The organism is Bacillus sp. FSL R9-9530, assembly GCF_038008145.1.
Taxonomy (GTDB): domain Bacteria; phylum Bacillota; class Bacilli; order Bacillales; family Bacillaceae_G; genus Bacillus_A; species Bacillus_A mycoides.
The window spans coordinates 2,364,530-2,422,200 of sequence record NZ_JBBOYO010000001.1 but is presented as its reverse complement, the minus strand read 5'-3'; the positions used below and the strand labels follow the sequence as shown (position 1 = coordinate 2,422,200).

Annotated in this window: 62 protein-coding genes, 3 other RNA genes and 2 riboswitches (1 of these 67 cut by a window edge); of the genes, 56 read left to right on the top strand and 9 right to left on the bottom strand. The window is 36.1% G+C overall.

The genetic code is table 11. The features are described from left to right. From aroA to MKX66_RS11970, 12 genes are all read left to right on the top strand, one after another. On the top strand, positions 1–1,204 hold the 3' portion of the coding sequence (gene aroA / locus MKX66_RS12025) for a 3-phosphoshikimate 1-carboxyvinyltransferase (protein WP_215591005.1). 71 nt of this gene lie to the left of the window's left edge; only the last 1,204 of its 1,275 coding nucleotides appear in the window; the start codon falls outside the window, past its left edge; the stop codon is at positions 1,202–1,204. Between the two features lie 107 nt (positions 1,205–1,311). After that, the gene (locus tag MKX66_RS12020) at positions 1,312–2,574 is read left to right on the top strand and encodes a tetratricopeptide repeat protein (protein ID WP_002086616.1); all 1,263 of its coding nucleotides are present in this window, start codon (positions 1,312–1,314) and stop codon (positions 2,572–2,574) included. Positions 2,575–2,647: 73 nt separating this feature from the next. Continuing rightward, positions 2,648–3,184, top strand: coding sequence for a ReoY family proteolytic degradation factor (locus MKX66_RS12015; protein ID WP_002086615.1), 537 nt, complete (start codon positions 2,648–2,650; stop codon positions 3,182–3,184). Between the two features lie 153 nt (positions 3,185–3,337). Further along, entirely contained in the window at positions 3,338–3,793 is a 456-nt protein-coding gene (locus tag MKX66_RS12010) for a YpiF family protein (RefSeq protein ID WP_002030770.1), read from the top strand. A gap of 144 nt (positions 3,794–3,937) precedes the next feature. Continuing rightward, entirely contained in the window at positions 3,938–4,450 is a 513-nt protein-coding gene (gene qcrA, locus MKX66_RS12005; RefSeq protein WP_002030772.1) for a menaquinol-cytochrome c reductase iron-sulfur subunit, read from the top strand. After that, a complete protein-coding gene (gene qcrB / locus MKX66_RS12000) occupies positions 4,451–5,125 on the top strand; it encodes a menaquinol-cytochrome c reductase cytochrome b subunit (RefSeq protein ID WP_000932700.1) in 675 nt (224 codons plus the stop codon). A 43-nt stretch (positions 5,126–5,168) separates the two neighbouring features. Further along, complete coding sequence (gene qcrC, locus MKX66_RS11995) at positions 5,169–5,936, top strand: menaquinol-cytochrome c reductase cytochrome b/c subunit (protein WP_002011836.1); 768 nt, start codon at positions 5,169–5,171, stop codon at positions 5,934–5,936. Between the two features lie 513 nt (positions 5,937–6,449). Further along, positions 6,450–7,040: a DUF1405 domain-containing protein gene (locus tag MKX66_RS11990; RefSeq protein ID WP_002086612.1), complete on the top strand. Its 591-nt coding sequence runs from the start codon at positions 6,450–6,452 to the stop codon at positions 7,038–7,040. Positions 7,041–7,065: 25 nt separating this feature from the next. Beyond that, the gene (gene lit / locus MKX66_RS11985) at positions 7,066–7,752 is read left to right on the top strand and encodes a lipoprotein intramolecular transacylase Lit (RefSeq protein ID WP_002064533.1); all 687 of its coding nucleotides are present in this window, start codon (positions 7,066–7,068) and stop codon (positions 7,750–7,752) included. A gap of 107 nt (positions 7,753–7,859) precedes the next feature. Then, the gene (gene ypjB, locus MKX66_RS11980) at positions 7,860–8,645 is read left to right on the top strand and encodes a sporulation protein YpjB (RefSeq protein ID WP_002141040.1); all 786 of its coding nucleotides are present in this window, start codon (positions 7,860–7,862) and stop codon (positions 8,643–8,645) included. Between the two features lie 105 nt (positions 8,646–8,750). Then, entirely contained in the window at positions 8,751–9,431 is a 681-nt protein-coding gene (locus tag MKX66_RS11975) for a zinc metallopeptidase (protein ID WP_002086606.1), read from the top strand. Between the two features lie 134 nt (positions 9,432–9,565). After that, positions 9,566–10,216 carry a uracil-DNA glycosylase gene (locus tag MKX66_RS11970; protein WP_002188995.1) on the top strand — a complete coding sequence of 217 codons (651 nt, stop codon included), beginning with the start codon at positions 9,566–9,568 and terminating at the stop codon, positions 10,214–10,216. Between the two features lie 28 nt (positions 10,217–10,244). On the opposite strand, the gene MKX66_RS11965 is transcribed toward MKX66_RS11970, so the two are convergent. Next, positions 10,245–11,126: a YitT family protein gene (locus tag MKX66_RS11965; protein WP_002011845.1), complete on the bottom strand. Its 882-nt coding sequence runs from the start codon at positions 11,124–11,126 to the stop codon at positions 10,245–10,247. 508 nt (positions 11,127–11,634) lie between these two features. Here MKX66_RS11965 and MKX66_RS11960 point away from each other — a divergent pair. From MKX66_RS11960 to MKX66_RS11880, 17 genes are all read left to right on the top strand, one after another. Next, a complete protein-coding gene (locus MKX66_RS11960; RefSeq protein WP_002011846.1) occupies positions 11,635–11,979 on the top strand; it encodes a nucleotide pyrophosphohydrolase in 345 nt (114 codons plus the stop codon). Further along, on the top strand, positions 11,976–12,776 hold the full coding sequence (gene dapB / locus MKX66_RS11955; protein WP_002188996.1) for a dihydrodipicolinate reductase: 801 nt from the start codon (positions 11,976–11,978) through the stop codon (positions 12,774–12,776). The genes MKX66_RS11960 and dapB overlap by 4 nt, the downstream gene beginning before the upstream one ends. 14 nt (positions 12,777–12,790) lie before the next feature. After that, entirely contained in the window at positions 12,791–13,186 is a 396-nt protein-coding gene (gene mgsA / locus MKX66_RS11950) for a methylglyoxal synthase (RefSeq protein WP_000684753.1), read from the top strand. An 11-nt stretch (positions 13,187–13,197) separates the two neighbouring features. Continuing rightward, a complete protein-coding gene (gene bshB1 / locus MKX66_RS11945) occupies positions 13,198–13,902 on the top strand; it encodes a bacillithiol biosynthesis deacetylase BshB1 (protein ID WP_002011848.1) in 705 nt (234 codons plus the stop codon). Beyond that, complete coding sequence (gene bshA / locus MKX66_RS11940; RefSeq protein ID WP_215552660.1) at positions 13,899–15,044, top strand: N-acetyl-alpha-D-glucosaminyl L-malate synthase BshA; 1,146 nt, start codon at positions 13,899–13,901, stop codon at positions 15,042–15,044. Before bshB1 ends, bshA begins: the two co-directional genes overlap by 4 nt. Continuing rightward, entirely contained in the window at positions 15,031–16,224 is a 1,194-nt protein-coding gene (locus tag MKX66_RS11935; protein WP_341086247.1) for a CCA tRNA nucleotidyltransferase, read from the top strand. The genes bshA and MKX66_RS11935 overlap by 14 nt, the downstream gene beginning before the upstream one ends. Beyond that, positions 16,209–17,189, top strand: coding sequence for a biotin--[acetyl-CoA-carboxylase] ligase (locus tag MKX66_RS11930; RefSeq protein ID WP_002086594.1), 981 nt, complete (start codon positions 16,209–16,211; stop codon positions 17,187–17,189). The genes MKX66_RS11935 and MKX66_RS11930 overlap by 16 nt, the downstream gene beginning before the upstream one ends. A 342-nt stretch (positions 17,190–17,531) precedes the next feature. Further along, entirely contained in the window at positions 17,532–18,368 is an 837-nt protein-coding gene (gene panB / locus MKX66_RS11925) for a 3-methyl-2-oxobutanoate hydroxymethyltransferase (RefSeq protein WP_002011854.1), read from the top strand. Then, positions 18,368–19,216 (top strand): pantoate--beta-alanine ligase, encoded by an 849-nt coding sequence (gene panC, locus MKX66_RS11920; protein WP_016101475.1) that lies wholly within the window; start codon positions 18,368–18,370, stop codon positions 19,214–19,216. The genes panB and panC overlap by 1 nt, the downstream gene beginning before the upstream one ends. A gap of 12 nt (positions 19,217–19,228) precedes the next feature. Further along, positions 19,229–19,612 (top strand): aspartate 1-decarboxylase, encoded by a 384-nt coding sequence (gene panD / locus MKX66_RS11915; RefSeq protein ID WP_000490176.1) that lies wholly within the window; start codon positions 19,229–19,231, stop codon positions 19,610–19,612. A 130-nt stretch (positions 19,613–19,742) separates the two neighbouring features. Next, positions 19,743–22,547, top strand: a complete 2,805-nt coding sequence (gene dinG / locus MKX66_RS11910) for an ATP-dependent DNA helicase DinG (protein ID WP_002166066.1) — start codon at positions 19,743–19,745, stop codon at positions 22,545–22,547. Between the two features lie 250 nt (positions 22,548–22,797). Beyond that, complete coding sequence (locus MKX66_RS11905; RefSeq protein WP_002086589.1) at positions 22,798–22,968, top strand: YpmA family protein; 171 nt, start codon at positions 22,798–22,800, stop codon at positions 22,966–22,968. Positions 22,969–22,975: 7 nt separating this feature from the next. Continuing rightward, positions 22,976–23,479 carry a cell wall elongation regulator TseB-like domain-containing protein gene (locus MKX66_RS11900; protein ID WP_002030789.1) on the top strand — a complete coding sequence of 168 codons (504 nt, stop codon included), beginning with the start codon at positions 22,976–22,978 and terminating at the stop codon, positions 23,477–23,479. 18 nt (positions 23,480–23,497) lie between these two features. Further along, entirely contained in the window at positions 23,498–24,685 is a 1,188-nt protein-coding gene (aspB, locus tag MKX66_RS11895) for an aspartate transaminase AspB (protein ID WP_002011860.1), read from the top strand. Positions 24,686–24,806: 121 nt separating this feature from the next. Then, complete coding sequence (dnaD, locus tag MKX66_RS11890; RefSeq protein ID WP_000728546.1) at positions 24,807–25,514, top strand: DNA replication protein DnaD; 708 nt, start codon at positions 24,807–24,809, stop codon at positions 25,512–25,514. 15 nt (positions 25,515–25,529) lie between these two features. Beyond that, positions 25,530–26,177 carry an endonuclease III gene (gene nth, locus MKX66_RS11885; RefSeq protein ID WP_002030794.1) on the top strand — a complete coding sequence of 216 codons (648 nt, stop codon included), beginning with the start codon at positions 25,530–25,532 and terminating at the stop codon, positions 26,175–26,177. A 3-nt stretch (positions 26,178–26,180) separates the two neighbouring features. Then, positions 26,181–26,699 (top strand): YpoC family protein, encoded by a 519-nt coding sequence (locus MKX66_RS11880; RefSeq protein WP_002030796.1) that lies wholly within the window; start codon positions 26,181–26,183, stop codon positions 26,697–26,699. Between the two features lie 26 nt (positions 26,700–26,725). Here the strand turns inward: MKX66_RS11880 and MKX66_RS11875 are convergent, their stop codons facing one another. Next, complete coding sequence (locus MKX66_RS11875; protein ID WP_002141048.1) at positions 26,726–29,452, bottom strand: penicillin-binding protein 1A; 2,727 nt, start codon at positions 29,450–29,452, stop codon at positions 26,726–26,728. A 66-nt stretch (positions 29,453–29,518) separates the two neighbouring features. After that, positions 29,519–30,121 (bottom strand): Holliday junction resolvase RecU, encoded by a 603-nt coding sequence (gene recU, locus MKX66_RS11870; protein ID WP_002030800.1) that lies wholly within the window; start codon positions 30,119–30,121, stop codon positions 29,519–29,521. A 103-nt stretch (positions 30,122–30,224) separates the two neighbouring features. Here recU and MKX66_RS11865 point away from each other — a divergent pair, with 103 nt between their 5' ends. Then, positions 30,225–31,250: a DUF2515 domain-containing protein gene (locus MKX66_RS11865; protein WP_215591010.1), complete on the top strand. Its 1,026-nt coding sequence runs from the start codon at positions 30,225–30,227 to the stop codon at positions 31,248–31,250. Between the two features lie 343 nt (positions 31,251–31,593). Here the strand turns inward: MKX66_RS11865 and MKX66_RS11860 are convergent, their stop codons facing one another. Beyond that, positions 31,594–31,740 carry a phage portal protein gene (locus tag MKX66_RS11860; RefSeq protein WP_306302660.1) on the bottom strand — a complete coding sequence of 49 codons (147 nt, stop codon included), beginning with the start codon at positions 31,738–31,740 and terminating at the stop codon, positions 31,594–31,596. Positions 31,741–31,858: 118 nt separating this feature from the next. On the opposite strand from MKX66_RS11860, the gene MKX66_RS11855 reads away from it, so the two are divergent. After that, positions 31,859–32,101: a hypothetical protein gene (locus MKX66_RS11855; protein ID WP_002030820.1), complete on the top strand. Its 243-nt coding sequence runs from the start codon at positions 31,859–31,861 to the stop codon at positions 32,099–32,101. 15 nt (positions 32,102–32,116) lie between these two features. Beyond that, entirely contained in the window at positions 32,117–32,461 is a 345-nt protein-coding gene (locus MKX66_RS11850) for a YppE family protein (RefSeq protein WP_002011864.1), read from the top strand. A 25-nt stretch (positions 32,462–32,486) separates the two neighbouring features. Here MKX66_RS11850 and MKX66_RS11845 read toward each other — a convergent pair whose 3' ends face one another. Then, positions 32,487–32,678 (bottom strand): YppF family protein, encoded by a 192-nt coding sequence (locus MKX66_RS11845; protein WP_002030817.1) that lies wholly within the window; start codon positions 32,676–32,678, stop codon positions 32,487–32,489. A 177-nt stretch (positions 32,679–32,855) separates the two neighbouring features. Here MKX66_RS11845 and MKX66_RS11840 point away from each other — a divergent pair, with 177 nt between their 5' ends. From MKX66_RS11840 to pbuX, 13 genes are all read left to right on the top strand, one after another. After that, a complete protein-coding gene (locus MKX66_RS11840; protein WP_256484643.1) occupies positions 32,856–33,542 on the top strand; it encodes a YppG family protein in 687 nt (228 codons plus the stop codon). A gap of 156 nt (positions 33,543–33,698) precedes the next feature. Continuing rightward, on the top strand, positions 33,699–34,151 hold the full coding sequence (locus MKX66_RS11835; RefSeq protein WP_341086240.1) for a spore coat protein: 453 nt from the start codon (positions 33,699–33,701) through the stop codon (positions 34,149–34,151). A 56-nt stretch (positions 34,152–34,207) separates the two neighbouring features. Beyond that, complete coding sequence (locus MKX66_RS11830; protein ID WP_002030808.1) at positions 34,208–34,762, top strand: DUF1273 domain-containing protein; 555 nt, start codon at positions 34,208–34,210, stop codon at positions 34,760–34,762. Between the two features lie 97 nt (positions 34,763–34,859). After that, positions 34,860–35,195 carry a cell division regulator GpsB gene (gene gpsB / locus MKX66_RS11825; protein ID WP_000622426.1) on the top strand — a complete coding sequence of 112 codons (336 nt, stop codon included), beginning with the start codon at positions 34,860–34,862 and terminating at the stop codon, positions 35,193–35,195. Positions 35,196–35,282: 87 nt separating this feature from the next. Further along, positions 35,283–35,674, top strand: an RNA gene (gene rnpB / locus MKX66_RS11820) — RNase P RNA component class B. Between the two features lie 180 nt (positions 35,675–35,854). Further along, on the top strand, positions 35,855–36,994 hold the full coding sequence (locus tag MKX66_RS11815) for a THUMP domain-containing class I SAM-dependent RNA methyltransferase (RefSeq protein ID WP_002011868.1): 1,140 nt from the start codon (positions 35,855–35,857) through the stop codon (positions 36,992–36,994). Between the two features lie 61 nt (positions 36,995–37,055). Beyond that, positions 37,056–37,238: a DUF3921 domain-containing protein gene (locus tag MKX66_RS11810; protein ID WP_002126488.1), complete on the top strand. Its 183-nt coding sequence runs from the start codon at positions 37,056–37,058 to the stop codon at positions 37,236–37,238. Between the two features lie 138 nt (positions 37,239–37,376). Continuing rightward, on the top strand, positions 37,377–39,314 hold the full coding sequence (locus MKX66_RS11805) for an ATP-dependent DNA helicase (RefSeq protein WP_002011942.1): 1,938 nt from the start codon (positions 37,377–37,379) through the stop codon (positions 39,312–39,314). Between the two features lie 118 nt (positions 39,315–39,432). Next, complete coding sequence (gene ypwA / locus MKX66_RS11800) at positions 39,433–40,950, top strand: carboxypeptidase (protein ID WP_002030824.1); 1,518 nt, start codon at positions 39,433–39,435, stop codon at positions 40,948–40,950. A gap of 48 nt (positions 40,951–40,998) precedes the next feature. Continuing rightward, positions 40,999–41,472 carry a GNAT family N-acetyltransferase gene (locus MKX66_RS11795; protein ID WP_063217945.1) on the top strand — a complete coding sequence of 158 codons (474 nt, stop codon included), beginning with the start codon at positions 40,999–41,001 and terminating at the stop codon, positions 41,470–41,472. A gap of 154 nt (positions 41,473–41,626) precedes the next feature. Continuing rightward, complete coding sequence (locus MKX66_RS11790; protein ID WP_326996387.1) at positions 41,627–42,385, top strand: type I methionyl aminopeptidase; 759 nt, start codon at positions 41,627–41,629, stop codon at positions 42,383–42,385. A gap of 104 nt (positions 42,386–42,489) precedes the next feature. Then, a riboswitch (purine riboswitch) is annotated at positions 42,490–42,591 on the top strand. 107 nt (positions 42,592–42,698) lie between these two features. Further along, entirely contained in the window at positions 42,699–43,292 is a 594-nt protein-coding gene (locus MKX66_RS11785; RefSeq protein ID WP_002030831.1) for a xanthine phosphoribosyltransferase, read from the top strand. 3 nt (positions 43,293–43,295) lie between these two features. After that, positions 43,296–44,612 carry a xanthine permease PbuX gene (gene pbuX, locus MKX66_RS11780; protein ID WP_326996388.1) on the top strand — a complete coding sequence of 439 codons (1,317 nt, stop codon included), beginning with the start codon at positions 43,296–43,298 and terminating at the stop codon, positions 44,610–44,612. A 15-nt stretch (positions 44,613–44,627) separates the two neighbouring features. Here pbuX and MKX66_RS11775 read toward each other — a convergent pair whose 3' ends face one another. Both MKX66_RS11775 and MKX66_RS11770 read right to left on the bottom strand, forming a co-directional pair. After that, on the bottom strand, positions 44,628–45,791 hold the full coding sequence (locus MKX66_RS11775; protein ID WP_326996389.1) for a DUF418 domain-containing protein: 1,164 nt from the start codon (positions 45,789–45,791) through the stop codon (positions 44,628–44,630). A gap of 381 nt (positions 45,792–46,172) precedes the next feature. Further along, the gene (locus MKX66_RS11770; RefSeq protein ID WP_002030839.1) at positions 46,173–46,328 is read right to left on the bottom strand and encodes a hypothetical protein; all 156 of its coding nucleotides are present in this window, start codon (positions 46,326–46,328) and stop codon (positions 46,173–46,175) included. A gap of 192 nt (positions 46,329–46,520) precedes the next feature. Here MKX66_RS11770 and MKX66_RS11765 point away from each other — a divergent pair, with 192 nt between their 5' ends. Further along, the gene (locus tag MKX66_RS11765; protein WP_326996390.1) at positions 46,521–50,180 is read left to right on the top strand and encodes a dynamin family protein; all 3,660 of its coding nucleotides are present in this window, start codon (positions 46,521–46,523) and stop codon (positions 50,178–50,180) included. A 3-nt stretch (positions 50,181–50,183) separates the two neighbouring features. Here the strand turns inward: MKX66_RS11765 and MKX66_RS11760 are convergent, their stop codons facing one another. After that, the gene (locus MKX66_RS11760; protein ID WP_000369740.1) at positions 50,184–50,438 is read right to left on the bottom strand and encodes a DUF3931 domain-containing protein; all 255 of its coding nucleotides are present in this window, start codon (positions 50,436–50,438) and stop codon (positions 50,184–50,186) included. A gap of 71 nt (positions 50,439–50,509) precedes the next feature. Here MKX66_RS11760 and MKX66_RS11755 point away from each other — a divergent pair, with 71 nt between their 5' ends. From MKX66_RS11755 to ssrS (MKX66_RS11735), 5 genes are all read left to right on the top strand, one after another. Further along, a complete protein-coding gene (locus MKX66_RS11755; protein ID WP_002189027.1) occupies positions 50,510–50,977 on the top strand; it encodes a GNAT family N-acetyltransferase in 468 nt (155 codons plus the stop codon). Between the two features lie 21 nt (positions 50,978–50,998). Further along, positions 50,999–51,271 carry a YpbS family protein gene (locus tag MKX66_RS11750; RefSeq protein ID WP_002030845.1) on the top strand — a complete coding sequence of 91 codons (273 nt, stop codon included), beginning with the start codon at positions 50,999–51,001 and terminating at the stop codon, positions 51,269–51,271. Positions 51,272–51,273: 2 nt separating this feature from the next. Beyond that, the gene (locus tag MKX66_RS11745) at positions 51,274–52,107 is read left to right on the top strand and encodes a sulfurtransferase (RefSeq protein ID WP_016101461.1); all 834 of its coding nucleotides are present in this window, start codon (positions 51,274–51,276) and stop codon (positions 52,105–52,107) included. A gap of 116 nt (positions 52,108–52,223) precedes the next feature. Then, positions 52,224–52,406, top strand: a non-coding RNA gene (gene ssrS, locus MKX66_RS11740) — 6S RNA. A gap of 21 nt (positions 52,407–52,427) precedes the next feature. Beyond that, a non-coding RNA gene (gene ssrS / locus MKX66_RS11735) (6S RNA) lies at positions 52,428–52,611 on the top strand. A 55-nt stretch (positions 52,612–52,666) separates the two neighbouring features. Here the strand turns inward: ssrS (MKX66_RS11735) and MKX66_RS11730 are convergent. Further along, a complete protein-coding gene (locus tag MKX66_RS11730) occupies positions 52,667–53,116 on the bottom strand; it encodes a hypothetical protein (protein ID WP_002030848.1) in 450 nt (149 codons plus the stop codon). A gap of 83 nt (positions 53,117–53,199) precedes the next feature. Here MKX66_RS11730 and MKX66_RS11725 point away from each other — a divergent pair, with 83 nt between their 5' ends. The 5 genes from MKX66_RS11725 (at position 53,200) to MKX66_RS11705 (ending at position 57,581) form a co-directional block, all read left to right on the top strand. After that, positions 53,200–53,511, top strand: a complete 312-nt coding sequence (locus tag MKX66_RS11725; protein ID WP_002126505.1) for a hypothetical protein — start codon at positions 53,200–53,202, stop codon at positions 53,509–53,511. 3 nt (positions 53,512–53,514) lie between these two features. After that, on the top strand, positions 53,515–54,750 hold the full coding sequence (locus MKX66_RS11720; protein WP_016101460.1) for a glutathionylspermidine synthase family protein: 1,236 nt from the start codon (positions 53,515–53,517) through the stop codon (positions 54,748–54,750). Continuing rightward, complete coding sequence (locus tag MKX66_RS11715; protein WP_002086561.1) at positions 54,747–55,133, top strand: DUF350 domain-containing protein; 387 nt, start codon at positions 54,747–54,749, stop codon at positions 55,131–55,133. Before MKX66_RS11720 ends, MKX66_RS11715 begins: the two co-directional genes overlap by 4 nt. Before the next feature lie 203 nt (positions 55,134–55,336). Then, a riboswitch (M-box (ykoK) riboswitch) is annotated at positions 55,337–55,502 on the top strand. Between the two features lie 354 nt (positions 55,503–55,856). Then, entirely contained in the window at positions 55,857–56,582 is a 726-nt protein-coding gene (locus MKX66_RS11710) for a P-type ATPase (protein WP_002011924.1), read from the top strand. Between the two features lie 132 nt (positions 56,583–56,714). Further along, positions 56,715–57,581: a 5'-3' exonuclease gene (locus MKX66_RS11705; protein WP_002135339.1), complete on the top strand. Its 867-nt coding sequence runs from the start codon at positions 56,715–56,717 to the stop codon at positions 57,579–57,581. The last annotated feature ends 90 nt before the right edge of the window (positions 57,582–57,671 follow it).

Sequence of the window (57,671 nt, the reverse complement as noted above, 5' to 3'; positions counted from 1 at the left end):
TCGCTCTGTTATGTTTGGAGCGATAGCGGAAGGGACGACGAAAGTATCAAATTTTTTATTAGGAGAAGATTGTTTAAGTACAATTGCATGTTTTCAAAAACTAGGTGTCCAGATTGAACAGTTTGGTAACGATGTCACGATTTACGGTAAAGGATTACATAATTTACAAGAACCGAAAGAAGTATTAGATGTGGGGAATTCAGGGACGACTATTCGTCTTATGCTTGGGATTTTAGCAAATACGCCGTTCCATAGTACGATAATTGGTGATGCATCAATTGGAAAACGTCCTATGAAACGTGTTACAGACCCGCTTAGTAAGATGAATGCTCAAATTGATGGTAGAGAAAACGGACAATATACACCTTTATCTATTCGCGGTGGTAAGGTAAAAGGTATGCATTACCATTCACCAGTAGCAAGCGCACAAGTGAAGTCAGCAGTTTTACTTGCGGGTTTGCAAGGGGAAGGGATTACTACGGTAACAGAGCCTATGCAATCTCGTGATCATACGGAAAGAATGTTGCGTGCATTCGGTTGTACCGTAGATGTTAATGGACGGACTGTTTCATTACAAGGTGGACAACAACTTAAAGGTGCAGACATAGAAGTTCCAGGAGATATTTCTTCGGCGGCATTTTTCTTAGTAGCTGGTGCAATTGTCCCAAATAGTAAGCTTGTATTGGAAAACGTTGGTTTAAATCCGACGAGAACAGGGGTTTTAGATGTATTAACAAAGATGGGTGCACTTATTTCTATCGATCATATTAGAAATGAAGAGTTTGAACCGTGCGGGGATATTACGATTGAAACATCTAAACTAAAAGGAATAGAAATTGGTGGAACTCTTATTCCAAGATTAATTGATGAAATTCCTGTAATTGCTTTATTGGCAACGCAGGCAGAAGGAATTACTGTTATTAAAAACGCTGAGGAGTTAAAAGTAAAAGAAACAAATCGTATCGATACGGTTGTAGATGAATTAGGCAAATTAGGTGCGAAGATTGAAGCTACACCAGATGGTATGATTATATATGGTAAACAAAGTTTAAAAGGAAATACTGTTAATAGTCACGGCGATCATCGTATTGGGATGATGCTTGCAATCGCATCGTGTATTATAGATGGAGAAGTGAAAATAGAGAATAGTGATGCGGTCGCTGTATCGTATCCGGAATTTTTCGAACAATTAGCTGCGCTATGAGAGAAAGTATAGGAAGAGGTAGCTCACTCAAAAGGTTGCGTTCTTACACCTAGTTGCTTATGATAAATGAACAGAAGAGAATATTTTTTGAATTAAAGGAGACGTTTATGCAAAAGTTTGAACAGGCTGTTTCTTATATTGAAAACGGTGAAGCAGAAAAAGGATTACAATTATTAAAAGAACAACTACGAGTTGCTAATGATGAAGAGAAGTATGATATCGCTCGTTACTATCATACACTTGGGTTTATGGATGAGGCGTTAGCAATTACTGAAGACTTACGCTTGCTATATCCGGAAGAAAGTGAATTTACGGTATTTTTAGCAGAATTATATATTGATTTAGATAAAGAAGATGAAGCGATTGAAGTGCTTCATGATATTCCAGAAAACGATGATTTATATGTTCAATCGTTATTACTTGTAGCGGATTTATTCCAAATGCAAGGTTTTGATGATGTAGCAGAACAAAAACTATTAAAGGCGAAAGAAATGATGCCAGACGAACCTGTTATTACGTTTGGGTTAGCAGAATTATATAGTAGTAAAGGTGAAGAGCAAAAGGCGATCACTTATTATGAATCGTTACTAGCAGAACATAAAGTTATGGGTGGTGTTGTCATTGCGCTTCGTCTAGCAGAAACTTTAAGTGCTATTGGAAACTGGGAAGAGGCAATCTCTTACTATGAAGCGGGGTTAGAAGAGCAAAAAGATATTCACTCATTATTTGGATATGCCTTCACATTATACCAAGGAGAAGAATATCAAAGAGCAATTGGTGCTTGGCAAGAATTAAAAGAATTAGATCCTGAATACGCATCGTTATACATGTATTTAGCGAAAAGCTATGAAAAAGAAGGCATGCTTCAAGAAAGCTATGAAACACTTCAAGAAGGAATTAAAGTAGATGAGCTGTCTGTTCCTTTCTATGTAGAATTAGCGAATATTGCGGCGAAATTAGGTAAAATAGCGGAGGCAGAAGAAGTGCTTCAAAAAGCGCTGGAGCTAGATCCGGGACATTTAGGTGCGATATTAAAATATGCGTATATTTTAAAAGAACAAGAGAAATACGAAGAGCTAATTGCAGTTGTAGAGCGTGCAATTGACAGTGGAGAACCAGATACACAACTACTTTGGGATCTTGCATTTGCAAAAAAACAATTAGAAATGTATTCGGATGCATTAAAACACTATGAAAGTGCATATACTTCTTTTAAGAATCATCCAGATTTCTTGGAAGAGTACGGTTATTTCTTATTAGAAGAAGGAATGCGAAAAGAGGCGAAAGAAGTATTTACGCAGTTAATACAACTAGACCCGACACAAATTCATATTGAAGAATTGTTATATAATTTAGAGGATTTTTCATAAGTTGGAAGGAAACTGAATGCCGCTTCTTGAATCTAAAAAGAAAAGAGAAAGACAGAGGAGGGACTTAATCGCTATGAATACCCCTGTTTCTGTAAACGAGAAGAAGGATTTTGTAAAATGGTTTTTGAATAATTACCAACTGAAACAGCGTGAATGTGTATGGATTTTGAATTATTTAATGAGTCACGATCAATTAATGCATAAAGTCCACTTCGTAGAACATGCAAAATATTGTCCGCGTGGCTTAGTAATGTCAGCAAATTGTGTGAAAGACACACCGTTTCACTTTTTCAAACAAAATGTAATGACAACAGATGCAGAAAAATCGTTTCATGATATTCGTTTGAATCGAGATGAGGATATTTATATTCAGCTTAATTTTAAATCATCGTTCCAAAATGCAAACTATGTAGCTGTATTAGAAGAAAACCCATATTTGCCAAAGCATATTGAAGTGAATGAAAAAGATCGATTGCTTGCAGAACGATTTTTAGAAGAAAGTGTATTCTCATTTAGAAGAGAACGTCTTTTGAAACAAATTGATGAAGCTTTGGATAAGCAAGATAAGGAAGCATTTCATAGGTTAACAGCAGAGTTGAAAATTTTATAGAATTCATTTTGATTATGTAATCTTTACGAAATTCAGACTTTTTAAGAAAAACTACTTAATAATAGGTAGTTTTTCTTTTTTTACCTCTTTTAGTATGGTTTAATATATATAAAGTGAAAGTTCTGTTATTTCGAATGGAGGAGGGGAGAAAAGGTGAAATGGATTGTAAAAGATGTAGAACAGTTTGAGCAAGCGAGGGAGTATGTAGATACAGGGATTATACCCCTTTTGTCTATTTCGGCAGCAAAAGAGATGAAAATGGTTGTAGAGCAAGGTGAATTTATTGAGGCTTTGAGTATGGAGTTGGAAAGGGAGTATAAAGGAAGAGTGCTTTTACTGCCCGCATTTACGTATTTGGTAGAGAGCCAAAAGAATGAAAAAGACCGTTTGCAAGAATGGACAGATCATTTAAAAAGGCAAGGTTTTAAGCATATTGCCTATGTGACAAGTGACTTTTCATGGAAAGAAGATATGAGAGATGTGCAGGGTGATTTATTTTGGTTTCCATCGTTATCATTAGAGCAATTTAGTGACCAAGCGAAAAGGGAAGTTATTCGTGCACACATAAAAAATATTATGGAAATGTTGGAAGAAAGATGGATAAAATAATAATAAACAGAAAGTTCTTATTATTATGAGTAGTATGATATTGACCTATGCAAGAGGGTATTATATCATGATAGTGTCCTAGTTTTTATTTTTTATATAATTTTTTCACGAGGGGACAATTTCTGATAGAGGGGGGAAATTTTCGTGAGCGAGAAAGAACATCGTGTGTCAAGAAGACAGTTTTTAAATTACACACTTACAGGGGTAGGAGGCTTTATGGCGGCGGGTATTTTAATGCCGATGACGAGGTTTGCGCTTGATCCGGTGTTAAGAAAAGAAGTGGGAACAGATATGGTTGCTGTTGGACAAGTAAAGGATATTACAACAGAGCCGAAGCGCTTCGATTTTAAGGTGAAGCAGGTTGACGGATGGTACAAGTCTGAAGAGCCAAAATCTGCTTGGGTGCATAAAGATGAAAGCGGAGACATTGTTGCATTTTCTCCAGTGTGTAAACATTTAGGTTGCACAGTGAACTGGAATTCGGACAAAGCACATCCTAATCAATTCTTTTGCCCATGTCACGGGGGACGTTACACAAAAGATGGGATGAACATTAAAGGCACACCGCCTCTTGCTCCGCTTGATGTGTACGAGTCTAAAGTGAAAGATGGAACGCTGTATTTAGGAAAAGCGAAGCCAAGAGGGGGTGCAAAGTAGATGTTAAATAAAATTTATGATTGGGTGGACGAACGTTTAGATATTACACCGATATGGCGTGATATCGCTGATCATGAAGTACCTGAGCATGTTAACCCGGCACATCACTTTTCTGCATTCGTCTATTGCTTTGGAGGACTTACCTTTTTCGTTACAGTAATTCAAATTTTGTCCGGAATGTTTTTGACGATGTATTATGTGCCGGATATTAAAAATGCTTGGGAGTCGGTTTATTATTTACAAAATGAAGTAGCTTACGGGCAAATTGTTCGTGGTATGCATCACTGGGGTGCTAGTCTCGTAATTGTAATGATGTTTTTACATACACTCAGAGTTTTCTTCCAAGGTGCGTATAAAAAGCCTCGTGAGTTAAACTGGATTGTTGGTGTTCTTATTTTCTTTGTTATGTTAGGTCTTGGTTTTACCGGATATTTATTACCGTGGGATATGAAAGCGTTATTTGCTACGAAAGTAGGGATTCAAATTGCAGAGCAAACGCCGCTCATTGGTCCTTATATTAAAACATTACTCGCTGGTCATTCCGAAATCGTTGGCGCTCAAACATTAACTCGCTTCTTTGCTATTCACGTCTTCTTCTTACCAGCAGCACTTCTAGGTTTAATGGCCTTCCACTTCATCATGATTCGCAAACAAGGTATTTCCGGTCCGCTATAAGAGATTGCTAAATTAAAGGGGAAAGAACAAAAGGAGGGAGATTATGCATCGCGGCAAAGGGATGAAGTTTGTAGGAGATTCTCGGGTACCAGTAGCCCGGAAACCAAATATTCCAAAAGATTATTCTGAATATCCAGGGAAAACAGAAGCGTTTTGGCCGAATTTCTTGTTAAAAGAATGGATGGTTGGTGCAGTTTTTTTAGTCGGTTATTTATGTTTAACAGTGGCGCATCCGTCACCGCTTGAGAGAATGGCGGATCCTACAGATGCAGGATATATACCACTTCCAGATTGGTATTTCTTATTCTTGTATCAGTTATTAAAGTATTCGTATGCTTCAGGCTCATTTACTGTAATTGGTGCGTTTATTATGCCGGGGATTGCGTTTGGAGCGTTACTATTAGCTCCGTTTCTAGATCGAGGCCCAGAAAGAGCACCATTGAAGCGTCCTGTAGCAACGGGGTTTATGCTTTTAGCAATTGCATCGATTATTTTTTTAACTTGGGAATCTGTAGCACACCACGATTGGGAAGCTGCAAAAAAACAAGGAGCAATTGTAAAAACAGCACCAGTTGATAAAAATGATGACGGCTACAAGTTGATGCAAAAAAATACTTGTTTAACATGTCATGGTGACAATTTACAGGGCGGAGCGGCAGCACCGGCTTTACAAAACTTAACTTTAAAACCAGAAGAAATCGCTAAAATTGCGAAAGATGGAAAAGGTTCAATGCCTAAAGGTGTATTTAAAGGTACAGATGAGGAACTGAAAAAACTTTCGGAATTCGTTGCAAAGTATAATAAAAAATAATAGAAAAGCTGACTACAAAATCTGTAGTCAGCTTTTTATTTTGCGTGCCCAGCTAAGCTGGGCACTGTTTGATGGTGAAAGGTTTAAATAGAATTCTACAAGGATTCAAAAAATTATTATAGCCTATCTTCAATTGGACAGAAGTGGCTCGGTAAAATAGATTGGTACGTCTTAGAACGGCTTAACCTTTTTTGGAATAAGAAAAGAAATGTTCGAAAGAAACATGGCCGTATCAAGGGCTTGATGAAGAAAATAACATACACACTCGTGAAAGTAGGTAGCTAGAACAAACTGAAAGCTAAAGAAGGAAGAGCATCGGAGAGCCGTATGAGGGAAAACCTCACGTACGGTTTGATGTGGGGAAGCTGAAACAGAAAAGGGATAGCAAAGCCATCCCTAAAGAAAATTTAATCTGTTTCAGTTTTCTACTCTACGATGACGGAAAGTTTGCTATATAATAGAGTAGAGTTCAATGAAAGAATTACTTTGCTTGAAAGGTGTTGGACATACAGATTGGCTTACTTGTATGCAATGTTAAGGCAACGTTCGGTACTATTATTTTTATTGGTTGTTAACATATTAGGTACAATTTACGGATTCATATGGTATGGAAATCAATTAAAAGAAACCTCACCTATATTTTGGCCGTTTGTACCAGATAGCCCTATGGCGACTCTCTTTTTTGTCTTTGTTTTAATTGCTTTTTTGATGAAGAAGAACTGGGGGTTAATAGAAGCGCTAGCGATAGTTACTTTAATAAAATATGGTGTTTGGGCTGTTGTTGTAAATGCAATTATGATTTATGTAAAAGGCCCTATTGGCCTTATGGGATATATGTTAATGTTATCTCATTTTGCGATGGCAGTGCAGGGAATGTTATATGCTCCGTTTTATCGGATAAAAAAATGGCACTTCACTGTAGCTGGCATATGGACATTACATAATGATGCAATTGATTATTTATTTTGGCAAATGCCGAGATATGGGATTATGCATTTATTTGTAGAGAAAATTGGTTATTTTACGTTTTGGTTAAGTATTGCTGTACTGTGTATTACATATTATTATTGCTTACGTGAGAACCGAAAACAGTTTTCTTTATGATGGTGAGGACATTTAGGGGGAGAAAATGAAGAAAAATAAGAGCGGTATAAACATATTGGATCGATTGATCACTTTAGTAGTTTCCTATAGCATAGCATTTTCTGTTTTCGCTCTCGCGACAACGGTAGTTGTATATGGAAAATGGTTGTATTATTTTGAAATTGATTTTTTAAATATTCCAGATTTAGCGGATATGACGAAAGATGAAATTAAGAGAAACTATGATGTGCTTATTACATATTTATCGCCGTTTTATGAAGGTGCATTACAATTGCCGACATTAGATATGTCCACAAATGGACGCATTCATTTTGTAGATGTTAAAAATATTTTAGTAAAGATTCAATATATAATGTATGGAACGATTGTAATTGCTGTATTAGGAGGAGCGTATTTATTAAAAAAGAAAAAAGAAAAGTTTTTACTTCACGGAGCGATTCTTACAATTATTTTTCCAATAGCTCTTACGTTACCAATTGCTATTAATTTTGAAAAGAGTTTCGTATTATTTCATAAGCTTTTATTTAGCAATGATTATTGGATGTTTGATATTGAAACAGATCCGGTTATTTTAATGTTACCGGAAGAATTCTTTATGCATGCTGCATGTATTATTTTATTATTGATTTTAGGTGGTAGCATGCTTTGTTACGGTGTGTATAAATATTTAGTGAAAAAGAAAAGGGTTTCAAAGAAAAAATTCTCTGTTTAAAGAGAATTTTTTTGTTTTCATAGAGATAATATATTTTTTGGTTTTGTTCTGTTCTATTCTTGTCCAATTCCACATATTTTGTACTAGTAGTTATAGGGGGGACCGGGATGAAGAGAACATTAATTGGACTGATAGCATTTCTAATTATAATGTTTCCAGTACGTATATATGCTGAAGAGTGGAGTGAACTAACTGGATTGCTAGATGACTCTTTGCAGTTAGTGAAGAAAAAAGAAGATGAAAAGGCAATACAAGTACTGTACCATTTCTCAGAGCAATTTCTATCAAAGGAGAATGAAAATAATTCAAAAGTAACTCCGGGACAAATTAGAGTCGTTTCTTTAGCATACGATAAGGCGAAACAATCTCTCGCGGAAGATTCAGATAGGCAAGTTAAAGTGGATAATATGTTAGCGTTACAACTTGCTGTTGATGCACAAGTATCTAAATATCAGCCACTTTGGATGGAAAGAGAAAGAAAGATAATGAATGCTTTTTCTCAAGTAGAAAAGGCGATGGAAAAAGAAGATGATGGACAGTTCCAACAGACGCTAAATACATTTTTAAATGAATTTAATATTATTTATCCTAGTTTAATGATTGCTCTGCCAGAAAACGAAGCGCAGCGTGTAAATGCACATTTATCTTATTTGGATGAATTTCGTAACGTTATGTTAAAAACGAAAGGTGGACAAATGCAACTAGGGATTATTAAAGGTGATTTGCAAAAAATATTTCATACAGTAAAAAAAGATGAGATTGCTCCCTCTCTCATTTGGTTTATGACAATTACTGGAGGACTTATTTTGTTCACTTTAACGTATGTTGGATGGAGAAAGTATAAAGGGGAGAGAGAGAAGCGGAGAAGCAACTTGCATTCTAAAGATAGATAATACGCATAAATAAAGATACGGATTGTAAGGTTTATTTATTGACAACGGTGGAAGAAAAAAATAGAATGAGAAGTACTATAATTAAAACTTCAATGGAGGTTTATGATGTTTTATTTAATTTACTTCGCGATCATTTTGATCATACCGTTGTATGCACAGTCAAAAGTACGTAGTGCCTATAGCAAGTATTCACAAGTTTATTCAACATCAGGTATGACAGGAGCGGAAGTGGCTCGAAAAATTTTAGATGAAAATGGATTGTACAATGTAGCCGTAGAAGAAACGCCAGGTCATTTGTCAGATCATTATGACCCGCGTGTAAAGACGGTTAGATTATCGACAGATAACTATTATGGTCATTCAGTTGCTGGTACAGCTGTAGCAGCACATGAAGTAGGACACGCAATTCAAGATGCGAAAGATTATAACTTTATGCGTGTACGCCATTCGTTAGTGCCAGTTGCTAATTTTGGTTCAAACATGTCATGGGTTTTTGTCCTAATTGGTGTATTTGCACAAATGTCTGGTTTGTTGTTACTAGGAATTATTTTAATGGCAGCAGGTGTTATTTTCCAACTTGTTACATTACCAGTTGAGTTTGATGCATCAAAACGCGCAATGCAACAAATTGAAGCACTTGGTATCGTATCAACAGATGAGTACGGTCAAGCTCGTAAAGTATTAAATGCGGCAGCATTAACATATGTAGCAGCAGCTGCTGTAGCGGTATTTGAATTATTACGTCTCGTATTAATTTATACTGGTATGCAGCGTAGCGACGATTAAAGACTATCAATTTTGATAGTCTTTTTTTTGTTTTGTGGATTGAATCTTATAATATGTTACAAATGGAAATAATAGAGAGAATATGGGGTATAGAACTAGTTAAAATAAAGATAAGTATGGAATGATGAAAGAAGGTGACGGACATAGAATATCCATATCATTTAGTTAAACAAGTGAAGGAGCGTAGTGCTATATACCAATTAGAAGGTTTTTTAAGTGGACAGGGCCCTAAAAACCCGAAATTAATGCTTGTTGGAGAAGCACCTGGTGAAACAGAAATTCATAATGGGATTCCATTTAGTGGGAGAGCGGGAAAACATTTAATGGAATTTTTAGAACGTATTCACGTTACAAGGGAAGAAGTATATATTACGAGTGCGGTCCGGAGTAGACCTTATAAATGGAGAGAGAAAAGGGAACGAAATGGCGAAATAATACAGAAGAAGTACAATAGAACACCGAATCAAGGTGAGATACTTGCCCATGCACCTTTGCTAGATTATGAACTGGAATTTATACAGCAGCCGGTTATTGTCACACTTGGTAATATTGCATTACAGCGTTTAGTTGGTAAAAATAATAAAATTACGGATGTTCATGGAGAATTGTTAAAGCAACCTGTGCAGCGATTGAAAGATAGCAGCAGTACAGAATTTATTTGGTCAGAAAAAGAATATCATATTTTTCCGACCTTTCATCCAGCTTCTATTTTCTATAATCGGAGTTTGTTGGAGCTTATTTATGAGGATTTGGAGAAACTTAAAAGATTTATAATAAAAAACTAGAAAAGCTACAGAGCTTTTCTAGCTGAATTTAATTATGTAACGGTTTTTTATTTTCATCTAATGTAAATCCCTCACCAACAACATCGTGTACATCACTTACAGCGACAAAGGCATGTGGATCTACTGAAATAATGATATTTTTTAATTTTACGATTTCATTTTTAGCAACAACACAATATAGTACATTACGTTCTATTTTTGTATAGGATCCAACTGCTTTTAAAAAGGTTGCTCCGCGCTCCATTTCTGATAAAATTTTTGAAGCAATTTCATCGTTTTTATCAGAAATAATAGTTGCTCCTTTTGCTGCATAAGCACCTTCTTGCATGAAATCAATAACCTTAGCCCCGATAAAAACAGCAACTAACGTATACATGCCCTCGCGATATGATAAATATGTAAGAATAGAGATAATGATAACGACCGCATCAAACATAAACATCGTTTTTCCCATACTCCAGCCAACATATTTGTGAGCTAGCCTTGCGATAATATCAACACCGCCAGTAGTCCCGCCGTATTTGAATATAATTCCAAGTCCTATGCCGATAAATGCCCCAGCGAATAAAGCAGCCAGTGTCATATCATTTTGCAAGTTTAAATGTAAGTTGAGAACCTCGTAGCGCTGAAACACCCAAAGGAATAAAGAGACGCTAAATGTACCGATTAATGTGTATAAAAATGTTGTTCGGCCGAGTAATTTCCAGCCAATGAAAAATAGAGGGACGTTTAAAATTAAGTTTGTATAGGAAGGATCAAGTGAAAATTTAAAATATAATAATAGCGTAATGCCGGTAAATCCACCCTCTGCAAGATGGTTTTCAATATTGATATTCACAATACCGAAAGAAAAAATAGCGGAACCGATTAAAATAAAAATGATATTCCGAATCTTCAAATTTGATGTCATTTAGAAATCCCCCTAATTATGTAATGATTGCATTGCTCCTCTTAAACGATAGAACATAATAATAAGTTATTTCTAGTTGATAGTAAAAATAGAGAATGGTATAAGAGCTTAATTAGTTCGGCCTGATATTGTGCGGAAAAACTGCAAAAGAAAGTTTCACTTTATCCCGTCCCAACGGCTGGTAGAGGGAAAAGCAAAGAAGAAAAGGTCGAACCAGCCGCAGGGACCCGATTGGTTCAGGCTGATCTTTTGCAAAAATCACGCAAAAGAAGTTTCACTTTACCCCGCTCTAACGGCTGGTAGAGGGTAAAACAGTGAAGAAAGGTCGAACCAGCCGTAAGAGCCCGATTGGTTCAGGCTGATCTTTTGTAAAAATCACGCAAAAGAAGTTTCACTTTATTATAGTCTATCCTAAAAAGAGTCGTAAATAGTGATATGAGGGAATAATATTTGTCAAATCGCGATGAATTGGCTAACATGAAAGAGGAAGGAATAAGAGGTGACTAGTATGGAAGCAAAAACGATGAAAGATATGCAGAAAGAAGTAGATGCATATATCGGTCAATTTAAAGAAGGTTATTTTAGTCCGCTTGCAATGATGGCTCGTTTAACTGAAGAAATGGGAGAGCTTGCAAGAGAGGTTAATCATTATTATGGTGAGAAACCAAAGAAAACGACTGAGAAAGAACGAAGTGTTGAGGAAGAGCTTGGAGATGTTTTATTTGTTATGATTTGTATGGCAAATAGTTTAAATATTGATTTAGAAACAGCGCATAACATTGTAATGAATAAATTTAATACACGTGATAAAGATCGTTGGACACGTATTGATGAGGGAGAGAAAGACGCATGAAAGAAATTAAAGTAATTATCGCTGGACCACGAGGACGCATGGGATATGAAGCAGTCCTTCTTATGGAAAGAACAGCGCATTTCAATTTAGTAGCAGCAATTGATTATAAGCATGGCGGAGAAAAAATTTCTGATGTACCGGGAATGCCAGCGCTAGATGCACCTATTTACGCGGATTTACATACTTGTTTAGATGAAGTAGAAGCAGATGTATTGTTAGATTTAACAACACCAGAAATTGGAAAGAAACATGTGACACTTGCAGTTGAACGTGGACTTAGATCAGTTATTGGTACAACTGGATTTACTGAAGAAGAACTAAAGCAATTAACAGAAAATGCAAAAGAAAAAGAAGTAGGAACAATTATCGCTCCAAATTTTGCGATTGGTGCAGTTCTTATGATGAAGTTCTCTCAAATGGCAGCGAAGTACTTCCAAGATGTTGAAGTAATTGAATTACACCATGATCAAAAATTAGACGCACCATCTGGTACAGCTGTAAAAACAGTAGAATTAATCCGTCAAAATCGTGTACCAAAAGAGCAAGGGCACCCTAATGAAACGGAACAATTAGAAGGGGCACGTGGTGCAAATGTAGACGGTATTCACATTCATAGCGTACGTCTACCAGGGCTTATTGCACACCAAGAAGTAATGTTCGGCGGAGATGGACAAATGTTAACAGTTCGTCATGATTCATTCAACCGTGCATCATTTATGTCAGGTGTAAAACTATCAATTGAAACAGTAATGAACCTTGATCATCTTGTATACGGTTTAGAAAATATTATCGACTAAAGGGGAGACAACGGATGAAAATTGCCTTAATCGCACATGACAAAAAGAAAGATGATATGGTTTCGTTCGCATACGCATATAAACCAATTTTTGAAAAACATGAACTTTTTGCAACAGGAACGACAGGACTTCGTATTATGGAGGCAACTGGTTTAGTTGTAACAAGATATCAATCCGGTCCTCTTGGTGGAGATCAAGAAATTGGTGCAATGATTGCAAAAAATGAGATGGATATGGTGATTTTTTTCCGGGATCCACTAACAGCCCAGCCGCATGAACCAGATGTTAATGCGTTACTTCGTTTATGTGATGTATACGCCATCCCATTAGCAACAAATATGGCAAGTGCTGAAATGCTAATGCATGCATTAGAGCGGGGAGATTTAGATTACCGAAAGTTAAGAAAATGAGGGGAACAATTATGAGTGGATTACATATATTAGCGTTTGGTGCTCATGCCGATGATGTTGAAATCGGCATGGCAGGTACCATTGCAAAGTATACGAAGCAAGGATATGAAGTAGGCATTTGCGATTTAACAGAAGCTGATCTTTCTTCAAATGGAACGGTAGAACTAAGAAAAGAAGAAGCAAAGGCTGCAGCTCGTATTATGGGAGTAAAAACGAGAATTAATTTAGCAATGCCAGACCGTGGTTTGTATATGAAAGAAGAATATATACGTGAAATTGTAAAGATTATTCGTACATATAAACCAACACTAATTTTCGCACCATATTACGAAGATCGTCATCCAGACCATGCTAATTGCGCGAAACTTGTGGAAGAAGCTATCTTTTCAGCGGGAATTCGTAAATATATGCCTGAACTTCCGCCGCACCGTGTAGAGTCTTTTTATAATTATATGATTAATGGTTTTCATAAACCGAATTTTTGTATAGATATTAGTGAATACCTTTCTAAAAAGGTGGAAGCGTTAGAAGCGTATGAAAGTCAGTTTTCAACAGGGAGTGATGGTGTTAAGACGCCATTAACCGAAGGATACGTTGAAACTGTAATCGCTCGGGAGAAGATGTTTGGGAAAGAAGTTGGAGTGCTGTATGCCGAAGGATTTATGAGTAAGAAACCGGTTTTATTACATGCTGATTTAATAGGGGGATGTAAATGAAATTGAAAATAGGTATTACATGTTATCCTTCTGTAGGTGGTTCTGGGGTTGTTGGGACAGAGTTAGGAAAGCAATTGGCGGAACGCGGGCATGAAATTCATTTTATTACATCGGGTGTACCATTTCGGTTGAATAAAGTGTACCCGAACATTTATTTTCACGAAGTAACAGTAAATCAATATTCTGTTTTTCAATATCCACCTTACGATTTAGCATTAGCGAGTAAAATGGCAGAGGTTGCTCAAAGAGAAAACCTTGATATTTTACATGTGCATTATGCAATCCCGCATGCTATTTGTGCATATTTAGCAAAACAAATGATTGGGGAGCGTATTAAAATTGTTACGACCTTACATGGAACGGATATTACTGTGTTAGGTTCCGACCCTTCGTTAAATAATTTAATTCGCTTTGGTATTGAACAATCTGATGTTGTTACAGCTGTGTCACATTCGTTAATTGAAGAAACAAATGAACTTGTAAAACCAGATAAAGAAATTGAGACGGTATACAATTTTGTAGATGAACGTGTTTATTTCAAACGTGATATGTCTCAATTAAAAAAAGAATATGGTATACGAGAAAATGAAAAAGTGTTGATTCATATTTCAAATTTCCGAAAGGTTAAGCGTGTACAGGATGTTGTGCAGTCATTTGCCAAAATTGTAAAGGAAGTAGATGCGAAATTGCTTCTTGTTGGTGATGGACCAGAGTTCTGTACTATTTTACAATTGGTGAAAAGTTTACATATTGAGGAACGTGTCTTATTCCTAGGAAAGCAAGATAATGTTGCAGAGCTTCTTGCGATGAGTGATTTAATGCTACTTTTATCAGAAAAGGAAAGTTTTGGTCTTGTTATATTAGAAGCGATGGCGTGTGGTGTGCCTAGTATCGGAACGAGGGTTGGGGGCATTCCAGAGGTCATTCAACATGGTGAAACAGGATATATATGTGAAGTTGGAGATACAGACGGAATAGCTAAGCAAGCAATTCAGCTACTAGAAAATGAAGAACTTCACCGTAATATGGGAGAGCGAGCGATGAAATCTGTATATGAGCAGTTTCGTTCGGAAAAAATCGTTTCACAGTATGAGACGATTTATTATGACATACTAAGGGATGACAAGAATGGAAAGATTTAAAAAAGCTAGTTCAATTATTGAGATGTTAAAACAGCACGGACATGAGGCTTACTTCGTTGGTGGAAGTGTACGCGATCTTATTATCGATAGACCGATTGGAGATATCGATATCGCAACATCTGCTTTACCAGAAGAAGTAATGGCTATTTTCCCAAGACATGTTCCGGTTGGTCTTGAGCATGGAACTGTAATTGTTGTAGAAAATGGTGAACCGTATGAGGTAACTACTTTTCGAACAGAAAGCGAATATGAAGATTTTCGAAGACCTAGTAGTGTTCAATTTGTCCGTTCATTAGAAGAGGATTTAAAACGACGTGATTTCACGATGAATGCAATTGCAATGACAGAGGAAGGCGAAATGGTTGATTTATTTGCTGGGAAAGAAGCGATTCGTCTGAAGGAAATTACAACGGTTGGAGATGCTGCAGACCGTTTTCAAGAAGATGCACTGCGAATGATGCGTGGTATTCGGTTCGTAAGTACGTTAGGTTTCTCTTTGGAAATAAAGACGAAACAAGCAATTGAAACGTATGGGCATTTGCTCGAACATATAGCGATTGAAAGAATTACAGTTGAATTTGAAAAATTGTTGACCGGTACATATTGTGTGAATGGTCTTCAAGAGTTAGTAGAAACTAAGCTATTTTCTCATCTGCCATATTTGCAAATGTCAGAAGAAAGACTCTTGAAAGCTACGCAGTATAAATGGGATTCTTTCGAAACAGACGTTGAGGCGTGGGCATTTTTCCTATATTGTATCGGAGAAGAGCATCCATCTGTCTTTCTGCGTCAATGGAAGTTCTCGAATAAAAAGATTAAAGATATCGTAGCGGTTTTATTAGCAATTCGTTCTAGAAAGGAGAAGGAGTGGGATACAATCCTTCTTTATAAAACTGGGATTCGCATCGCTGAGATGGCGGAAAGAGTATATGAAGCGATAATAGAAAGTTATAATAGTGGGTCTGTTAAGCAAGTACAATCATTATTTCATGCATTGCCGATAAAAAATCGTCAAGAAATGAATGTGACTGGTAATGATTTATTAAGCTGGACAGATAAAAAGCCAGGTCCGTGGGTTGCCGAAATGCTTCAAAATATTGAAGAAGCAATCGTACAAGGAGATTTAGTTAATAAGAAAGAGGATATAAGGGAGTGGCTACAAAGATGCAATCTACTATAAGAAAGCAGTTATTACAAGTTTTTTCTGAAGCAGATGGTGCATTTGTATCTGGTCAAATACTTAGTGACAAACTTGGTTGTTCGAGAACCGCTGTATGGAAGCATATGGAGGACCTTCGTAATGAAGGGTATGAACTAGAAGCTGTACGCCGCTTAGGGTACCGAATTGCTAGTAAACCAGATAAAGTAACTGCGAATGAGATTCAATTAGGATTACAAACAGAGCGTATCGGTAGAACGGTTTATTTTGAAGAATCGGTTGAGTCTACTCAGCATATTGCAGCGAGACTTGCTTATGAAGGCGCAGAAGAGGGAACAATTGTCGTTGCTGAAGAACAAACAGCAGGTAGAGGACGTTTAAGTAGAAAATGGTATTCCCCAAAAGGAACAGGAATTTGGATGAGTATTATTTTGCGTCCCTCGATTCCAGTTCATCATGCACCACAGCTTACTTTATTAGCAGCGGTTAGCGTAGCGCAAGCAATTGAAAAATGTACCGGTGTAAACGTAGGGATTAAGTGGCCGAATGATATTTTAATTCAAGGTAAAAAAGCTGTCGGTATATTAACGGAGATGCAAGCTGATCCAGATAAAATTAATGCTGTTATTATGGGAATTGGCATTAATGCAAATCAGAAACAAGAACATTTTGATGAGGAAATTCAGCAAATTGCAACTTCATTAGCAATTGAATCGGGTAAGCCGATTGTTCGTGCGGAACTTATGCAACAAATTTTCTTGCAACTAGAGAAATTGTATGAAGAGTATTTAAAAAATGGCTTCTCTGTTATTAAAATTCTTTGGGAAAGTTACGCAGTAAGTATCGGAAAAGAAATTACAGCTCGAACGATGAAGGAAACTATTAATGGGCTAGCAAAAGGAATTACGGAGGATGGTGTATTGTTACTTGAGGATCATCAAGGACAAGTGCACCACATTCATTCTGCTGATATAGAAATTAAGTAAAAGAAGTTCCTATTTTGGAGCTTCTTTTTGTCATTTAGATACTAATAAATTTCACATACCGTAATAGGGATAAAAAATTATTTTTTCGAAAAAATGTAGCAATTCCTTTTCAGAGTTTGCTATAATTAGTTCGAATATGGGCAGTATCAAAGCGAACTGCACCATTATTTTACGCAGTATGAAAAAATAATAATTTGGATTCTGCCTTGATCCAATAATGGACTGGGACAGAGGGATGAATAATGCCGACTAACACACAACCCTTCTGCCCTTTTATGGCCAGAGGGGTTTTTTATATGATTTCGGCCATCTCCTCTCTCCTGCATAAAGGAGGAGTAGTTTTTGAAAACAAAAACAGATTTTTTGAAAATGAAAGAGCAAGGTGAGCCGATTACAATGCTAACGGCGTATGATTATCCATCTGCTAAATTAGCAGAAGAAGCTAAAGTCGATATGATTTTAGTGGGTGATTCTCTAGGAATGGTTGTACTTGGGTATGATTCAACAGTTCCAGTAACAGTAGAGGATATGATTCATCATACGAAAGCTGTACGCCGCGGAGCGAAAGAGACGTTTATTGTAACTGATATGCCATTTATGTCTTATCATGTCTCATTGCAAGATACGATGATTAATGCACGTCGCATTGTTCAAGAGAGCGGGGCACATGCATTAAAGGTAGAAGGTGCTGGAGAAGTTATATCAACTATTCACTACTTAACGAATGCGGGAATTCCCGTTGTGGCGCATTTAGGTTTAACTCCTCAATCTGTAGGAGTGCTAGGTGGGTATAAAGTACAAGGGAAAGATGCTGAAAGTGCAAAAAAATTAATAGAAGATGCAAAGAAATGTGAGGAAGCTGGTGCGATAGCACTTGTGCTAGAATGTGTGCCAATGCAATTAGCAGAACTTATTTCAGAGCAGTTAACAATTCCTACAATTGGAATTGGAGCAGGACAAAAAGTAGATGGGCAAGTTCTTGTATACCACGATCTTATCTCGTACGGCGTAAATCGTGTTCCGAAATTTGTGAAGCAATATACGTCTGTTCAAGAGGAGATTGTGCGAGGGATTTCGCAATACGTTACTGAAGTAAAGACAGGGCAATTTCCTGAAGAAAAACATTCATTTACAATGAAAGAGGAAGAGTGCTTAGCGTTATACGGAGGAAAACAATAATGAAAATCATAACTACAGTGCAAGAGATGCAGCAAATTACAAACGAACTGCATGCAAGTGGAAAAAGTATCGGTTTTGTTCCAACGATGGGGTATTTACACGAAGGGCATGCTACGTTACTACGTAAGGCAAGGGAAGAAAATGAAATTGTAGTTTTAAGTGTATTTGTAAATCCACTACAATTTGGACCAAATGAAGATTTAGATCGATACCCACGTGATATTGTTAGAGATGAAAATGTAGCAAAAGAAAATGGTGTTGATTATTTATTTTATCCGAGTGTAGAAGAGATGTATCCAGCAGAACAAACGACAACAGTAGAAGTTGTGAAGCGTACCGACGTATTATGTGGCAAACAAAGACCTGGTCATTTCGCTGGTGTGGCGACTGTACTAATGAAACTATTTAATATTACATTGCCAACGCGTGCTTATTTCGGTATGAAAGATGCACAGCAAGTAGCTGTAATTGAAGGATTCGTAACTGATTTTAATATTCCCGTTACGATCGTACCAGTTGATATTGTAAGGGAAGAAGATGGATTAGCGAAAAGTTCTCGTAATGTGTATTTATCACTAGAAGAACGTGAAGAGGCTCCTCATTTATACGGCAGTCTATGTATAGCGAAAGAACGAATTGAGGCAGGCGAACGTAATCCGGAAATCATTATGAATCTTGTGAAAGAGCATATTGAGAAGTATACGAAAGGCACTGTAGATTATGCTGATTTATATGCATATCCTTCATTAAAAGCAATAAATAAAATTGAAGGAAGAATCATTTTAGCGATTGCGGTTAAGTTTGAAAATGTACGATTAATTGACAATATAACATTAATGGGGAAATAAGGGGGAGCATCTATGTTTCGCACAATGATGAGAGCGAAGTTACATCGTGCAACTGTAACAGAAGCAAATTTAAATTATGTAGGTAGTATTACAATTGATGAAGATTTAATGGATGCGGTAAATATTGTAGAAAATGAAAAAGTACAAATTGTAAATAACAACAATGGAGCTCGCTTAGAGACATATGTTATTAAAGGAGAGCGCGGTAGCGGTGTTGTGTGTTTAAATGGTGCAGCTGCAAGGCTTGTACAACCGGGTGATAAAGTTATTATTATTTGCTATGGTTTAGTGGCAGAAGAAAATATTCATAAACAAGAGCCGAAAATTGCAGTATTAGACGATGATAATCAAATTATTGAAATGTTAGGTGCTGAAAAAGCTGGCACGATATTATAAGTAGGAAGGCTATCTCTAATTAAGGAGATAGCTTTTTTGTGCATCTTTTCATTAAGATGAGGTAAAACGTGGTATAGTAACATTATATAATTTTTGTGTTTGATAGGTAAGAAATTGAGGTGTTACATATATGAGTAAGCGTTATGTCGTTGTTGATTTAGAGACGACAGGGAACTCCTGGAAGGATGGGAAGGATAAAATCACCCAAATTGCAGCTGTTGTAGTGGAAGATGGAGAGATATTAGAGATTTTTTCATCTTTTATTAATCCGAAGAGAGAGATTCCCCTATTTATTACAGAATTAACTGGGATTGATGAAGATCTTGTAAAACAAGCCCCGTTATTTCGAGATGTAGCCCCGATGATTGTTGAGCTATTACAAGGTGCGGCTTTTGTTGCACATAACGTTCACTTTGATTGGAATTTTTTAAATGAAGAATTAAGGCAAGCTGGATATACAGAAGTACATTGTCCTAAAATTGATACAGTTGAATTGGCGCAAATTCTTTTGCCGACAGCTGATAGTTATAAATTACGTGATTTAGCTAAGCAGCATGAACTAGAGCACGATCAACCACATCGGGCGGATAGTGATGCTCTTGCAACAGCGGAGTTGTTTTTACAATTTTTAAGTGAAATTGAAAAGTTACCACTTGTCACATTACAATCGCTTTATGAATTAAGTGATGTTTTCCAAAGTGATATAGCTGATGTACTTTCTGAAAATATTTTAAAGAAAATGATGCATGGTAAAGAAGAGGCAGAGGAGTGTGAGGTGTATCGAAATATTGCGCTTCGAAAGCGGAATTATTCTTTAAGCCTCAGTGAAACATACTCATCTAAATTTGATGCTTTCTTACATAAGACAATCGATAAACTTGAATTGAATATGCCAAAGTTTGAAAAAAGAGAAAGCCAACAGATTATGATGAAGGAAATATATACAGCGCTAAGAGATTCTAGGTTTTCACTGATTGAAGCAGGAACAGGTACGGGGAAGACGCTTGCATATTTACTTCCAAGTATTTATTTCGCAAAGAAAAAAGAAGAACCTGTCATTATAAGTACACAAACTGTACAATTGCAACAACAAATACTAGAAAAAGAAATTCCTTTATTAAAGAAAATAATGCCATTTTCATTTGAAGTAGCTCTTCTGAAAGGAAGAAAGCATTACCTTTGTCTACACAAATTTGAATATGCTTTGCAAGAGGAAGAGAAAAATTATGATATGGCGCTCACAAAGGCAAAAATTTTAGTGTGGTTATTGCAAACGGAAACTGGCGATCGTGATGAATTGAATATTCCTGAGGGCGGCAAGTTACTTTGGAACCGTATTTGTAGTGATGTACATAGTCCAGGCGGGATGCAAAGTAACTGGTATAGTCGTTGTTTTTATCAAAGAGCAAAGAATAAAGCATTATTTGCAGATATCGTTATTACAAATCATGCGTTATTATTTCAAGATTTTTCAAGTGAAGAACCACTATTTGCTTCATGTGAACATATTATTTTTGATGAAGCTCATCATATCGAGGAAGCGGCGAGTAGAACATTAGGTGAACAGTTCTCATGCATGTATTTTCAATTAGCTTTATCTCGTCTTGGTACGCTAGAAACAGATGATGTACTTTCTAAAGTATATAAAATGATGAAAAAATCAGAGCAAGCATCGCGTTCGACTTTCCGTATGGTGAGTCATAGTTTGAAGGAATTGAAATTTGATGCGGATGAACTATTTCAAATGTTACGGACTTTCGTATTTAAACAAACAAAGCAGGAACAAGGGATGAGCAATATGCCACTCATTTATCGATATAACACGGAAGTAGAGAAAGGTAAGTTATGGGATAGCATTACCGAGTTAACAAATCGATTTGTGTATGATGTAAGAAAGTTATTGACTACACTTGAGAAGCAAGCTGAAATATTGCAAAGTAAATTAGAATGGGAGATGCATGTCGTTACAGGTGAATTTATGCATTTAATTGAGTTGTTGAGAAAGATGGCACAATCTTTACAATTACTCATTTTAGAAAAAAATTCATACGTGACATGGATGGAGACTGAAACGAAGGGAACGATTCATTCAACAGTTCTATATGCGCAGCCTGTTCATATTGGTGAAAGATTTGCTGATGAATTTTTAACCCAGAAAAAGAGTGTTATTTTCACATCAGCAACGTTAACAGTTAATGATTCATTCGACTATATAAAAGAGGAGCTAGGTTTACATGATTTTGCTCCCAATACATTAAAGGTTCCATCACCATTCCGTTTTGAAGAGCAAATGAAATTAATGGTTTCAACGGATGTACCTTTTATTAAGAAAGCAAGTAATGAAGAATATATTGAGTCTATATCGGCACATATTGCGAAAATAGCGAAAGCTACAAAAGGTAGAATGCTCGTTTTATTCACTTCGTATGAAATGTTGAAAGAAGCGTATACGAATTTGAAAAATGATGAGACATTAGAAGGATATTTATTATTAACGCAAAGTGTGAATAATAAGAGCCGAAGTCGTCTAATCCGCAAATTCCAGGAGTTCGACAAATCGATTTTGTTAGGAACAAGTAGTTTTTGGGAAGGGATAGATATACCTGGAGATGCCCTAAGCTGTCTTGTCATTGTCCGTCTGCCTTTTACCCCTCCTCATCAGCCGATGATGGAAGCAAAAGGAGAGTGGTTAAAAAATCAAGGAGAAGACGTATTCGATAAGTTGGCGCTCCCGCAAGCAATCTTGCGTTTCAAACAAGGGTTTGGTCGTCTTATTAGAACAAATACAGATACGGGAACTGTATTTGTATTAGATCGTCGTTTGACAAGTTCTTCCTATGGAAAACGATTTTTACAATCAATCCCAACTGTACCGCTCTATGAAGGACCGTTAGAAGAATTGTTAGTACAGTTAGAAGAATCGTCAAATGAATAAAATTGGAAGAAAAATACGCCTGAAGTACATTTAAACTTCAGGCGTAAAAAATGTGGGTAGGAGGAATTTTATTTTTCTTACTTCTTGTATACAAAATATATTGCTTTTCGATTTGAAACCTTTTTTTGCTGTACATGTCCTGCTATAATAGATGGGTGATGAAGCAGGGGTTGTAAAGAATGTACTCTTATTGTAACCGCATTGCGTTCTTCTATAATTAGAAATTTTTGTGTAACGGAGGAGTTTTTTCATGGATAAGAAAATCGAAGTCCTATCAACGACGCGTATTAAATATTCGTCTGACTTGTATAAAATTGTTGATGGTTTGAATCGTACGTTAAAAGAGCAGGACCTCATGTTCGGATTAGCATTAGACGAAAAAGATAAAGAAACAGCTGTATTTACGATTTACAGAACGTAGTGATACAATGAAAAAGTGGATCTTTACAATCATTATCGTTATCGTTGCTAGCGGAATATATGGGGCATATGTTTATAATAAAGCGATGGAAAAGAAAATTCCAAAAGAGTCAAAGTCTGTAGAAATTGCGAAAGAAAAGGCAAAGCTTACAAAGGTAAATACTGTTGATTATTATAATGGAAAATCTTCATATACAGTCGTACAAGGTACAGATGAAAAAGGAGAACAACTTATCGTTTGGGTGCCTGAGAAAAAAGGGGAAACTATAGTAAGGAAAAAGAGCGAAGGTATTTCTGAAAAAGATGCTTTACAAAGAACGATTGAACAAGTCGGAGATGAAAGTAAAGAACCCAAAAGTAAGCCGAAAGAAATTTTAAAAGCAAAATTAGGCTTTGAAAATAATATACCATTATGGGAAGTTACATATATTGATGATGACAATCGTTATAGTTACTACTATCTTGAATTTAAAGATGGGAACTTTTTAAGACGATACAGCATTGAAAAATAGATGTAGGGGGAACTACAAATGAAATTAGCAAAGCGAGTAGCTGCTTTAACACCATCTGCAACTTTAGAAATTACAGCAAAGGCACAAGCATTAAAAGCAGAAGGTCATGATGTAATTGGATTAGGAGCAGGAGAACCTGACTTTAATACGCCAAAACATATTATGGATGCTGCGCATAAAGCGATGTTAGAAGGACATACGAAATATACACCAACAGGTGGATTACAAGCGTTAAAACAAGAAATTGTGAAGAAGTTTACTCGTGATCAAGGAATTGCGTATGATCCATCTGAAATTATTGTATGTAATGGTGCCAAGCATGCATTATATACATTATTCCAAGTGTTACTTGATGAAGGAGATGAAGTTATCATCCCAACTCCTTATTGGGTAAGTTATCCTGAGCAAGTAAAGCTTGCTGGTGGTAAGCCAGTTTATGTAGAAGGTCTAGAAGGCAATGAGTACAAAATTACAGCAAAGCAGCTGCGTGAGGCAATTACAGAGAAAACGAAAGCTGTTATTATTAATTCACCGAGCAATCCAACAGGGATGATTTACAGCAAAGAAGAATTACAACAGCTTGGAGAAGTATGTTTAGAGCATGATATCTTAATCGTTTCAGATGAGATTTATGAAAAATTAATTTATGGTGACGCGGAATATACTTCAATTGCCCAGCTTTCTAATGTATTAAAAGAACAAACACTTATTATTAATGGTGTATCTAAATCGCATTCTATGACAGGTTGGCGTATTGGATATGCAGCAGGAAATAAGCAGCTTATTAAAGCGATGACGAACTTAGCGAGTCATAGTACGTCAAACCCTACTTCAATTGCTCAATACGGTGCAATTGCTGCGTATGCAGGCTCACAAGAACCTGTAGAAACAATGCGTCAAGCGTTTGAAGAAAGATTGAACATTATTTATGATAAATTAATTCAAATTCCTGGTTTCACTTGCATTAAGCCACAAGGTGCTTTTTACTTATTCCCAAATGTAAAAGAAGCCGTAGCGTTAGCTGGGTATGATACAGTTGATGAGTGGGCAAAAGCATTATTAGAAGAAGAAAAGGTGGCTCTTGTTCCAGGTACAGGATTTGGTGCACCAAATAACGTTCGATTATCGTATGCGACATCTCTTGAGCAAGTTGAGAAAGCATTAGAACGAATTCATACGTTCATGAAAAGTAAAGTACAGGCTTAATCGTCTGTTTCTTGTAGTAAATGGCAAAAAACCTCCCTATATATAGGGAGGTTTTTTTGACGAATTGTGGCAAAAAGAAATGGCTAAAGGTGTGTTATACTAGAGAACGAGGTGTTTGGTGATGAAAAAGAAAATGATGTTACAATGGTTTGAACAGGGAAGCATAGCGATTCCTAAATTGCTTATGATGCATTATAAAAAGCTAGGTTTAAATGAGACGGAATTTATGGTAGTACTTCATGTACACACATTTTTAGAATCAGGTAATTCGTTCCCGACTCCTTCAGAGATTTCAGAACGGATGACGATAACAGAAATGAAATGCATGGAAGTGATTCAAACTTTAATCCAAAAAGGTTTTTTAGCACTAGAAGGTGGACGAAGATCTGAAGCGATGATGTGTGAAAGTTATTCTTTACAACCACTGTGGGAAAAAATATTGCACTTTTTAATGAATGAATCTATAGAGGAAGAGCAAAAAGAACAAAAACAAATTCAAGTAAATTTATATACAGTATTTGAAAAAGAATTCGGAAGACCACTTTCGCCATTTGAATGTGAAACATTAGGGATGTGGGAAGATCAAGATCAACACCATCCGAATTTAATTCAAGCGGCTCTTCGTGAAGCTGTTATGAGTGGTAAACTTAATTTCCGGTATATTGATCGTATTTTGTTTGAGTGGAAAAAGAACGGAATTAAAACGGTAGATCAAGCGCAAAATCAAGGCCAGAAATTTAGAGCGAATCAACAACGCACACAACAAACGACAAAACAAGAGACGAAATTTACTGGGAAAGTGCCTTTTTATAATTGGTTGGAGCAGTAGTGTAGGAGGAAAGATATGTTGAACAAAACGCAAATTCGTTATTGTTTAGATACAATGGCGGATATGTATCCAGAAGCGCATTGTGAATTAATTCATGATAATCCATTTGAACTTGTAATCGCAGTGGCATTATCTGCACAATGCACAGATGTACTTGTGAATAAAGTGACGAAAAACTTATTTCAAAAATATAAAACACCAGAAGATTATTTAAGTGTGTCTTTAGAAGAATTACAACAAGATATACGTTCCATTGGATTGTTTAGAAATAAGGCGAAAAATATTCAAAAATTGTGCCGGATGTTACTAGATGATTATAACGGGAAAGTTCCAGAAGACCGTGATGAGCTGACGAAATTACCAGGAGTAGGGAGAAAGACGGCGAATGTAGTTGTTTCGGTAGCGTTTGGGATTCCAGCGATTGCTGTTGATACGCATGTAGAGAGAGTGAGTAAACGGTTAGCAATTTGTAGATGGAAAGATTCTGTGTTAGAAGTGGAAAAGACATTGATGAAGAAAATTCCAATGGATGAGTGGGGAGTTACACACCACCGTATGATTTTCTTCGGACGTTATTACTGTAAGGCGCAGCGACCACAATGTGAAGAGTGTCGATTACTAGAAATATGTCGTGAAGGAAAGAAACGAATGAAGGGGAAATAAAGGATGGAGCGAGTTATAGAAATACCGAAAGAGTTTCGGTGCGTACCATTTTTTAAAGAGAGTGCAAATTCGATTACGTATCACACAGACCAATCTTTTGAAGAGATAATACAAAATACTTACTTTATATTTGATATTGAAAGAAAATATGAGCCATGGAATGAAATTGAAACAAGTATTCCAGCGGTGTTAAATATATGGAAAAGCAAGCATGAAGAAATTGCTATACTATTTCGGAACAGAAAAAAACAAGAAGCTGAGGGTCCGATGATTCTTTTTGCAGCGCACTTTCTATCGGTTATATATTGGTTAAATGAGCAGCCTGTTCATAGTTTGAATGAGATGCAAGTAAATACGAATAAATTGGAAGTACAACCTGTTAATTTTATGGAGCGATATTCATTTATTATAAAGAAACCGAGTAATTACCATTCGTATATTCAATTAGCACAGTTGTATATCGAAATAGAAAAGCTATATGTAAAGAAAATGATAACAAAAAAGAAGTCGGTTTCTCATTAAGAGAAACCGACTTCTTTTTTTGTTTATTAAGACTCTGTTGTAACAACATTTCCGTCCGCGTGAGGTGTATCTTCCCCGGTATTTTGTTGCTGTTGTTGCTCTTCAGCTTTTTTTCTAGCTTCTTCGTCAGCTTTTCTCTTAGCTTCTTCGTCGGCTTTTCTCTTAGCTTCTTCGTCAGCTTTCTTCTTAGCCTCTTCGTCAGCGGCTTTCTTTTGAGCTTCTTCTTGCTGTTTACGTTGTTGTTCTTGTTGCTGCTGTTGTTCTTGTTGTTTACGTTGTTGTTCTTGTTGTTGTTGCTGTTGCTGTTGCTGTTGCTGTTCTTGCTGTTTACGCTGATCTTCATCAGCTTTTTTCTTAGCTTCTTCTTGTTTTAGTTTATCTTCATTGGTCTTTTTCAGGGCTTCTTCGTCAGCTTTTTTCTTAGCTTCTTCATCAGCTTTTTTCGCATCTGGAGTTCCGCCAGGCGCAGTGAAGGATGCACCAACTGCAGGGCTTGTTCCAGTACCCTTTTTCGCTACTACAGAGAAACTGTAAGTAACACCTGGTTTAATACCACCAAGAGTAGCTGTCGTACCGCTTACTGATAAGCTACCACTAGAACCGTCAGTAGCTTTATAGCTTGCTGCGTATGCATCAACATTTGATGATGGTCCAGACCAGTTCAGTGTCACTGTGCTAGCGCCATCGAAAGCGACATTAAGACCACTAGGTGGATCTACTTTAATTTCTTTAACTGCATCTTTTTTCGCACCTTTAATGTACAGTTCTCCATTTAATTCTTGTACAGAAGAAGGGCGCTCGAAACGAGATTTATCCGTAGCAAATTTGCTCATCATTGCTTGGAACATTTGCTGAGCAATTCTAGTAGAACGATCGCTAATGTAATTTTCTGGGCTATCTTTTTCATAACCAGTCCATACAGCCATTGTATATTGTGGTGTATATCCTGCGAACCAACTATCTCTGTTGGCATCTGCTGGAATACCGTATTTTTTAATAACAGATTTATCAAAGTTTTGTGTTCCTGTTTTACCAGCAACGTCGAATCCAGAAACATATGCTGTTGGACCTGTACCGCCAGAACCAGGTTTTACTACGTCACGAAGAACGTCAGTAACCATGTAAGCTGTATAGTCATGCATTGCGCGTTGTTCTTTCGGTTTAAAGCTTTTCTTTTTTCCATCTGGGAAAATAACTTCTTTAACGAAATGAGGTTTATTGTATACACCGTCATTTCCAAATGCTGCATAAGCTCCAGCGACATCTAACGGAGAGCCTTCATTACTACCGATTGCAGTAGATTCATATGCTTTCCCATCTTTAAACGTCATTCCTAAACCTTCAGCAAACTCTTGTGCCTTAGGAATACCGACTGTTTGAGCTGTTTTTAAAGCCGGGATGTTTAATGACTTCTTCAATGCTTCACGAAGTGAAACGTCACCTTTAAAATTACCCGTAGCATTTTTAATCTTTGTGCCATCAGAGTAAGTATATTCAGAGTCATTTAATTGATGATAAGTAGACCATTGAAGGTTTTCAATTGCAGGACCATAGTCGAAAATTGGTTTCATTGTTGAACCAACTTGGCGTTTTAAATCAACTGCCATATTATGACCTTTGAAAGTAGATTTACTTTCTTTACGACCAGCGCCGATTGCTCGAACTTCTCCAGACTGAGTATCCATAAATACGAATGATCCTTGGAATTGATCGTTTGGATACTTGATGAGATTCCCATCCATAATTTTTTCAGCGTAATCCTGAGCATCTTGATCAAGTGTTGTATGAATCGTTAAACCATCTGAACCGATATTTACATCAGGGTATTCTTTTTCAACTTCCTTTACAGCAGCATCTATAAATGCTTGATACTTCATTTCAGTCACTTCTGAAGATGGAAGAAGTCCTTGTGTTACAGAGATTTGCATTGCGTCATTCATTTCTTGTTTCGTTATATACCCGTGTCGGTTCATTAATGTTAATACGATATTACGACGTTTCGTTGCTCTATCAACGTTATCTGGTTTTGTTGGATCATAAATGTTAGGACCTTGGGGTAAACCAGCGAGCATTGCAGCTTCGTGTAGTTGTATGTCTTTTAAATCTTTGCCGTAATATTTTTTTGCTGCTGTTGAAATACCGTAAGAGCGATTACCGAGGTTAATCTTATTTAAGTACATTTCTAAAATTTCATGTTTTGAGTACTGTTGCTCTAACTTATAAGATAAGTACCATTCCTGCACTTTTCTTTTTGCAGTTTTTTCCATCGTTAGAAAATAGTTTTTAACTACTTGCTGTGTAATCGTACTACCACCTTGTGATCCAAAACCACCAGTGACATTTTCCATGACTGCCATTCCAGTACGTCTAAAATCAATTCCATTATGATCGTAGAAACGAGCATCCTCAGTCGCAAGGAATGCACTTTCAATTACTTTTGGAATTTGATCGTATGTAACATGGGTTCGTTTTTCAGCACCGTATTCATAGAAGAAATTCCCGTTTTTATCAAGGAATTTTGTTGATAAAGGATTGACTAGCTTTGATTTGTCTAGTTTTGGAGCGTCCTTTACCATAACAAAGAAGGCCGAAACGCCAGCTACGAGACCGACGATACCAAGAAGTAGACAACCTATAAGAAATCTCTTGAAAAAGGAACCTTTTTTCTTTGGTTTTTCTTCTTTATTATTTGTTTCTTTCGTTTGATTTTTTACATGATTTCGTTCTGTACGAGAACGATAATTATCTGACATTATACTTTCTCCTACCTTTCATTCTCTCCCCCAAAAGTCGAAAAAAGAGCCTTAGTGATGACTCTATCACGAAAAATAAACCGTGTCTAGTACGCGGATATAATCAATTCGAGGGTGATAACCGCATGATAATAAAGACCCATGCTCTTCTATTTCTTGTTTTGTAATCGATTTACGTCCACCAGTATTTTGACGATTCCAAAATGCAATAATATGTTTTGCATCTAATAAATAAAATTCATCAAAAAGTGTAAATTTAATAATAACAAATGCAATTCCATTATGAGCGACTACTTGCTTCATATGTTCAATTTGATGAAGGTGGAAGTTTTGAAGTGGAAAACTGGTTTTATTTTTAGTTTCTTTCGCTTCAAAATCGATGTATTTCCCTTTGTATACACCGTTGTAATCTGTTGTAGAAGGTTGTTTGAAATACGCTTCTTTTACCACTGCAGCACTTCGAGCGGGGTAATCTACTTTTACAATTTGAAGAGGTGTAGGTTTTTTATGTACGCATGCAATATTATGGGTTAAGTAATATTGATTGGTGTCATTCAATTCCTCTTCAAGGGACATACCTCTATTACTGTAAGTATGTTTTTTTATTGGTGTTTTATGAGGTTGTGAAGCTTGATCGTACCTTTTTCCATTTGGGTAACGAATGGTCATATTTTGTCCACTCCCAACTTGATAAGATTTACTTACAAAGGTGATTATATCAAAAAATGAAAAAAGATGTGACCTTTTTCAAGAAAGGTATGGTGACTTACTCATGTTTCGATGGAGTGATTACGAAAAAATTAAACAGACCCGTAATGATATTTTTTGTACAGAAGAGGAAAAAGCTATAGTTCTTAATATTAAGGAGAGCACGGATGTAGCTAACGTAGATAATATTTCACGTACACAATCTTACCAAGAATATTATTTGAGAAATAGAGAAATTAGATGGTCTTTTTTAGCAAGCATGGTTTCAAGGAATGGGGGATGGAACATGACAGATTTAGAAGGAGAATATTATTCTAATCTTTTATCTCAAACAGTTAAGAGACGATTATTTCATTTGTATGAGAAAGCCAATTGGCTCATTTTTTTAGATGCATTTCCTCAACTATTACTGTATGAGGAAAGTAAAAAGAGATGTGCGCCGCTCTTTCATTTGTTACAATTTTTCAACATATCAATTTTTATGGAAAAAGAATGGGCCGCGTTTTGGGAGAAAAAAGATATAAATAGGCTTATGACGGCACTTATTATTAATGAACAAAATAAAATTCAAAAACCAGTAATTGAGAATGCATACTTTCAAAAACATGTATTTGATACTGCACTATTCAAATTTCAAGAAATATTTCACGTTAGTGCAGTTATTTTTCCAATGGTGGAAGGGGGAATGTATGGATTTTCAGTTTATCAATTTGAAACGTTGCAAAAACGTATAGAACTGGGGAAGCAATTAGCTTGGTTATTATTTCATTCAAAGTATAAGTCTTCTTTTTATAAATTTGCAGTGCAAACTAGGCATACTGGATCAAGGATGGATTATGAATGTAATATAAGGGGAATTAGAAAATCATGTACGCCGGCTCTTCGGGATGTGTATTCTATTGTCACTCATGAAAAATTAATTGAAAAAGATTGGTTTAGTGAAGGGTTGGAAATAGATTCATTATTTTTACTTGAAAAACCTAAGGGGGAAATTAATATAACAGAATGGTATAGAAAGAAGAGGGAGCAAATACATACTCTTTCTATATTAAGTAGTTTTGTTAAAAGAATGGATGAGTTCATGATATAATAAAGAAGTCCCGCCTTCTTAAATGAGGGCGGGACTTCTTTATTAAAAGTAATATGCTCTACAACAAGTTACTTTCTAATCGGCTATTTGCCGGCAGTACGACTTTAACTTCAACACTTATCGAAAGCGAAGAGGTAAGGTAGACTAGAAAATAGTTGTTTGTAAAAGCCACTTTGGTTAAAGTGTCATTTTATCCCGCTATTTGCGGACAGTAAAACTCCCACCTCAAAATTTGGCTGGAGCAAAGAAGGTAGGTGGAAGCCCTGCTGTCCGTAAACACCCGATTGGTGCGGGCTAATAATCAGTGGGGGATGAATAAAACCCCACTGATTAAAGTTTCACTTTATGTAGCGGGGAAATTTGGACCATCAAGCTTTGGATTACCAGTCTCAGGTTTGTTTTGTTGTTTGTTTTGCTTTTTCTTTTTTTCGTTTTTATTTTTTGCCATCGTAATACACCTCCTTTTTGTATTGTTACCATTTCTAATAATGGCATACTAAATGATTTCTTTGACGAATATCAACTAGTTTTGTCATGTGAGAAGGAGTAATTAATCAATCGGCGAAATTACATGACAAAGGAAAGGCAAAGAAGGGGGCGTTTTAAATATGGCGATGGTTCAGAAGGAAGATGTTATGAAAAAAATGGATCAAATGTTAAGTTCTCTCGATTTGCTGGAAATGAAGATTGGGATTAGAATGAATCATGCATTGAAGGATAAAGGTGAAAAAATACGCAATAAGATAGAAATAACAGAAATGCATATAGAACATATGGAAAATAAATTAGTGCATCACGAAGAAAAAGGGAGCTGGGTAAAGACATTTCAAAACGTCGTAGTGAGTGCATAATAAGGTGGGAACAAAATGGGACATGAAGCATTAATCCAGTCTTCGGAGAAGTTAATGCAGTATAATGATGAAGCGAATGTGAAAAAAAGAGAGATGGCTGAATATGATTTTTATAAGGATATGAAGCCATTTGTTGATATTGTAGATGCGGAGTTAGAGATGTGGAAAGAATTAGCTTATAGGTGGATAAAGGAAGAACGACCTAAGTATATACATGTACAACAAATTGATCAAGTGTATGATAATTTACAAACTAATGTGCTACAATGTTTTGTTAATAAGGGAAAAGGCAAACGTTTCTTTGAAACTCATCAAGCTATTTCGTACACTTTGCAAAATATCGTAGATCAATGTAAATAACAAGAGGGAAAACCCTCTTGTTTTTTTATGCCTCTGTCACTGTTGTAGGTTTTGTTGCACCGTTTATTTCTAACTCTCGTATTAATGTTCGGTAATCTGATATGCATACTTTTCCTTCAAGATAACAATGTCTTGCAAAGTCTAACAGTTCATTCGAATTTTCTGTGTAATACCCCTTTTTTTGAGAAAACGCTTGTTTTAAATCCCCTAATACCATGTTGATTCCTCCCCCATGAGAATCTTCTTCCTTATTATCATAGCATGGAAGGGTTTACTTTCTAATTTTTTTAAAAATTTAAACTTCCGACAAAAACAGACAGGTACTCCGTCACACATTTTATTTTATAGGTACATATTCTATATGTAGAAACTTATGCCAAGGAGGAGAGAATGCATGTTTCAACAACCTAATGTATATCAGCAAGCAAATCCATATGCACAGCAAAATATGTACCAATATAATGAGGATACATATTTACGATATAATATGTATCCTTTCGAGCCTCATTATGGAAACCAAAATTATTATCAACCATTTGAAGTGTCGTTTGGGAATCAACCGCAGCAAGCGCATATGAATCAGCCGCAACAAGCATATACGAATCAACCGCAGCAAGCGCATATGAATCAGCCGCAACAAGCATATACGAATCAACCACAGCAAGCGCATATGAATCAACCGCAACAACCGCACATGAATCAGTCGCAACAAGCGTATATGAATCAACCGCAACAACCGCACATGGATCAGTCGCAACAACCGCATATGAATCAGCCGCAGCAAATGTATACGAATCAACCACAGCAAGCGTATATGAATTCACAAAACTACATGTCGCCAGCTCAATATGTAAATCAACAAGCTATGTTTTATCCACCAAAACAACCATATCCAACGATGAATAAACAAAAGCAACAGCAACAGCAACCAAGTCAGTTTTCTAGTTTTGTTTCACAATTTAAATCATCAGATGGTAACTACGATGTAAATAAAATGATGAACACGGCTGGACAAATGATGAACGCGATGAATCAAGTAACGGGGATTGTTAAGCAAGTCGGGGGCTTTTTTGGTAAATAATAGTAGGGGGTTGTCTATAATAGGTATTACGTATGAAATTGGATACTAGACAAATTTCCATGAAATAAATGGGTATATATAACAAGCGGCTTTAGCCCCTCGCTCATATTGTAAAGTGTAGTCAGATTTTTTTAATGAGAGAGGAGAGAAAAAACTATGCATCATTGTCATCCTTGCTTTGGAGGGCATAAGCCTGTAGGACCTATTTGTACGGCAGCTCCTGTCATTCACCCAACGAAACAATGCGTAACACATTCTTTTTCAACAACGGTGGTGCCACACATTTTTCCAACTCATACAACGCATGTTCATCATCAACAAATTAAAAATCAAAACTTCTTCCCACAAACAAACTCGAACGTAAACGTTGTAGATCCTGGTGATCCAGGATTCGGCGGAGGATGTGGACCATGCGGTCATGGCCATCATCACCATGGGCATCAAATATCACCATTTGGACCAGGACCGAATGTATCACCATTTGGACCAGGACCGAACGTATCACCATTTGGACCAGGACCGAACGTATCACCATTTGGACCAGGACCGAACGTATCACCATTTGGACCAAATATCGGACCAAACGTTGGTGGAATGTTTAAAAAGTAAATGATATGTTAGAACTAGCGAAATGCTAGTTCTTTTTTTGTAATTGGAGTGTTGATATGAAGGTTGTTGCTGTAACAGGATATAAGCCGTTTGAACTTGGAATATTTAAAAATGATCATCCAGGAGTAGAGTGTATAAAAAAGGCGCTGCGTCGTAAATTAACTGTTTTTGTAGAAGAAGGTTTGGAGTGGGTTATTATAAGTGGTCAGTTAGGAGTAGAGCTATGGGCTGCTGAAGTTGTTTTTGAAATTCAAGTAGAATATCCAAATTTAAAATTAGCTGTATTTACTCCTTTTTTAGAACAAGAGGAAAATTGGAAGGAAGATAACCGTGAATATTACGAATTTATTCTTTCACAAGCAGATCACATTGATAGTATTACGAAACGGAAGTACGAAAGCCCAGAGCAATTTAAATTAAAGAATCAATTTTTTATTGAAAAAAGCGATGCACTTTTAGCTGTATATGACGAAGAAAAGTCTGGGAGCCCTAAATATATTGTAGAAGCAGCTAAGAAAAAAGGAGAAATAGAAAATTATCACAGTTATTTCATTCTTTTTTCTGATTTACAAGATATAATGGAAGAGGAACAGTGGAATAATGCAGAGTAATATGTAATATAGTACTCGTATATTTGATTGACAAAAGGCGTTGTTTCTGAAAAAATTTAGTTAATGAAAGCTTTGGCAAAAATTTGAGGTGAAGAAAATGATTTCGGATAAAATTAAATTAACAGCGAAAGATATTTTAGAAAAAGAATTTAAAACAGGTATGAGAGGTTATCAACAAGAAGAAGTAGATAAGTTTCTTGATATGATTATTAAAGATTATGAAGCTTTTCATAAGGAATTTGATCAATTAAAACAACAAAATGCTCGTTTGAAACGTGAATTAGAAGAACAAAAAGTAGCGGCAACACAAGTTCCGCAACAACCGGTACAAACACCAGTTGCACAACCAGTGTATAACAATACGAATACGGATATTTTAAAACGTCTATCTAATTTAGAAAAAGCTGTATTTGGAAGTAAGTTATACGAATAAATTAAGGTAACAAAAAGGTTAAAGCATTTTACATAGAAAAAAACATTGCAAAATCTTTTTGTTTCCACTATACTAATGTTTGTCATAACGTTTGGGTAATCGCTGCAACGCCAACGTTGTAGAGGAAAGTCCATGCTCGCACGGCCTGAGATGGCTGTAGTGTTCGTGCCTAGCCAAGTCATAAGCTAGGGTATTCTGGCTGCAAGGCTGGTTTAACGGCAGGGAAAAAACCTAAGTCCTTTCGGATATGGTTTGACTACCTTTAAAGTGCCACAGTGACGAAGTCCTTGAAGAAATGATAGGAGTGGAACGAGGTAAACCCCACGAGCGAGAAACCCAAATAATGGTAGGGGAATCTTTTCCAAGGAAATGAACGACGGAAAAGGACAGGTTTTCGTAACCTGTAGATAGATGATTACCACCGGAGTACGAGGCGTGGGCCGTTTGCAGTACAAAGGAACAGAACATGGCTTACAGAACGTTATGAACCAACTATGAAATAACTCAGCTCTCCTTTGTTAGAGGAGGGCTTTTTATTTGTATGAAGTTATAAGTTGTGAGTTAAAATGGTAAGTGAGAATATTCTTCGTAATATGTGATAATTAATAGGACAACATGTTATTAATTATTGTTTGATTATACATAAGAGGTGAATGTAAATGGGAAAAGTTACTTTAATTGCAACAGCGGCAATGGGTATTGAAGCGTTAGTTGCCCGAGAAGTTCGCGATCTTGGTTATGAATGTGAAGTGGAAAACGGAAAGGTAACGTTTGAAGCGGATGAAAAAGCGATTTGTCGTACGAATTTATGGTTACGTACTGCAGACCGTGTGAAAATTAAAGTCGGCGAATTTAAAGCAACAACATTCGATGAGTTATTTGAAAAAACAAAAGCGTTAAACTGGGGAGATTATATTCCAGAGAATGGAGAATTTCCTGTTATTGGGAAATCTTTGAAATCAACATTATTTAGCGTTTCAGACTGCCAACGTATCGTTAAAAAGGCTGTTGTTGAGAAATTAAAAACAACGTATAGACGCACAACTTGGTTTGAAGAAGATGGACCGTTATTCCGTATTGAAATTGCAATGCTCAAGGATATTGCGACGTTAACAATCGATGCGAGTGGTGTAGGTCTTCATAAACGTGGATACCGTCTTGAGCAAGGTGAAGCGCCTTTAAAAGAAACATTAGCTGCGTCTTTAATTAAGTTAACAAACTGGAAGGCGGATCGTCCTTTCGTTGATCCTTTCTGTGGATCTGGTACAATTCCAATTGAAGCTGCATTAATTGGACAAAATATCGCACCAGGATTTAACCGAGGCTTTGCATCGGATGAATGGGGCTGGGTTGGTAAACAAAATTGGCGCGAAGCTCGTCAAGAAGCTGAAGATTTAGCTAATTATAATCAACCATTGCAAATCATTGGATCAGATATCGATCACCGTATGATAAGAGTTGCCCAAGATAACGCAGAAGAAGTTGGATTAGGGGATCTTATATCATTTAAACAAATGCAAGTAAAAGATTTCACGACAAAAGAGGAATATGGCTATGTTGTAACGAATCCTCCATACGGAGAACGTTTAAGTGAAAGAGCGCTTGTTGAAAAATTATATAAAGAAATGGGAGAGGTATTCCGCCCATTAGATACGTGGTCAATGTATTTATTAACAAGTTATGAAGCATTTGAGAAATGTTATGGGAAAGATGCATCGAAAAAGCGTAAACTGTTTAACGGATTTATCCGTACAGATTACTATCAATACTTCGGAAAGCGTCCACCGCGTAATTCATAGTATAAAACTCCTCCAGCACGCATATACTGGCTATTATGTAATGCGTAAAGGAGGAAGTGATATGGATAGTTTCCAATTATCGATGATTCAAAAAGCTATTCACCGTACGTATGATGAGCTCGGAAAAGAAGTGGATAGTCAAGGTGCAATTGTAGATGGAATACAAAAAGCGCAGGAAGAATATTTGTCAGCTCTTTCACATGAAACAGCGATTGATAAACGTTATTTAAGGTCATTAATATAGAAAAAAATTTTCCTTTTTCGAAAGGAAAATTTTTTTTCGTGTATTTCTATGTATTGTAACAGGGGAAAGTGGCTGCACACATGTGAGTAGCAGTTGCTATATCTTTTTATAGAAAAACTGTTTGGTTGGAGGCTAAGGATGTTTACTGAGAATAGGTTACCATTTGAAGTAGGAAAACAAGATAATTTTTATGATAAGTTGAATGAGTGGATTGGAGATGTGTTTTACGACATTCTTCCGGAAAAGGGCTTTGAAGAGCGTGATGAACAGATTTTTATGGCGTTTCAGTTAGAGCGCGCTTTCCAAGAGAAGAAAGTTATGTTTGCAGAAGCGGGTGTAGGAACAGGGAAAACAATTGTATATCTTCTATATGCAATTTGTTATGCACGTTATACAGGGAAGCCGGCTATTATCGCTTGTGCAGATGAAACGTTAATTGAGCAGCTTGTGAAAGAAGAAGGAGACATTGCTAAGTTATCTGAAGCATTAGGGCTATCTGTTGATGTTAGACTTGCGAAGTCAATGGATAATTATTTATGTTTACGTAAACTTGAAGATGTTATGAGTGGACGAGCTCCAGAAGTAATTGAAGATGTATATTACGAATTACCTCAGTTCGTATTCGATCATGGTACGATGCAGAACTTTACTCACTATGGTGATCGAAAAGAATTTCCGCTGTTAAATGACGAGGAATGGTCAAAGGTAAACTGGGATTACTTCCAAGATTGCTTCACTTGTGATTCTCGTCATCGTTGTGGTCAAACTCTTTCGCGCGAGCATTATCGTAAAGCGGCAGATTTAATCATTTGTTCTCAAGATTTCTATATGGATCATATTTGGACGTACGAAGCTCGCAAACGTGAAGGACAAATTCCGTTATTACCAGAAAGTAGCTGCGTTGTATTCGATGAAGGGCATCTTGTAGAATATGCAGCTCAAAAAGCTTTAACGTACCGTTTAAAACAAACGATGATGGAGCAACTTTTAACGAGATTATTACAAAATGATATTCGTGAAGAGTTCGCACATTTAGTAGAAGAAACAATTTGGCAAACTGAACAATTCTTTGGGGTACTACAAGAGAATAAAAAGGAAATTGAAGGTTCTGATCGTTTAGAAATTACTGTGACAGAAAAGGTAACTGCAGAAGCGAAAAGACTTTATGCGAAAATCGGTGAAGTCGGTGATGCATTAGTATTTGAAAGTGAAATGCATACAGTAAACACATACGATTTAAATATTGTTGATGAGCATTTAGATGTGTTAGAGCATTCACTTCGTCTTTTCATGCACGAGAAAAATGTAATTACGTGGGGTGAAGAAGGCGATGGTGCTTTCACGTTAGTTATTATGCCGCGTGCAGTTGAAGAAGTGTTACAAGAAAAAGTATTCTCGAAGAAGATTCCATATATTTTCTCTTCTGCGACATTATCTGACAATGATTCGTTCGCATTTACTGCAAATAGTCTAGGGGTAAAAGATTACTTATCATTCTCAGTTGCTTCGCCGTTTGATTATGAAGAGCAAATGACAGTAAACTTACTTCCGTATACGAAAGAAAATGAATGGGAAAGAAAGTGTCAATATACACTTGAAAATATACAAAAAACAAATGGACGTACACTCGTATTATTCCGTACAACGCAAGAACTTGCAGCGTTTAAAGAATATGTAAGTAAAGAGCAAATGTCAGTTCCGTTCCTATATGAAGGAGATCAAGAAATTAGTCAGCTCGTTTCTCGTTTCCAAAATGAAGAAGAGACTGTACTTTGTGCCGTTCATTTATGGGAAGGTTTAGACATTCCAGGTTCATCATTATCACATGTTATTATTTGGTCATTACCATTCCCTCCAAACGATCCTGTGTTTGAGGCGAAGCGTAAACATGTGAATGATCCATTCTGGGACGTAGATGTGCCTTATATGATTTTACGTCTTCGCCAAGGAATTGGACGTTTAATTCGTACAAGTGAAGATAAAGGTGCTATATCATTATTCTTATCAGATAATGAAGATGAAAAAGTGATAGAAGCAGTGAAGAAAGTACTTCCGGTAGAAGGAAAAGTACTTTAAGCGAAAAAATGTTGTAGGGAAAAGTTTGGCATTTGCCAAGCTTTTTTTCTATTAGAAAAGGAATTTATGTTTCAGTGTCGAAATAAGTTTGAGGTAGAAAAAGGAGGTTTTTTATACTATGACAGTTGCTACATATGAAGTGGAAAAACAATTTTTAACATATGTCAAGAAGATAGAGAATTACGGAGAGGCATTAAGCTTAATGTTTTGGGATTTAAGAACAGGTGCACCAAAGCAAGGAGTAGACCAGCGTTCAGAAGTAATTGGAATGCTTTCATCCGAAGTGTTTGCGATGTCGACTTCAGATGAGATGGGGAACTATTTAACTGAACTAGAATCTTTAATTGTTGAAAATAAACTTTCTGAAACGACAAAGAAAATGGTTGAAGAGTGTCGTAAAGAATATGATAGAAATAAGAAAATTCCACAAGCGGAATATGAAGCGTATGTGAAATTAGAAGCGAAAGCGGAAAGTGTATGGGAAGAAGCTCGCGAAAAATCTGACTTCGAAATGTTCCGTCCGTATTTAGAAAAAATTGTTGAATTCAAAAAGAAGTTTATTACATATTGGGGTTACGAAACGTACAAATATAACACGCTATTAGACATGTATGAGCCGGGAATCACAGTAGAAGTGTTAGATCATGTATTTGGTCAACTACGTGAACGTATCGTTCCGCTTGTGAAAGAAATTTCTGAGTCTAAAAAAGAATTAAAAACAAATGCTTTAGCTGAACATTTTTCAAAAGAAAAACAAAAGAATTTTACTTTAGAGTTATTAAAACAATTGAACTATAACTTTGAAGCGGGTCGTCTTGATGAAACGGTACATCCTTTTGAAATTACATTAAATAGAGGGGATGTTCGTATTACGACTCGTTACGATGAAAAAGATTTCCGTATGGCAGTGTTTGGAACAATTCATGAATGTGGCCATGCTGTATATGAACAAAATATTGCGGAGGAATTTGAAGGTACACCGCTATGTAGTGGAACTTCTATGGGTATTCATGAGTCACAATCATTATTCTTTGAGAACTTTATCGGTCGTAATAAATCATTCTGGAAGAAAAATTATGATTTATTAAAAGAGTATAGCGATGGTCAATTCAATGATATATCAGTAGATGAGTTTTATGATGCGATTAACGAATCGAAGCCATCGTTTATTCGTATAGAAGCAGATGAGCTTACATATCCGCTTCACGTCATGGTTCGTTATGAACTTGAGAAAGAATTATTTGATGGTACATTACAAGTGAAGGATTTGCCAGCGGCTTGGAATGATAAGATGGAAGCATATTTAGGAATTCGTCCGGAAAACGATGCACAAGGTGTATTGCAAGATGTTCACTGGGCTGGTGGTTCATTTGGATACTTCCCATCTTATGCGCTTGGTTATATGTATGCAGCGCAATTTAAACATAGGATGCTAAAGGATATTCCAAATTTTGATGCATTATTAGAAGAAGGAAACGTGACACCAATTCGTGAATGGTTAACAGAAAATATTCACCAATATGGCAAAACGAAAAAACCACTTGAAATTTTAAAAGATGTGACAGGTGAAGGTTTAAATGCAAACTACTTAGCTGATTATTTAGAAGCTAAATATAAAGAGATTTATGAGTTATAAAACAGGAGCTGCTTAATTGCAGCTTTTTTTTATGAGGGAGTGAGAGAAATGGGTTATATGTTTACAGTAATGTCGCAAGCGGAAGCAGAAGAAATTGCATATAACTGGCATTATGAAGGGGAGTATTCCTTTTATGATATAGAGGCAGATGAAGAAGATTTAGCTGAGTTTTTAGAGGATGAGAGTAGAGGGAATCATACATTTTCTGTGAAGGAAAATGGTACTCTCATTGGTTTCTTTAGTTTTAGTAACATAAATAATCAAACGGTTGATATAGGTCTTGGAATGAGACCTGATATAACTGGGAATGGATTTGGTCTACAGTTCGTAAAAGCTGGACTAGCTTTTAGTAAAGAAAAATACGGATGCAATTATATAACGCTATCAGTAGCGACATTTAATGAAAGAGCGATTAACGTGTATAAAAGAGCAGGATTCGAAGCTGTTGGAACGTTTATACAGAAAACAAATGGTAGTTGTTTTGAGTTTTTGAAAATGAATTATATATGTAAAAATGTTTAAAAAACAGAGGAGAGCTTCTGTTTTTTTATTTTGATGTAGAAATAAATGATGTTTGTTTTTGTACTTGTTGTAATTAGAAGTTTTGAAATTTTGGAAGAGGATGTGTATGATTGAAGTTTAGTAGCAAATAGCAAGTTTAGTAAGGAGAGGTAGTATGATTACAATTAAAACGAAAAATGAAATAGATTTGATGCATGAATCTGGGAAGTTACTAGCTTCTTGTCATAGGGAAATTGCCAAAATGATGAAACCAGGAATAACGACACAACAAATTGATACGTTTGTTGAAGCGTATTTAGAAAAGCATGGTGCAATATCTGAACAGAAAGGTTACAACGGGTATCCATATGCGATATGTGCATCTGTAAACGATGAAATGTGTCACGGTTTCCCTAGTGATGTACCTTTACAGGAAGGAGATATTGTGACAATTGACATGGTAGTAAACTTAAATGGTGCGCTCTCGGATTCTGCATGGACGTATATAGTTGGAGATATTTCTGATGAAGCAAAAAGGTTATTGTTAGTAGCTGAGAATGCTTTGTATAAAGGGATTGATCAGGCGTTAATCGGTAATCATGTAGGAGACATTGGCTATGCAATTGAAAGTTATGTAGCAAATGAAGGTTTTTCTGTCGCAAGAGACTTTACGGGACACGGAATCGGTAAAGAGATTCATGAAGAACCAGCGATTTTTCATTTTGGTAAACAAGGACAAGGGACTAAGTTACAAGAAGGAATGGTAATTACAATTGAGCCCATAGTAAATGTAGGTATGCGATATTCTAAAGTAGATTTAAATGGGTGGACTGCAAGAACGATGGACGGTAAATTATCAGCTCAATATGAGCATACAATTGCGATTACAAAAGATGGTCCAATCATTTTAACGACGCTTAAATATGAAATGTAAGAGTTTGCAAAACTCGAACAAAAATAGTATTTTCATAAAATTCGTACGTGTTTTTTTAATAAATGCTTTCCAAAATTTAAAAAGTGCGTTATAATCCTTCTATAAAATAAATAGTTAGCTACACTCATATAATCGCGGGGATATGGCCTGCAAGTTTCTACCGAAGTACCGTAAATACTTTGACTATGAGTGAGGACGAATATATTTGCTTGTTTAGCATTCTTTTTTTGCGAAACTCCAAAAGCGCGTCTCTCACTTGTAACGAGTGGTGGCGGCTTTTGGAGTTTTTTATTGCATAAGAGGGGGAACAAACATGAAAGTATTACAAGAAAAGATTTTGAACGAAGGAAAGGTTTTATCTGGTGACGTATTAAAGGTAGATGCATTTTTAAATCATCAAATTGACCCAGTACTTATGCAAGAGATCGGAAAAGAATTTGCTAAACGTTTTAAAGAAGAGAACATTACAAAAATCGTGACGATTGAATCTTCAGGCATTGCACCAGCAGTTATGGCTGCATTAGAGCTTGGTGTAAAAGTAATCTTTGCAAGAAAACGTAAATCGTTAACGTTACAAGATAATATGTACGTTGCAAACGTATATTCATTTACAAAACAAGAAACGAACGAGATTTCATTATCTCGAAATCATATTGATGAAAATGATCGCGTTTTAATTATCGATGACTTTTTAGCAAACGGTCAGGCTGCTTTAGGTTTAATGAGTTTAGTAGAGCAATCTGGAGCAAGTATTGCGGGAATTGGTATTGTTATTGAAAAAGCATTTCAAGATGGAGGAAAGAAGCTGCGTGAACAGGGTGTTCGTGTTGAATCACTAGCAGAAATTGCATCACTTGATAACGGCACAGTTACATTTGTACAGCAAGAAACTGCGGAGGTGAAATAAACGATGAAGCAACATCCATTTAAAATCGCATCGCTTGGTATGCAGCATATGCTTGCGATGTATGCTGGCGCAATTATCGTTCCGCTTATTGTGGGCGGCGGACTTGGTTTAAATCAAAAAGAGTTAACATATTTAGTCTCGATTGATTTATTAATGTGCGGCGTTGCGACAATTTTACAAGCATTATCAAATCGCTTTTTCGGTATTGGGCTTCCGGTTGTACTTGGTTGCACATTTACAGCGGTTGGGCCGATGATTGCAATCGGGAAACAATACGGCGTGTCTTCTATTTATGGAGCGATTATTGCTGCTGGGTTATTCGTTGTTATTTTTGCGAAATTATTTGGAAAGCTTGTAAAGCTGTTTCCACCTGTCGTAACAGGATCTGTCGTTACCATAATTGGAGTTACACTTGTTCCAGCAGCAATTAATGATATGGCTGGAGGAGTAGGAAGTAAAGATTTCGGTAGTCTTGAAAATTTAGCGTTAGCATTTGGTGTATTATTATTTATCATTATTATGTATCGTTTCTTTGATGGATTTATCCGTTCAATCTCTATATTACTAGGTCTATTGTTCGGTACAATCGTTGCAGCATTTATGGGGAAAGTAAGTTTGCAAGCGGTTGGAGAAGCGGATTGGTTCCACGGTATTCAGCCATTTTACTTCGGTACACCAACATTTGAATTAACGCCAATTATTACGATGATTTTAGTTGCTTGCGTAGGGATTGTAGAAGCAACAGGTGTATATTTCGCATTATCTGATATTTGCAATAAAAAGATCGGTGAAAAAGAATTAACAAAAGGCTATCGCGCAGAAGGATTAGCGATGGTTCTAGGTGGTATTTTTAACGCATTTCCATACACAACATATTCTCAAAACGTAGGACTTGTTCAATTAACTGGAGTAAGAAATCGCGTCATTATCTATACTTGTGGTGGTATGTTAATTGCTCTTGGGTTTATTCCTAAAATCGCAGCCATTACAACAATTATTCCGAAATCAGTACTTGGCGGTGCAATGCTAGCAATGTTCGGCATGGTAATGGCGTATGGCATTAAAATGTTAAGCAGTGTTGATTTTGGAAAACAAGAAAATTTATTAATTGTTGCATGTTCTGTCGGAATCGGACTTGGAGTTACAGTCGTTCCAACGTTATTCTCACAGCTTCCGGAAAACATCCGTATTTTAACAGATAACGGAATTGTACTTGGAAGTGCGTCAGCAGTACTATTAAATATTGTATTTAATATGGTGCCGCAGCGTAAAGTAAAAGAAGAGCCAGTGTCTATGCAAAGTGCAGTAAGAGAAGCGTAAAAAAGCAAGGTCTCATTATGAGACCTTGCTTTTCTTTTTAAGTGGCATCATTTTCCCGTACGTACCAAGACGCCAAATGTACTCAAGTGGCCCATATTGATAACGTGACAGCCACCAGCGGCTAATAAAGATTTGCAACGTGTAGAAACCGATGCAAAATAGTGGTCCTACCCATAATGGAGCGGGATAATAATTTTTGAAAAATAGGCCGAATACAAGTAACGTAATAATCGTATGCGTGATGTAATTTGTTAACGCCATTCGTCCGACATATTGGAACGGACGTAATAATGTTTGCCATCTTTCTTTTTGTAATAAACGCATGAGCGTGAAAATGTAGAATATGAATAATGTTTTTCCACTAAACATTGTAAAGGCCTGCATATAAAATGGTTCATAAGATGGTTTTGATAAGAAGTAACGGATCATGAAGAACCACATTGGTAATGTCAAAATGAACATAATGATTTGCCATTTTTTAAGCTTTGGATCTAACTCTTTCGTGCGGCGGAAAATATCTTTTTTGCCGGCGTATAAACCAAGTAAAAATAGTCCAACTGTTTCTGGGAGCATGAATACATTTAGTCCAATTCCTTCAGAATAAAATGCATGGAAACGATTTTGTATTTGTGACACCCAGTCTTCAAGTGGCATGATCGGTAAGGAAAACCCTAACTCTGCCTTTGGTACTAAGGCAACCACTATACTAGCGATTAGCATGAAAAATTGAAAAATGCTTAGTAAAACTAATGCCCATATTAAAATAGTACGAGGCTCTCTCTTATAAAATAACAATAAGAAAAATCCAGCGATGGCATAACTATGTAAGATGTCTCCGTCCCATAAAAGAACGTAATGCAAGAAACCAAATAATAATAAAATGAGCAAGCGACGAACAAATAAAGTTTTTGGGCGATCCGTTTTCGCTTCAGCACGAGTCATAAAAATGTAAAAGCCTAGGCCGAATAAAAACGAAAAGATAGTATAAAACTTTGTTTGAATAAACATATCGTAAAATAGACGGATATAGCTATTTAGCCCCTCATAGACTCCTGAAAGATCACGTGAGTCGATCCCAGCGATAACAGGCCAGTTAACAAGAAAAATACCTAGTACAGCTATTCCTCTAATAATATCGATGGAATGTATCCTCTCGCCTTGTGAAATATTTTGTGTCATTATTTTCCTCCTTGTTAAGTAATTCCCTTTTATCCCGCATTAACAAGCAGTAAGACTCCCACCTCAAAATTCAGTGAATACGAGGAAGTTAGGTGGGAGTCGGGCTGCTTGTAAAAGCCCGATTGGTTCAACTAATAATTAGTGGGGATGGGAAATATCCCCACTAATTACAGTTTCACTCTATTATACAAAATGTAAAGAGGAGGGTATATAGGTAATTTCCAATTTTTAAAACTGCTAAGATGTGCATTATGAGATATAATAAGAGTGCACAGCAAGTTTTAAACTTCTTTAAAACAGGCAGTAAAGCTCCTTTTCCCGAAGGAGCTTTCTTTTTTTAGAAATTTGTTGATAATGATTCTCTTTAATGATAAAATGTATTCAAAAGTGATAATCATTATCAAAAAAAGGTTGGTGTGTTAATATGGTGTATGCACTTGTTGCAGGAACGATTGCTATATATGTTGGTGTTACAAAGTATGTTTTAAATGGAGTAGGAACAACAAAATGAATAATATTACATAAAATCCCTTTCATTTGTAAAAAGAATGAAAGGGATTTTTTATTTTTGATGTGAATATGCTGAAAATTTAGTATGATAATAAAGTGAAACTTTAATCAGCGGGGAGGTCTATCCCTCACTGATTACTAGCCCGCACGAAACGGGTTTTTACTGCCCACAAATAGCGGGATAAAGTATATACATCTTGGATAAAGGGGAACAAGGGGATGACAAACATAGTACAGACAAACGGTATGAAAAAACTTGTTTGTTTTTATGAAGAGTGGCAAAAAAACGGCGATGTAGAGAATAGTTTGAAGTTGTTTGAAGTGATTCAAAAATATAAACAAGAGCAGCTTATGCTAGCTTTTTGTGGTCATTTTTCTGCGGGGAAATCGACAATGATGAATCACCTATATAAAGCGCAATTATTACCGACAAGTCCGATTCCAACGAGTGCTAACGTTGTTAAAATTGAAAGAGGATCTGATCGTGTTGTTGTAACGATTAAGTCAGGAGAACAGTATGAATATGACGGCGCATATTCAGCAGAAGAATTAAAACAAATATGTAAAGACGGTGATGAAGTAATTGGTGTTCATATTTATCGAAATGATGCGCCAATTCCTGATGGGGTTATGTTAGTTGATACGCCCGGAATTGATTCTACGGATGATGCCCACCAATTAGCGACGGAATCAACACTGCATCTAGCAGATGTTATTTTCTATATGATGGATTATAACCATGTCCAATCAGAGGTTAACTTACAGTTTGTTAAAGAATTGAAACAACGTAATAAAACGGTTTATCTCGTTGTAAACCAAATAGATAAACATAAAGCAAATGAGTTATCGTTTGAAGAGTATAGAGATAGTGTAAAACAGTCTTTTTCTAACTGGGATATTGAAGTAGATGGTATTTTCTATACATCATTGCGAATGATGAATCATCCATACAATGAAATTCAAAGTTTAGAAGCATTAATCTTTTCTATCATGAAAGAAAAAGAGCAGTATGTAAGAAAGGGAATGGAGCGAGAAACAGAATATTTACTGCAAGAACATTGTTCGTTTATTCTTTCTGAAAATGAAAAACATCTCATGAAATATGAAGAAGAATTAACATCACCACTGTCACTTTCAGAGATAGTTGAAAAAAAGGAAGAGTTAACTGAAAATAAAAATCGGGTGGCTAGTAAAGAATCTGATGTGAGAAATGAATTTATAAAAGGTTTACAAGCCATATTAGATAACGCGTATTTAATGCCATTTGAAATGAGAGAATTGGCAAATAAATATTTAGAAACGAAATTAACGAAGTTTAAAGTTGGCTTGTTATTTGCGAAAGGAAAGACGGAGCAAGAAAAACAGAGACGTGTAGATGCTTTTTATTCTGCTCTTCAAAAGACTGTTGAAACGCAACTTGATTTTCATGTGAAAGAATTTATTGTAGCCTTCTTAAAAGAAAAAGGGTTATTTACAGAGGAAATAGGGAAAGACATATATGCGTTAGAAATTGCTTTCGGACCGGAAGTGTTGGCTGAAACAATTAAACAGGGGGCTGGATTTACCGGTGATTACTTACTTCTTTATACTGCTGACGTTGCAAATGAGTTAAAGAAAAGATACTTTATGAAATCTCAGCAAATCTTTGGAAAAAGTACGGGTATATTGCAGAAGAAAGTGAAGATAGAGATTGCTCGTATTGAAGAAGAAATTGAAAAATATACGATGTTACAAACAGCAAAAGAAACAAAATTACAGTACATTAAGACGTATGAGAAATATGAGAGCTATTTAGGAGATATTTGGAATGAAAATGTTTCTATACCAGATGGATTGCAAATAGACGAAATATTACAAAGTAAAAAACAAGTTGTTAGTGAGAAGTTTAAACTACAAGAGCAAGAAATTGTAAATGATAACGTAGCGGCTAGTGAAGAAGAGATTAAAGGAACGAAAGCTTTAAATATTCAGCGTATATTAGAAAAAGTGAAGAAAGCTGAAACGATATTAGATCCATTGCCTACACTGAAACATCTACAGCAAGAAGTAGTTGGAAAAAGACAGCGTGTAGAAACGAAGCAATTTACAGTAGCGTTATTTGGAGCTTTTAGTGCTGGGAAATCATCATTTGCTAACGCATTGCTCGGTGAAAAGGTACTTCCTGTATCGCCAAACCCAACGACAGCAACAATAAATCAAATTTTGCCAGTTACAGAAGATAAACAACATGGAACGGTAATTGTCCAGTTTAAATCAGAGCAAGCGCTGTTAGAAGATATGAAAGCTGTTTATAAAATGTTTCACTATGAAATTGCTACATTGGAAGAAGCGTTAACGAAAATTGATCAAATTATGAAATACCCTTCACCAAGCGGGAAGCAAAAAACAACATTTAGCTTTTTGCGAGCGGTACAAAAAGGATATGAGGCAGTTGCTAATCATTTAGGGGAACAATTACAAGTTACGTTAGAGGAGTTCTCTGATTATGTAGCTAATGAAGAAAAATCATGCTTTGTTGAGTATATGGAGCTTTATTATGATTGTGCTTTAACAAGGCAAGGAGTAGCTCTTGTAGATACACCAGGGGCGGATTCTATTAACGCGCGTCATACGGATGTTGCATTCCAGTATATTAAAAACGCAGATGCTATTTTATTCGTAACATACTATAATCATGTTTTCTCTCGTGCAGATCGTGAGTTTTTAATTCAGCTCGGTCGTGTAAAGGATACATTTGCACTTGATAAAATGTTCTTCTTAATAAATGCTGCCGATTTAGCGCAATCTGAAGAAGAACTTGAAATGGTAAAAGGTTATATTGCGGATCAGCTCCTGCAATACGGTATTAGAAATCCACGTTTATTTGCAATTTCAAGTTTATGTGCGCTTGAAGAAAAGCTAGGGAAAAGTATTGATAAAGAAAAGTATGGTATTTTACAAAACTCCGGGATTACTAAGTTTGAAGAATCATTTACGTCCTTTATGATGAGGGATTTAATGCTTGTATCTGTGCATGCTTTATATGGTGCATTACAAGGAGCGAATCAGCTTCTTGTAAATATGATAAATGGCGCAAAGCAGGGAAATGATGAGAAAGAGAAGCAAACAAAAAAATATGAAGCAGAGCGTAATCAGCTACTTCATATTATTTCATCATATAGTGTACTTGCTGAAGAGCAAGCAATGCAAAATGAAGTGAAAGAATTGCTTTATTATGTACACCAACGTCTATTTTTACGCTATAACGATGTGTTTACTGAATTTATTAATCCGGCGTCGTTACGAACAGATGGGAATGTGAAAATGCAGTTGCAGCAATGTGTAATGGAATTAGTTTCATTTATTCAACATGATTTATTACAAGAAATGCGTGCGACATCATTACGTCTTGAAAAATGGATAGATGAAGCGATGAAGCGTGCAAAGGATGAAATTGTTGTGAATTGCAAAGTGGAAAATGAATCGATTTCTATGGGTGGAACAGTGGATTATGAATATAAAATTATTACACATAAAGAGCCGTTTCCTTCAATAGAAATAAAAGATTTTAAAAAGGCACTAGCACATTTTAAAAATGAGAAAAGCTTTTTTGAAAAAAATGATAAAGCTTTTATGCAAGAAGACGCTAAAGGAGTGTTAGAACCTTTCGTATCAAACTATGTAGTTGATGAAGAAGATTTATTTGTTCATCATTATAAGCAAGAGTGGGATGCAAAATGGAACCTATTCCAAAAGGTGATGCAGCAAGATGTTGAGAATTATTATGAAAGTATATTATTCGCTTTAGCTGAAACAATTGATGTATCACTATACGAACAAAGTAAAGAAGAGCTACAAAAGCAGTTAGTAGAAATTGAAAAAGAAATTTATATTAAATAGCTGTTATGAAAAAAAGATTCGTTCAATTTTCTTTTGTAGTACAGTATCTAAAGATTTTACAAACCCTGCAAACTCATCAGTAGAAATCATATGGGTAAGAACTAAGCGTCTGCCGTCTGGTGTTTCACCGCATAAGACGAATGAAGAAAACTCATACGTTTTGTTTTCTACTACTAATTTTGGATAGGAATATGTGTCGCTCTTCTTTTTCTTTCCATCAATAGAGATGACGTTGCATTTTTTCTCATTGTTGTCCATGGTGAATCCCTCCTTTCTATTATCTATGGTAGACAAGGGGGGTTTAGAACAATAGAGGAGGGGGAATTTTTATGTCTGTTGTCATAGAGCGTATTTCGAAAGAAGCTATACCGAAATCTTTATTACTCCTTGCTGATCCAAGTGAAAGCCAAATTGATGCATATGTACAGAGTGGGTTTACGTATATAGCTAAACAAGAAGAAAGAATCATCGGTGTATATGTGCTTTTGGAAACAAGACCAAGGACAATGGAAATTATGAATATTGCGGTTGTAGAGCATTTGCAAGGAAAAGGGATTGGAAAGCAGCTATTAAGTCATGCCGTAGAAACTGCTAAAGGATATGGTATGTCAAAACTTGAAGTTGGTACAGGCAATTCTAGTGTTTCACAACTTGCTTTATATCAAAAATGTGGATTTCGTATTTTTTCTATTGATTTTGATTACTTTTCAAAGCATTATGAAGAAGAGATTATTGAAAATGGGATTGTATGTCGTGATATGATTCGGCTTGCAATGGAATTGAATAAGAACGTATAACTTATTTAGGGGGAAGAGAAGATGGAAGTACATAAAGCAATTACAGCACATTCTCGTAAACAAAATGAAAGTGTAAAAGCATGTTTACAATTAGATGCGCAGCGTGAAGCAGCTATTGAAGCAGCCGTATCTCTTGCGTCAAAGGGGAAAGAATTTTCGGTTGATATCATTAATGTTGTAACAAAGCAAATTAATGATCTTGCAAAAAATGGTGTTACACTGCAGCGTAAACTTGTTACAAAAGATATGGTTATGGAGTATGTAGGTCGTTTGCAAGAGAAAGAAGGTCGTTAAAGATGGTTGTTACAGTCGAATGGTTACGTGAGCATATAGAAGATGAGAATGTCCGTATAATCGATTGTCGATTTGATTTAGCGAATCCTAATTGGGGTAGAGAGAAGTATGAGGAAGAACATATTCCTCATGCGTTATATTTTGATTTAAATTTAGATTTATCAAGTCCTGTAGCAGAACATGGTGGCCGCCATCCGTTGCCAAATATTGAGGAGTTTGCAGACAAGCTTTCACAGGCCGGGATTGATGAACATACGACAGTGATTGCGTATGACAGTCAAGCTGGTGCAATGGCTTCTCGTTTATGGTGGTTATTAAACTATGTAGGACATGAGAAAGTGTATATATTAGACGGTGGATTTCCAGCTTGGAAAGAGAATGGATTACACACAACGCCGAATATCCCAGTTATTGCACGAAAACCTTTTATACCGGAAATACAAGAAAATATGCTTGTAACGATGGAAGATGTGAGAGGGAAAATTCGTGCAGGTGCAAATATGACATTAATTGATTCTAGGGAACCAAAACGTTATGCTGGTGCGGAAGAGCTCGTTGATTCGAAGGCAGGGCATATTCCGACGGCAGTAAACTATTTTTGGAAAGATGGGATTTTAGAATCGGGACACTTTAAAAACGAAGAGGAACAGCAAGGGCGTTTCCAAAATCTTGATAAAGAGAAGGAAACAATCGTATATTGTGGTTCTGGTGTTACAGCGTGTCCGAACATAGTTGCATTAAAATTAGCTGGTTTTCAAAATGTTAAATTGTATACAGGTAGCTGGAGTGATTGGATTTCTTATCCAGAAAATCAAATTGCAAAAGAAGAAGATTAATCACTTGCATGCAAAAATAATTTGTATTAAAATAAGGTCACAAGCAAGAGATTGCTTCAAAAAAATTATATTTTACACATTGGAAACAATGTGATAATATAACGACAAGTAAATAATACATCCTGCGGTGTGCGTAACTTATTTATGTCTAAAACCGATGTTAGTTTTACGGAAGCTCAATATTTAGTGACCATTATCAAGCCTTCCTTGTGGAGGAAGATATACGGTAACTGTGAGGGCATCCACCTGCGAGTAGCGGGTTTTTGGACATTTACGAGAGACGGCACTTGCGGGGGTCTTATTTCAACTAATAGTATATAAAATTCCTACGGTGTACGTAGCTTGTGTATGTCTTAAACCAATAAGTATAATGCGGAAGTTCAATATTTAAATGTAGATAGCAGGCCATCTTTTTAAGAAGGAAGTTACAAACATTTGTGAGAACATCCACCTGTGAGAGCAGGTTTATGGACATCTATAGATAACGGCATATGTGGGACTATATAAAAAACCTTACGTTTTATACGTAAGGTTTTTTTGTTGAATAAATATACTCATGTTATCTCGATTTACCTGTAAAGTTCCCATAATAAATATAGCACTTGCGGTCTTCATCAATTTCTCTTGAATCGAGGGTGAATTCCAAATGTATTCCATCCCGTTGAATATATATAATATCTGAATGGAGAGAGGGTAAGATATCCTCGTAATTCCAAATATCTTTACTTTCTATCATAATTGAGCAGGTTTCCTTTAGTTCTCTAATTTCAAAACCTATGTGCGAGTATGTAGGATCTGAAGGGTCGTTGGAAAAAACTTCTTTTTGTATATATAACACTGCTGTTCCGTCTGGATCTACTGAAGTTGCAGTAACGATATATGTATTTCCATCTTTTATAAAATATTCACAAGTCATGCGCGCGACAATTTCAGAATTAGAAATATTTGCGTAGTTCCATAAAGCTGGATACCCGTTTGTTTCATCATTGAGCCGATATTCCAATCGCATTTTATCCCTCTTCTTCCTTTTTCTTCTACTTTATCATGACATCTTATATAATAGAAATATAATTTAAAAAGGGGAGTGCAAAGGTGACAAAAACGAAATGGCTAGTAGGTGGTGTCCTAACATCTTTAATGACGGGCACTTTATTTGGCTGCGCGCAAGATATTCCCCCCGAACCGAATGATAATAGTTGTTCTGATTGGGATTGGGATGATGAGCTTGGTGTTTGGCAGTGTGATGATAGTAGTTCAGGTTATCGTGGACATTACTTTTATGGTGGTACATACTATCAAAATAAATCCACCTTCAAAAATTCATCAGAGTTTAAAACTTATCAATCTTCGGCCGAATTTAAAGGTGGAATTGGAAGCGGTTCAAAGGGAGGATTTGGGGGCTAACATATGTCGCAATACATAAGGGATCGAAAAGAGTTTTATTCGAAATATCCGAATTTTTGGTCGGATTTATATGAATGTGAGTATAGTTTGTTTCATGTTTTCCCGATAACAGAGCAAACGATGAAACAATTACAAGTAGCAACTGAACGAATGGGGAAAATATTTTTTAAGACTGCTAGAATTCTTCGGAATTTATCTAATGAACAGCTTCTTGAACTCGGTTTTCCAACTGCAAGCTTGCCTTTTATTAGACTGAAAGGGATGTATCCTGAATCTGTTATTTCACGATTTGATTTTGCTTTAACAGAGGATAATCGTATTAAAATGCTTGAGTTTAATAGTGATACTCCAACTTTTATTGTGGAATGCTTTCAAATGAATGGAAAAGTTTGTGAAGAACTTGACTATGATGATCCAAATGCAAATCAAGAGCGCTTACTTTCTTCTGGTATTACAAAAGCCGTAATGGAGTTTACAAAAGGAATGGAAGATCCAAATGTTGTTTTCACAGCTCATCCTGAACATATAGAAGATTGGAATACGACTATGTATTTGAGTAGGCTATGTCATGTTGAAAATAAAGTAATGCCAATGACAGAACTTAGAATTACAGATGATGCTTTAGTAGATAGAGATGGTGTACCAATTGATGTTTTGTATCGCCAAACATATCCAATTGAAGACTTAATTGAAGATCAAGATCCCGAAACGGGGGATTTGGTGGGAGTAGAACTTTTGCAACTTGTAAAAGAAGGAAAGCTTTTTATTATAAATCCTTTGTCGGCCTTTTTACTTCAGCCGAAATCAATTCAATGTCTTATTTGGGGATTAGCAGAAGAAGGTGCTTTTTACACAAGTGAGGAACAAAAGTGGATTAAAGAATATATGCTTCCTACATATTTAGAGCCAGATTTATTTTTTGGGAAAAGTCCGTTCGTTCAAAAACCTTCGTTCGGTAGGGAAGGTGACACGATTACGATTCGTGATAAGGATACAAATATTATGATTCGAAATGCACATGAAACGTATAAATCGTCACTGCCTATATTTCAGAAATATACAGAGCTTCCAGTTGTATTTTTGGAAACTGAAAAAGGAATTGAGAAGCTGTCGTACGTGTTTGGGGCTTTTTTAATTGCTGGAAAAGCGAGCAGCATCGGTATACGTGCCGGAGAAAAAATTACGGGAAATGAATCGTATTATTTACCGGTAGGTATTAAGAAGGAGGAAAATAAATGATTAATTTTTTACTATATTTAGCAGTATCACTTGTACTTTTGTGTATCGGTCTTTTTCTTATGGAAGTGACAACGAAAGTTAAGGAATTTAAGTTAATGGCTCAAGGGAATAAAGCGGTAAGCTATGTACTTGGAGGAAGACTACTTGGTCTTGCTATCGTTTTATATTCAACGGCTGCTAATTCTATTTCAATTCTTGATATGGTTTCATGGGGAGCTGTTGGGATTTTAGCTCAAATTATTGTCTTTTATTTAGCGGAATGGCTTACACCACGTTTTAATATTAATAAAAGTCTTGAAGAAGATAATCAAGCAGTTGGTCTTTTCCTTATGTTTTTATCACTTTCCATCGGAATTGTAATTGCTGGTTGTGTAACGTATTAAAACCCTTACATTTTAACGTAAGGGTTTTATTTTTCATTTGCTAATTTTTTGCAATATGTGTTCAATTAATTTATGTAGCCGAACGCTGAGCAGGATGCGTATTAGTGTACTAAACTCGAGATAGTTATTGTAATAAGGACAAGTTTCCATACAAAGTGTTGACATCTATTTTAAATAAGAGTAACATTTTCTATGTAATTATAATAAGTCTCTGTTAGGTGAGGCTCCTGTATAGAGAAATGCTACTGCCCAAAAATGTCGAGAGACGCCAATGGGTCAACAGGAATGATCGAATTAAGGTTTTTCTTAACGTAGCTGGTAATGAACCTATGCTATACAGTGCTAAAACTCGGCGAGGGAGAGGTCCATAGATTTCTAATTGTATTATATTAGGAATCGCTTATTTGTGTATGCAATGACCTTTGCTCTCTTATGAGTAAGGGTCTTTTTTGTTAGCAAACTATGAATAATTTCATAGTATAGATTATAACTAAAAAATTAAAGAGGAGGTGAGGAGCATGTCAAATTCTGACTCGGTTCCGTTACCCATATACTTCAAATCAAAAATATATGATGTAGGCAGGAAACGACTTGTTCCTCCCTCTATATTTATCATAATGTAGCGTTTATTCGAGTATTTAAGCGCTAGACACTTTCACAGTAAAGTGGATAAATTGAGAAACAAAGCGTTTCTTCCTATGTTGTAAAGGAGGAGACGATAATATGTTATATGTAAATAAAAGTGTGGGTAACACTTCGTATAAATTAAGTAAAAAAGCAATGAAAGAACAAACAATGCTTCAAAAAAATAAAGATTTATTAATTGAAATCGCAACAAGGGATGTAAAATCTGTATTTGCGTATTTTAAAACAACAAGAGACGGACTATCTATGAAAGAGGCACAAAAGCGTATTCAAGTATACGGACGAAATGAATTAACTTCAAAAAGAGCGCGTATTGCGGAAGTAATGATGAAGCTAAGTGGAATGATCCCAGGTCTTTCAAAACAAAATATGGGTGATGAATTACAATGTGAAACAGTTACTGTTTCTAGAGTAGCTGGCTGTAGCGTAACAGGGCTAAACAGTGAACTAAAAATGATGAAATTACCAGTACAAGAGCTTGTACCTGGAGATATGATTTTTCTTGCAGAGGGCGATACAGTGCCAGCAGATGTACGTATTATTTATGCAAATGATTTATTAGTAAATGAATCTATGCTGACAGGAAACGATGCTAGTATTGAGAAATTTGAAAGTTGCTATCATCTTGAACGTAAACGATTTATTCCATTAAAACGGATGAAAGACTATAATCCACTTGAACTTGAAAATGTATGTTTCAAAGGTACGTATATTGTTGACGGAAATGCAAAGGCTGTAGTTGTTTCGACAGGTAAAAATACGTATTCAGGAATACTTCATACTTGTTGCGGTAGAATGTCTTAATGTGTTAATGATGCTAAATATACAAAAACAATGTATAATAGACAAAGTTGAACAAAAACGTAGAATGGTAATCTATATATAACCTTACGTGATAACGTGAGGTTATTATTTTTTGTTAGTAGGAGAGGAATTATGAAAAAAGTATTATTAGTTGATGGTATGGCACTATTATTTCGTGCTTTTTACGCAACAAGTGTATATGGACAATTTATGAAACGACAAGATGGTACCCCGACGAATGGGATTCATGGTTATATGAAGCATTTATTAACAGCAACACAAGCAATCGAACCAACGCACATTGTAACGTGCTGGGATATGGGAAGTACGACATTTAGAACGGAATCTTTCTCGAATTATAAAGCAAATCGTGCAGCACCGCCGGAAGAATTAATTCCGCAATTTGATTTAGTGCAAGAAATGACTGCGAAATTATCTATGCCTGTAATCGGTATGAAAGGTTATGAAGCGGATGATTGTATCGGTACGCTTGCAAAACAATATTGCAATGAAGCGGAAGTTTATATTTTGACAGGCGATACAGATTTACTTCAACTTGTTGATACGAATGTTACAGTTATGCTTCTTCGTAAAGGAATTGGAAATTACGAGTATTACACACCGGAAAAAATCATGGAAGAGAAAGGTGTAGAACCTTGGCAAATTGTTCATGCGAAAGCTTTCATGGGAGATACAAGTGATAATTATCCGGGTGTAAAAGGTATTGGTGAAAAAACAGCGTATAAGCTGATTCAAGAATACGGGACAGTATCGGCAGTGCTAGAAAATATAGCATCATTAACGAAAGCGCAGCGCACAAAAATTGAAAGTGATTTAGAGAATTTAAATATCTCTTTACAATTAGCGCAAATTCATTGTGAAGTTCCAATTTCATGCTTATTAGAAGAAGGGTTACACACAATGGACGAAGAAAAACTACGCTTTGTTTGTAACGAAATGAATTGGGGAAGACCTGAAATATTAATTAATATGCTTTAAAGAGCATGGAAAGGTTGATCAAATATATTTTTGATTAACCTTTCTTTTTTTGTTCACAAAGTTGTCAGAAAATAAACGGAATTTTCATCT

Bases quoted from the DNA above. Each gene is read 5' to 3' on its own strand.
- MKX66_RS11815 (WP_002011868.1), top strand. From the start codon at position 35,855: ATGGGAAAAGTTACTTTAATTGCAACAGCGGCAATGGGTATTGAAGCG.
- MKX66_RS11760 (WP_000369740.1), bottom strand. From the start codon at position 50,438: ATGGACAACAATGAGAAAAAATGCAACGTCATCTCTATTGATGGAAAG.
- MKX66_RS11730 (WP_002030848.1), bottom strand. From the start codon at position 53,116: ATGCGATTGGAATATCGGCTCAATGATGAAACAAACGGGTATCCAGCT.
- bshB1 (WP_002011848.1), top strand. From the start codon at position 13,198: ATGAGTGGATTACATATATTAGCGTTTGGTGCTCATGCCGATGATGTT.
- MKX66_RS11765 (WP_326996390.1), top strand. From the start codon at position 46,521: ATGACAAACATAGTACAGACAAACGGTATGAAAAAACTTGTTTGTTTT.
- MKX66_RS11900 (WP_002030789.1), top strand. From the start codon at position 22,976: ATGAAAAAGTGGATCTTTACAATCATTATCGTTATCGTTGCTAGCGGA.
- MKX66_RS11705 (WP_002135339.1), top strand. From the start codon at position 56,715: ATGAAAAAAGTATTATTAGTTGATGGTATGGCACTATTATTTCGTGCT.
- MKX66_RS11830 (WP_002030808.1), top strand. From the start codon at position 34,208: ATGAAGGTTGTTGCTGTAACAGGATATAAGCCGTTTGAACTTGGAATA.
- MKX66_RS12015 (WP_002086615.1), top strand. From the start codon at position 2,648: ATGAATACCCCTGTTTCTGTAAACGAGAAGAAGGATTTTGTAAAATGG.
- dinG (WP_002166066.1), top strand. From the start codon at position 19,743: ATGAGTAAGCGTTATGTCGTTGTTGATTTAGAGACGACAGGGAACTCC.
- aspB (WP_002011860.1), top strand. From the start codon at position 23,498: ATGAAATTAGCAAAGCGAGTAGCTGCTTTAACACCATCTGCAACTTTA.
- bshA (WP_215552660.1), top strand. From the start codon at position 13,899: ATGAAATTGAAAATAGGTATTACATGTTATCCTTCTGTAGGTGGTTCT.
- MKX66_RS11960 (WP_002011846.1), top strand. From the start codon at position 11,635: ATGGAAGCAAAAACGATGAAAGATATGCAGAAAGAAGTAGATGCATAT.
- MKX66_RS11750 (WP_002030845.1), top strand. From the start codon at position 50,999: ATGGAAGTACATAAAGCAATTACAGCACATTCTCGTAAACAAAATGAA.
- MKX66_RS11805 (WP_002011942.1), top strand. From the start codon at position 37,377: ATGTTTACTGAGAATAGGTTACCATTTGAAGTAGGAAAACAAGATAAT.
- MKX66_RS11770 (WP_002030839.1), bottom strand. From the start codon at position 46,328: ATGAAAGGGATTTTATGTAATATTATTCATTTTGTTGTTCCTACTCCA.
- MKX66_RS11755 (WP_002189027.1), top strand. From the start codon at position 50,510: ATGTCTGTTGTCATAGAGCGTATTTCGAAAGAAGCTATACCGAAATCT.
- MKX66_RS11865 (WP_215591010.1), top strand. From the start codon at position 30,225: ATGTTTCGATGGAGTGATTACGAAAAAATTAAACAGACCCGTAATGAT.
- MKX66_RS11880 (WP_002030796.1), top strand. From the start codon at position 26,181: ATGGAGCGAGTTATAGAAATACCGAAAGAGTTTCGGTGCGTACCATTT.
- MKX66_RS11930 (WP_002086594.1), top strand. From the start codon at position 16,209: ATGCAATCTACTATAAGAAAGCAGTTATTACAAGTTTTTTCTGAAGCA.
- MKX66_RS11935 (WP_341086247.1), top strand. From the start codon at position 15,031: ATGGAAAGATTTAAAAAAGCTAGTTCAATTATTGAGATGTTAAAACAG.
- ypwA (WP_002030824.1), top strand. From the start codon at position 39,433: ATGACAGTTGCTACATATGAAGTGGAAAAACAATTTTTAACATATGTC.
- dnaD (WP_000728546.1), top strand. From the start codon at position 24,807: ATGAAAAAGAAAATGATGTTACAATGGTTTGAACAGGGAAGCATAGCG.
- MKX66_RS11810 (WP_002126488.1), top strand. From the start codon at position 37,056: ATGGATAGTTTCCAATTATCGATGATTCAAAAAGCTATTCACCGTACG.
- MKX66_RS11875 (WP_002141048.1), bottom strand. From the start codon at position 29,452: ATGTCAGATAATTATCGTTCTCGTACAGAACGAAATCATGTAAAAAAT.
- dapB (WP_002188996.1), top strand. From the start codon at position 11,976: ATGAAAGAAATTAAAGTAATTATCGCTGGACCACGAGGACGCATGGGA.
- MKX66_RS11795 (WP_063217945.1), top strand. From the start codon at position 40,999: ATGGGTTATATGTTTACAGTAATGTCGCAAGCGGAAGCAGAAGAAATT.
- panC (WP_016101475.1), top strand. From the start codon at position 18,368: ATGAAAATCATAACTACAGTGCAAGAGATGCAGCAAATTACAAACGAA.
- MKX66_RS12020 (WP_002086616.1), top strand. From the start codon at position 1,312: ATGCAAAAGTTTGAACAGGCTGTTTCTTATATTGAAAACGGTGAAGCA.
- ypjB (WP_002141040.1), top strand. From the start codon at position 7,860: ATGAAGAGAACATTAATTGGACTGATAGCATTTCTAATTATAATGTTT.
- pbuX (WP_326996388.1), top strand. From the start codon at position 43,296: ATGAAGCAACATCCATTTAAAATCGCATCGCTTGGTATGCAGCATATG.
- MKX66_RS11720 (WP_016101460.1), top strand. From the start codon at position 53,515: ATGTCGCAATACATAAGGGATCGAAAAGAGTTTTATTCGAAATATCCG.
- MKX66_RS11850 (WP_002011864.1), top strand. From the start codon at position 32,117: ATGGGACATGAAGCATTAATCCAGTCTTCGGAGAAGTTAATGCAGTAT.
- MKX66_RS11785 (WP_002030831.1), top strand. From the start codon at position 42,699: ATGAAAGTATTACAAGAAAAGATTTTGAACGAAGGAAAGGTTTTATCT.
- qcrB (WP_000932700.1), top strand. From the start codon at position 4,451: ATGTTAAATAAAATTTATGATTGGGTGGACGAACGTTTAGATATTACA.
- recU (WP_002030800.1), bottom strand. From the start codon at position 30,121: ATGACCATTCGTTACCCAAATGGAAAAAGGTACGATCAAGCTTCACAA.
- MKX66_RS11715 (WP_002086561.1), top strand. From the start codon at position 54,747: ATGATTAATTTTTTACTATATTTAGCAGTATCACTTGTACTTTTGTGT.
- lit (WP_002064533.1), top strand. From the start codon at position 7,066: ATGAAGAAAAATAAGAGCGGTATAAACATATTGGATCGATTGATCACT.
- nth (WP_002030794.1), top strand. From the start codon at position 25,530: ATGTTGAACAAAACGCAAATTCGTTATTGTTTAGATACAATGGCGGAT.
- MKX66_RS11710 (WP_002011924.1), top strand. From the start codon at position 55,857: ATGTTATATGTAAATAAAAGTGTGGGTAACACTTCGTATAAATTAAGT.
- MKX66_RS11905 (WP_002086589.1), top strand. From the start codon at position 22,798: ATGGATAAGAAAATCGAAGTCCTATCAACGACGCGTATTAAATATTCG.
- qcrC (WP_002011836.1), top strand. From the start codon at position 5,169: ATGCATCGCGGCAAAGGGATGAAGTTTGTAGGAGATTCTCGGGTACCA.
- MKX66_RS11745 (WP_016101461.1), top strand. From the start codon at position 51,274: ATGGTTGTTACAGTCGAATGGTTACGTGAGCATATAGAAGATGAGAAT.
- MKX66_RS11775 (WP_326996389.1), bottom strand. From the start codon at position 45,791: ATGACACAAAATATTTCACAAGGCGAGAGGATACATTCCATCGATATT.
- MKX66_RS11790 (WP_326996387.1), top strand. From the start codon at position 41,627: ATGATTACAATTAAAACGAAAAATGAAATAGATTTGATGCATGAATCT.
- MKX66_RS11855 (WP_002030820.1), top strand. From the start codon at position 31,859: ATGGCGATGGTTCAGAAGGAAGATGTTATGAAAAAAATGGATCAAATG.
- MKX66_RS11845 (WP_002030817.1), bottom strand. From the start codon at position 32,678: ATGGTATTAGGGGATTTAAAACAAGCGTTTTCTCAAAAAAAGGGGTAT.
- gpsB (WP_000622426.1), top strand. From the start codon at position 34,860: ATGATTTCGGATAAAATTAAATTAACAGCGAAAGATATTTTAGAAAAA.
- MKX66_RS11975 (WP_002086606.1), top strand. From the start codon at position 8,751: ATGTTTTATTTAATTTACTTCGCGATCATTTTGATCATACCGTTGTAT.
- MKX66_RS11840 (WP_256484643.1), top strand. From the start codon at position 32,856: ATGTTTCAACAACCTAATGTATATCAGCAAGCAAATCCATATGCACAG.
- panD (WP_000490176.1), top strand. From the start codon at position 19,229: ATGTTTCGCACAATGATGAGAGCGAAGTTACATCGTGCAACTGTAACA.
- mgsA (WP_000684753.1), top strand. From the start codon at position 12,791: ATGAAAATTGCCTTAATCGCACATGACAAAAAGAAAGATGATATGGTT.
- MKX66_RS11965 (WP_002011845.1), bottom strand. From the start codon at position 11,126: ATGACATCAAATTTGAAGATTCGGAATATCATTTTTATTTTAATCGGT.
- MKX66_RS11835 (WP_341086240.1), top strand. From the start codon at position 33,699: ATGCATCATTGTCATCCTTGCTTTGGAGGGCATAAGCCTGTAGGACCT.